The sequence below is a fragment of the Flavobacterium sp. MK4S-17 genome, assembly GCF_009848495.1.
Lineage (GTDB): Bacteria > Bacteroidota > Bacteroidia > Flavobacteriales > Flavobacteriaceae > Flavobacterium.
Genome location: NZ_WWEP01000003.1, coordinates 57,672 through 115,342, shown reverse-complemented (window position 1 = coordinate 115,342; position 57,671 = coordinate 57,672). Strand labels below are relative to the sequence as shown.

At 39.2% G+C, this 57,671-nt stretch carries 57 protein-coding genes (2 of these 57 cut by a window edge); 36 read left to right on the top strand and 21 right to left on the bottom strand.

All coding sequences use genetic code 11. The annotated features are described in order from the left end of the window. A protein-coding gene (gene thiL, locus GSF09_RS02245; RefSeq protein ID WP_159799305.1) for a thiamine-phosphate kinase crosses the window boundary here: on the top strand, window positions 1–635 show its 3' portion. The gene continues 415 nt to the left of window position 1, outside the view; 635 of the gene's 1,050 nt are visible here — the last part of the coding sequence; its start codon lies beyond the left edge, outside the window; it ends in the stop codon at window positions 633–635. A gap of 3 nt (window positions 636–638) precedes the next feature. Here the strand turns inward: thiL and GSF09_RS02240 are convergent, their stop codons facing one another. From GSF09_RS02240 to GSF09_RS02225, 4 genes are all read right to left on the bottom strand, one after another. Further along, complete coding sequence (locus tag GSF09_RS02240) at window positions 639–1,418, bottom strand: alpha/beta fold hydrolase (protein WP_159799304.1); 780 nt, start codon at window positions 1,416–1,418, stop codon at window positions 639–641. 71 nt (window positions 1,419–1,489) lie between these two features. After that, a complete protein-coding gene (locus tag GSF09_RS02235) occupies window positions 1,490–1,942 on the bottom strand; it encodes a DUF305 domain-containing protein (protein WP_159799303.1) in 453 nt (150 codons plus the stop codon). A 131-nt stretch (window positions 1,943–2,073) separates the two neighbouring features. Continuing rightward, window positions 2,074–3,366 (bottom strand): aminopeptidase P family protein, encoded by a 1,293-nt coding sequence (locus GSF09_RS02230; RefSeq protein WP_159799302.1) that lies wholly within the window; start codon window positions 3,364–3,366, stop codon window positions 2,074–2,076. A 56-nt stretch (window positions 3,367–3,422) separates the two neighbouring features. Continuing rightward, complete coding sequence (locus tag GSF09_RS02225; RefSeq protein ID WP_159799301.1) at window positions 3,423–4,781, bottom strand: hydroxymethylglutaryl-CoA synthase family protein; 1,359 nt, start codon at window positions 4,779–4,781, stop codon at window positions 3,423–3,425. A 173-nt stretch (window positions 4,782–4,954) separates the two neighbouring features. Here GSF09_RS02225 and GSF09_RS02220 point away from each other — a divergent pair, with 173 nt between their 5' ends. The 6 genes from GSF09_RS02220 (at window position 4,955) to GSF09_RS02195 (ending at window position 10,905) form a co-directional block, all read left to right on the top strand. Beyond that, a complete protein-coding gene (locus tag GSF09_RS02220; RefSeq protein ID WP_159799300.1) occupies window positions 4,955–5,806 on the top strand; it encodes a ChaN family lipoprotein in 852 nt (283 codons plus the stop codon). A 216-nt stretch (window positions 5,807–6,022) separates the two neighbouring features. Beyond that, window positions 6,023–6,865 (top strand): succinate dehydrogenase cytochrome b subunit, encoded by an 843-nt coding sequence (locus GSF09_RS02215; RefSeq protein ID WP_159799299.1) that lies wholly within the window; start codon window positions 6,023–6,025, stop codon window positions 6,863–6,865. A gap of 4 nt (window positions 6,866–6,869) precedes the next feature. Continuing rightward, window positions 6,870–8,870, top strand: a complete 2,001-nt coding sequence (locus GSF09_RS02210; RefSeq protein ID WP_159799298.1) for a fumarate reductase/succinate dehydrogenase flavoprotein subunit — start codon at window positions 6,870–6,872, stop codon at window positions 8,868–8,870. 32 nt (window positions 8,871–8,902) lie between these two features. After that, on the top strand, window positions 8,903–9,265 hold the full coding sequence (locus GSF09_RS02205) for a four helix bundle protein (protein WP_159799297.1): 363 nt from the start codon (window positions 8,903–8,905) through the stop codon (window positions 9,263–9,265). Window positions 9,266–9,304: 39 nt separating this feature from the next. Next, window positions 9,305–10,048, top strand: a complete 744-nt coding sequence (locus tag GSF09_RS02200) for a succinate dehydrogenase/fumarate reductase iron-sulfur subunit (RefSeq protein ID WP_159799296.1) — start codon at window positions 9,305–9,307, stop codon at window positions 10,046–10,048. A gap of 86 nt (window positions 10,049–10,134) precedes the next feature. Beyond that, the gene (locus GSF09_RS02195) at window positions 10,135–10,905 is read left to right on the top strand and encodes an amidohydrolase (RefSeq protein WP_159799295.1); all 771 of its coding nucleotides are present in this window, start codon (window positions 10,135–10,137) and stop codon (window positions 10,903–10,905) included. On the opposite strand, the gene GSF09_RS02190 is transcribed toward GSF09_RS02195, so the two are convergent. Beyond that, the gene (locus GSF09_RS02190; RefSeq protein ID WP_159799294.1) at window positions 10,886–12,517 is read right to left on the bottom strand and encodes an Ig-like domain-containing protein; all 1,632 of its coding nucleotides are present in this window, start codon (window positions 12,515–12,517) and stop codon (window positions 10,886–10,888) included. The two genes, GSF09_RS02195 and GSF09_RS02190, sit on opposite strands and share 20 nt — an antisense overlap. Before the next feature lie 71 nt (window positions 12,518–12,588). Continuing rightward, window positions 12,589–13,272, bottom strand: coding sequence for a ComF family protein (locus GSF09_RS02185; RefSeq protein ID WP_159799293.1), 684 nt, complete (start codon window positions 13,270–13,272; stop codon window positions 12,589–12,591). A 90-nt stretch (window positions 13,273–13,362) separates the two neighbouring features. Here GSF09_RS02185 and GSF09_RS02180 point away from each other — a divergent pair, with 90 nt between their 5' ends. Together GSF09_RS02180 and GSF09_RS02175 are read left to right on the top strand one after the other, a co-directional pair. Next, complete coding sequence (locus GSF09_RS02180; RefSeq protein WP_159799292.1) at window positions 13,363–14,907, top strand: glycine--tRNA ligase; 1,545 nt, start codon at window positions 13,363–13,365, stop codon at window positions 14,905–14,907. Window positions 14,908–15,007: 100 nt separating this feature from the next. Continuing rightward, a complete protein-coding gene (locus tag GSF09_RS02175) occupies window positions 15,008–15,571 on the top strand; it encodes a hypothetical protein (protein ID WP_236564837.1) in 564 nt (187 codons plus the stop codon). Here the strand turns inward: GSF09_RS02175 and GSF09_RS02170 are convergent. The 4 genes from GSF09_RS02170 to GSF09_RS02155 all read right to left on the bottom strand — a co-directional run bounded on the left by GSF09_RS02170 (window position 15,568) and on the right by GSF09_RS02155 (window position 24,311). Beyond that, entirely contained in the window at window positions 15,568–18,339 is a 2,772-nt protein-coding gene (locus GSF09_RS02170; protein WP_159799291.1) for a PD-(D/E)XK nuclease family protein, read from the bottom strand. The genes GSF09_RS02175 and GSF09_RS02170 overlap by 4 nt on opposite strands. A gap of 64 nt (window positions 18,340–18,403) precedes the next feature. Continuing rightward, a complete protein-coding gene (locus GSF09_RS02165; protein WP_159799290.1) occupies window positions 18,404–19,801 on the bottom strand; it encodes an OmpA family protein in 1,398 nt (465 codons plus the stop codon). 111 nt (window positions 19,802–19,912) lie between these two features. Next, the gene (gene kbl / locus GSF09_RS02160) at window positions 19,913–21,106 is read right to left on the bottom strand and encodes a glycine C-acetyltransferase (protein ID WP_159799289.1); all 1,194 of its coding nucleotides are present in this window, start codon (window positions 21,104–21,106) and stop codon (window positions 19,913–19,915) included. Window positions 21,107–21,170: 64 nt separating this feature from the next. Further along, the gene (locus GSF09_RS02155; RefSeq protein ID WP_159799288.1) at window positions 21,171–24,311 is read right to left on the bottom strand and encodes an exodeoxyribonuclease V subunit beta; all 3,141 of its coding nucleotides are present in this window, start codon (window positions 24,309–24,311) and stop codon (window positions 21,171–21,173) included. A gap of 123 nt (window positions 24,312–24,434) precedes the next feature. Here GSF09_RS02155 and GSF09_RS02150 point away from each other — a divergent pair, with 123 nt between their 5' ends. After that, window positions 24,435–25,043, top strand: coding sequence for a superoxide dismutase (locus tag GSF09_RS02150; protein ID WP_159799287.1), 609 nt, complete (start codon window positions 24,435–24,437; stop codon window positions 25,041–25,043). Between the two features lie 640 nt (window positions 25,044–25,683). Here GSF09_RS02150 and GSF09_RS02145 read toward each other — a convergent pair. Continuing rightward, window positions 25,684–27,582: an amidophosphoribosyltransferase gene (locus GSF09_RS02145; RefSeq protein ID WP_159799286.1), complete on the bottom strand. Its 1,899-nt coding sequence runs from the start codon at window positions 27,580–27,582 to the stop codon at window positions 25,684–25,686. 60 nt (window positions 27,583–27,642) lie between these two features. Next, complete coding sequence (locus GSF09_RS02140; RefSeq protein ID WP_159799285.1) at window positions 27,643–28,581, bottom strand: PfkB family carbohydrate kinase; 939 nt, start codon at window positions 28,579–28,581, stop codon at window positions 27,643–27,645. Window positions 28,582–28,756: 175 nt separating this feature from the next. On the opposite strand from GSF09_RS02140, the gene GSF09_RS02135 reads away from it, so the two are divergent. Further along, window positions 28,757–29,563, top strand: coding sequence for a hypothetical protein (locus tag GSF09_RS02135; protein ID WP_159799284.1), 807 nt, complete (start codon window positions 28,757–28,759; stop codon window positions 29,561–29,563). A 25-nt stretch (window positions 29,564–29,588) separates the two neighbouring features. On the opposite strand, the gene rnhA is transcribed toward GSF09_RS02135, so the two are convergent. Together rnhA and GSF09_RS02125 are read right to left on the bottom strand one after the other, a co-directional pair. Next, window positions 29,589–30,062: a ribonuclease HI gene (rnhA, locus tag GSF09_RS02130; RefSeq protein ID WP_159799283.1), complete on the bottom strand. Its 474-nt coding sequence runs from the start codon at window positions 30,060–30,062 to the stop codon at window positions 29,589–29,591. A 1-nt stretch (window position 30,063) separates the two neighbouring features. Then, a complete protein-coding gene (locus GSF09_RS02125) occupies window positions 30,064–30,636 on the bottom strand; it encodes a phosphoribosylglycinamide formyltransferase (protein ID WP_159799282.1) in 573 nt (190 codons plus the stop codon). A 178-nt stretch (window positions 30,637–30,814) separates the two neighbouring features. On the opposite strand from GSF09_RS02125, the gene GSF09_RS02120 reads away from it, so the two are divergent. The 7 genes from GSF09_RS02120 to GSF09_RS02090 all read left to right on the top strand — a co-directional run bounded on the left by GSF09_RS02120 (window position 30,815) and on the right by GSF09_RS02090 (window position 36,600). After that, window positions 30,815–31,051, top strand: a complete 237-nt coding sequence (locus GSF09_RS02120) for an acyl carrier protein (RefSeq protein WP_019037482.1) — start codon at window positions 30,815–30,817, stop codon at window positions 31,049–31,051. A 165-nt stretch (window positions 31,052–31,216) separates the two neighbouring features. Next, entirely contained in the window at window positions 31,217–32,470 is a 1,254-nt protein-coding gene (fabF, locus tag GSF09_RS02115; RefSeq protein WP_159799281.1) for a beta-ketoacyl-ACP synthase II, read from the top strand. A 9-nt stretch (window positions 32,471–32,479) separates the two neighbouring features. Then, a complete protein-coding gene (gene rnc, locus GSF09_RS02110; RefSeq protein ID WP_159799280.1) occupies window positions 32,480–33,223 on the top strand; it encodes a ribonuclease III in 744 nt (247 codons plus the stop codon). 112 nt (window positions 33,224–33,335) lie between these two features. Further along, entirely contained in the window at window positions 33,336–33,821 is a 486-nt protein-coding gene (locus GSF09_RS02105; protein WP_159799279.1) for an IPExxxVDY family protein, read from the top strand. Between the two features lie 4 nt (window positions 33,822–33,825). Then, window positions 33,826–35,253, top strand: coding sequence for a pyruvate kinase (pyk, locus tag GSF09_RS02100; protein ID WP_159799278.1), 1,428 nt, complete (start codon window positions 33,826–33,828; stop codon window positions 35,251–35,253). A gap of 67 nt (window positions 35,254–35,320) precedes the next feature. Further along, on the top strand, window positions 35,321–35,794 hold the full coding sequence (locus GSF09_RS02095; protein WP_159799277.1) for a DUF1572 family protein: 474 nt from the start codon (window positions 35,321–35,323) through the stop codon (window positions 35,792–35,794). A gap of 32 nt (window positions 35,795–35,826) precedes the next feature. Further along, window positions 35,827–36,600 carry a Bax inhibitor-1/YccA family protein gene (locus tag GSF09_RS02090; RefSeq protein WP_159799276.1) on the top strand — a complete coding sequence of 258 codons (774 nt, stop codon included), beginning with the start codon at window positions 35,827–35,829 and terminating at the stop codon, window positions 36,598–36,600. Window positions 36,601–36,929: 329 nt separating this feature from the next. On the opposite strand, the gene GSF09_RS02085 is transcribed toward GSF09_RS02090, so the two are convergent. From GSF09_RS02085 to GSF09_RS02080, 3 genes are all read right to left on the bottom strand, one after another. Continuing rightward, window positions 36,930–37,097, bottom strand: coding sequence for a hypothetical protein (locus tag GSF09_RS02085; protein WP_159799275.1), 168 nt, complete (start codon window positions 37,095–37,097; stop codon window positions 36,930–36,932). A gap of 65 nt (window positions 37,098–37,162) precedes the next feature. Beyond that, on the bottom strand, window positions 37,163–37,330 hold the full coding sequence (locus tag GSF09_RS13725; RefSeq protein WP_201309315.1) for a hypothetical protein: 168 nt from the start codon (window positions 37,328–37,330) through the stop codon (window positions 37,163–37,165). Beyond that, a complete protein-coding gene (locus GSF09_RS02080) occupies window positions 37,327–39,141 on the bottom strand; it encodes a sodium-dependent transporter (protein ID WP_159799274.1) in 1,815 nt (604 codons plus the stop codon). Before GSF09_RS02080 ends, GSF09_RS13725 begins: the two co-directional genes overlap by 4 nt. Before the next feature lie 385 nt (window positions 39,142–39,526). Between GSF09_RS02080 and GSF09_RS02075 the strand changes: the two genes are divergently transcribed. The 10 genes from GSF09_RS02075 to GSF09_RS02030 all read left to right on the top strand — a co-directional run bounded on the left by GSF09_RS02075 (window position 39,527) and on the right by GSF09_RS02030 (window position 48,807). Beyond that, window positions 39,527–40,684, top strand: coding sequence for a homogentisate 1,2-dioxygenase (locus tag GSF09_RS02075; protein WP_159799273.1), 1,158 nt, complete (start codon window positions 39,527–39,529; stop codon window positions 40,682–40,684). A gap of 43 nt (window positions 40,685–40,727) precedes the next feature. Then, entirely contained in the window at window positions 40,728–41,888 is a 1,161-nt protein-coding gene (gene hppD, locus GSF09_RS02070) for a 4-hydroxyphenylpyruvate dioxygenase (protein ID WP_159799272.1), read from the top strand. Window positions 41,889–42,187: 299 nt separating this feature from the next. Then, window positions 42,188–42,952: a DUF3108 domain-containing protein gene (locus GSF09_RS02065; RefSeq protein WP_159799271.1), complete on the top strand. Its 765-nt coding sequence runs from the start codon at window positions 42,188–42,190 to the stop codon at window positions 42,950–42,952. A gap of 19 nt (window positions 42,953–42,971) precedes the next feature. Beyond that, window positions 42,972–43,904, top strand: a complete 933-nt coding sequence (locus GSF09_RS02060) for a tryptophan 2,3-dioxygenase family protein (RefSeq protein WP_201309314.1) — start codon at window positions 42,972–42,974, stop codon at window positions 43,902–43,904. A gap of 18 nt (window positions 43,905–43,922) precedes the next feature. Beyond that, the gene (locus tag GSF09_RS02055) at window positions 43,923–45,152 is read left to right on the top strand and encodes a peptidoglycan DD-metalloendopeptidase family protein (protein ID WP_159799270.1); all 1,230 of its coding nucleotides are present in this window, start codon (window positions 43,923–43,925) and stop codon (window positions 45,150–45,152) included. Window positions 45,153–45,155: 3 nt separating this feature from the next. Continuing rightward, complete coding sequence (pgi, locus tag GSF09_RS02050) at window positions 45,156–46,799, top strand: glucose-6-phosphate isomerase (RefSeq protein WP_159799269.1); 1,644 nt, start codon at window positions 45,156–45,158, stop codon at window positions 46,797–46,799. Window positions 46,800–46,907: 108 nt separating this feature from the next. Next, window positions 46,908–47,348 (top strand): hypothetical protein, encoded by a 441-nt coding sequence (locus GSF09_RS02045; RefSeq protein ID WP_159799268.1) that lies wholly within the window; start codon window positions 46,908–46,910, stop codon window positions 47,346–47,348. A 142-nt stretch (window positions 47,349–47,490) separates the two neighbouring features. Then, the gene (locus tag GSF09_RS02040) at window positions 47,491–47,847 is read left to right on the top strand and encodes a septal ring lytic transglycosylase RlpA family protein (RefSeq protein ID WP_236564838.1); all 357 of its coding nucleotides are present in this window, start codon (window positions 47,491–47,493) and stop codon (window positions 47,845–47,847) included. A 2-nt stretch (window positions 47,848–47,849) separates the two neighbouring features. Further along, window positions 47,850–48,236 (top strand): septal ring lytic transglycosylase RlpA family protein, encoded by a 387-nt coding sequence (locus tag GSF09_RS02035; protein WP_159799266.1) that lies wholly within the window; start codon window positions 47,850–47,852, stop codon window positions 48,234–48,236. Window positions 48,237–48,243: 7 nt separating this feature from the next. Next, entirely contained in the window at window positions 48,244–48,807 is a 564-nt protein-coding gene (locus GSF09_RS02030) for a 5-formyltetrahydrofolate cyclo-ligase (protein ID WP_159799265.1), read from the top strand. Here GSF09_RS02030 and GSF09_RS02025 read toward each other — a convergent pair. The 4 genes from GSF09_RS02025 to GSF09_RS02010 all read right to left on the bottom strand — a co-directional run bounded on the left by GSF09_RS02025 (window position 48,804) and on the right by GSF09_RS02010 (window position 54,219). Continuing rightward, on the bottom strand, window positions 48,804–49,409 hold the full coding sequence (locus GSF09_RS02025) for a lipoprotein signal peptidase (protein WP_159799264.1): 606 nt from the start codon (window positions 49,407–49,409) through the stop codon (window positions 48,804–48,806). The genes GSF09_RS02030 and GSF09_RS02025 overlap by 4 nt on opposite strands. A 131-nt stretch (window positions 49,410–49,540) precedes the next feature. Then, window positions 49,541–49,921, bottom strand: coding sequence for a TraR/DksA C4-type zinc finger protein (locus GSF09_RS02020; protein WP_159799263.1), 381 nt, complete (start codon window positions 49,919–49,921; stop codon window positions 49,541–49,543). 8 nt (window positions 49,922–49,929) lie between these two features. Continuing rightward, window positions 49,930–53,358, bottom strand: a complete 3,429-nt coding sequence (gene ileS, locus GSF09_RS02015; protein WP_159799262.1) for an isoleucine--tRNA ligase — start codon at window positions 53,356–53,358, stop codon at window positions 49,930–49,932. 123 nt (window positions 53,359–53,481) lie between these two features. After that, a complete protein-coding gene (locus tag GSF09_RS02010; RefSeq protein WP_159799261.1) occupies window positions 53,482–54,219 on the bottom strand; it encodes a helix-turn-helix transcriptional regulator in 738 nt (245 codons plus the stop codon). Window positions 54,220–54,344: 125 nt separating this feature from the next. Between GSF09_RS02010 and GSF09_RS02005 the strand changes: the two genes are divergently transcribed. The 8 genes in view from GSF09_RS02005 to GSF09_RS01970 are tightly spaced (at most 36 nt apart) and all read left to right on the top strand, a layout consistent with a single transcriptional unit that may run on beyond the window. After that, a complete protein-coding gene (locus GSF09_RS02005; protein WP_159799260.1) occupies window positions 54,345–54,650 on the top strand; it encodes a hypothetical protein in 306 nt (101 codons plus the stop codon). Further along, a complete protein-coding gene (locus tag GSF09_RS02000; protein ID WP_159799259.1) occupies window positions 54,650–54,907 on the top strand; it encodes a hypothetical protein in 258 nt (85 codons plus the stop codon). Before GSF09_RS02005 ends, GSF09_RS02000 begins: the two co-directional genes overlap by 1 nt. Window positions 54,908–54,934: 27 nt before the next feature. Continuing rightward, window positions 54,935–55,195, top strand: a complete 261-nt coding sequence (locus GSF09_RS01995; protein WP_159799258.1) for a DUF3127 domain-containing protein — start codon at window positions 54,935–54,937, stop codon at window positions 55,193–55,195. An 11-nt stretch (window positions 55,196–55,206) separates the two neighbouring features. After that, window positions 55,207–55,485, top strand: coding sequence for a hypothetical protein (locus tag GSF09_RS01990; protein ID WP_159799257.1), 279 nt, complete (start codon window positions 55,207–55,209; stop codon window positions 55,483–55,485). Window positions 55,486–55,496: 11 nt separating this feature from the next. Then, complete coding sequence (locus tag GSF09_RS01985; RefSeq protein WP_159799256.1) at window positions 55,497–55,745, top strand: hypothetical protein; 249 nt, start codon at window positions 55,497–55,499, stop codon at window positions 55,743–55,745. A 36-nt stretch (window positions 55,746–55,781) separates the two neighbouring features. Further along, the gene (locus GSF09_RS01980; protein ID WP_159799255.1) at window positions 55,782–56,339 is read left to right on the top strand and encodes a hypothetical protein; all 558 of its coding nucleotides are present in this window, start codon (window positions 55,782–55,784) and stop codon (window positions 56,337–56,339) included. Continuing rightward, window positions 56,323–57,648: a phage terminase large subunit gene (locus tag GSF09_RS01975; protein ID WP_159799254.1), complete on the top strand. Its 1,326-nt coding sequence runs from the start codon at window positions 56,323–56,325 to the stop codon at window positions 57,646–57,648. Before GSF09_RS01980 ends, GSF09_RS01975 begins: the two co-directional genes overlap by 17 nt. A gap of 2 nt (window positions 57,649–57,650) precedes the next feature. Beyond that, window positions 57,651–57,671: the 5' end (the start) of a hypothetical protein gene (locus tag GSF09_RS01970; protein ID WP_159799253.1), read on the top strand. The gene runs 519 nt beyond the window's last position; 21 of the gene's 540 nt are visible here — the first part of the coding sequence; it begins with the start codon at window positions 57,651–57,653; its stop codon lies off the right edge, out of view.

Here is a 57,671-nt window from a genome sequence, read left to right as displayed (position 1 = left end):
CGCAAAAAGGAATGATTTTAAGCATTACCGCGCTGGGCGAAGCACAGGAAAATGAAATTGTGTACCGTAACGGCGCAGGCACTACCGACCTTTTGGTGGTTACCGGCGATGTAGGTGCAGCCTACATGGGGCTACAGGTATTGGAGCGTGAAAAGGAAGTATTTAAGGTAAATCCGCAGAACCAGCCCGACCTTGACAATTACACCTACCTGATAGAACGCCAGCTTAAACCCGAAGCACGCAAAGATGTAAGGGAAATGCTTGCATCGCTGGAGGTAAAGCCAACCTCGATGATTGATATTTCAGATGGGCTATCTTCTGAAATAATACATATCTGCAAACAGAGCAATGTGGGCTGTAACCTGTATGAAGACAAAATTCCGGTTGACCCGCAGCTTATGAGTACCTGTGAAGAATTTGATATTGATATAACCACAGTTGCTATAAACGGGGGCGAAGATTATGAACTGCTTTTCACAGTAAAAATGGAGGACTTTGATAAAATTAAGGGCAATCCTAATTTTACCATAATAGGCCACATGGTTCAGGAAAGCGAAGGCATCCATTTAATAACCCGTGCCAATACCAAAATACCGCTAAAAGCACGTGGTTGGAACGCCCTGAACGAAGACTAAAAACTAACATTTTTTAAAAAACTCCCGAAGCTCTTGTATAAGAGCTTCTTTATTTTCTATATGGCTCATGTGCCCGTCAGGATACGTTACCAGTTTTACCTGTGTACCTTCCGCCTGGTCGGCCTGGTCTTCATAAATAAGGCTTTGGTCTTTTTCGCCCAGTACAAACAGTATAGGGTAAGGCGCAAAATGCAGTATAACCTCCCTGTCCTTGCGTATTTTCATGCCCTCCAGTGCAGCAATTATACCCTGCACCGGGGTTTTTAATGCTTCGGAGCGCAGGTTTTCAATCTCTTGCTTAAATTTTTCCCTGTTTTCCTCACTAAAAAGGTTGGCTATGGAAAGGCGAACAAAACCCGTATAGTCGTTCTTTACGGCTTTAATGGCGCGGTCGCGGTTGGTTTTCTTTTCCTCACTATCTGGCCTTGAAGTAGAGTTTTGCAATACGAGCCCTTTTACCATATCAGGGTAAAGCTCTGCAAAAGCCAGCGAAACATACCCGCCCATGGAGTGCCCTACTAAAACAACCTTTCGGATATGCAGTTCCTGCAATACCGCATGCACGGCATCGGCCATGTCTTCCATACTATGCACATAGCCCAGGCAGCCTGTTTGTCCATGTCCCAGCAGGTCGATAGTAACTATCCTGTATTTTTTTTCGAATTCGGGAGTTATGTTTTGCCACATACCCTGGTTTTCTAAAAAACCATGCAGGAACACTATGGCAGTGCCTTTGCCTTTATCTGTATAACTTATCTGTATGTTTTTATAATTTACCTGCAAGCCTCAAAGTATAATTGTGTTTCACAAAATTAAGCCATATCTGCAAGAGCCGCAATACAGATAAACATGATTTATTTCTCATCCTCCATCCGTTTCAGCATCGCTTCCATTTCCGCTATTTCTTCCATCTGCGACTGAATAATCTGGTCGGCAAGGCGGCGCGCCTCAGGGTCGCTTATATTAGCACGCGAACTTGTGAGCACTGCCGAGGAATGGTGCGGTATCATGGCTTTCATCCATTGTTCGTCTTCAATAGGCACCTGCTGGCGCAAACCAATAAGGCAAAGGATGAACAATCCTGCCATTGTACCCATTATACCAAGATTGAGTTTTTTATTAGGATACATTTTCCACATAAACAGCATCATGCTTATTGCCATAGGGCACACCATTAAAAAGGTCATATAGGTGCGGGTGGTGCTAAGGTAAATATGCTCACTTTTAAAAACGTTGAGATACATAACGGCATACATCAATACAAATGAAACTGCCATCATGAGGAAAAATTTTAGGTAAGCTTTCATAACAATTAAGTTTAGAGTTTACTTATAAAGTTATCACGACAACAAATGAAGCACAACTTTTTGTAAAAAAATTAAGAATAATAAAAAGCCCACTTAAAAGTGGGCTTATAATTTATACCTAAAATTCAGTCTTATTCATTCATTAAAGCCTCGATTTCGTCAGCTTCAATGGGTATATTACGCATAAGGTTAAACGGTTCGCCGCTTTGCTGTATTACCACATCATCTTCCAGCCTTATGCCAAAACCTTCGGCAGGAATGTAAATGCCCGGCTCAACAGTAAACACCATATTAGGCTGCATCGGCTCATGAAGCAATCCGTAATCGTGCGTGTCCAGCCCCATGTGGTGTGATGTGCCGTGCATGAAATATTTTTTGTAGGCAGGCCAGTCGGGGTTTTCATTCTGCACATCGGCTTTGTCAAGCAGGCCAAGCCCTAAAAGTTCTGATGTCATTATTTTACCTACCTCAACATGGTACTGCTTCCAAAGCGTGCCGGGAACAAGCATTTTTGTAGCTTCATTTTTAACCCTCAGCACCGCATTATATACCTCTTTCTGCCTTTGGGAAAACTTCCCCGAAACAGGAATGGTACGGCTCATATCGCTGGAGTAGTTAGCATATTCCGCACCCACATCAAAAAGTATCAGTTCGCCTTCGCGGCATTGCTGGTTGTTCTCTATATAATGCAGTACGTTAGCATTTTTACCCGAAGCTATAATTGGCGTGTAGGCAAATCCTTTACTGCGGTTACGCACAAATTCGTGGATAAACTCTGCCTCAATTTCATACTCCATTACGCCGGGTTTAACAAACGGTAATATCCTGCGGAAACCTTTTTTGGTAATATCACAGGCTTTTTGTATCAGGTCGATTTCTTCGCTTTCCTTAACCGAACGCAGGCGTTGTAATATAGGGTTGCTTTTAGCCACCTGGTGTGCAGGATATTTCTCTTTCCACCATTTTATAAAACGGTCTTCTCTCGTTTCGGTAACCACCGCCGAACGGTAATGTTCGTTGGTATTTATATACATTGTATCGCAATAGGTCATGATTTCAAAAAGCACCTTTTCAAAATCCTGCAGCCAGTGTACGGTTTTTATCCCTGAAACTTCATAAGCGCGCTCTTTGGTAAGTTTTTCGCCTTCCCATACTGCTATATGCTCATTGGTTTCCCTTAAAAAGAGTATTTCACGCTGGTGTTCATAAGGCGCATCAGGACAAAGCAATACTATGCTTTCCTCCTGGTCAACCCCGCTCAGGTAAAAAATATCGCGGTGCTGCGCAAAGGGCATCGTACTATCGGCACTAACCGGATAAATATCGTTAGAGTTAAAAACCGCTACGCTTTTTGGCTTCATTTCGGCCATAAACTTTTTACGGTTCTTAATAAAAAGGTTCCGGTCTATCTGGTGGTATTTCATAACAAAAATTTATTTAGGATTTCAAATTTAATGAGAATATCCTAATAAATCCATTATTACTCCACCCATTTATAATATCGTGCCCCTGTTAAATTAGGTTTTTCTTTTTCTATCCTTTCCAGCACCCATTCTTCTTTGGGCTTTAATACAGGTGAGTGTTTTTCTCTTTTATGGAGCTTAAGGTAAGTGTCAAAATCTATTTCGTGGCTTTGCTGCAACGTTTCAAAAAGCGGTGCGCTTTTTACGGCATCTGCCCAACCCTGCTGTAATGTGCCTTCAAACACTTTACTTTTAGAGCCGCTGCCATAGGCAAGAAATCCTATTTTTTTACCTGTAAGCGTTTTTCTGTTTCCAGCAAGCTGCACCAATGTACAAAGCAATCCCATAAAAACAGAACCTGTATAAACATTTCCCACTAATGACGAAGCCCTCTCTGCAGACTCCAACTTTGCTTTTACAAAATCTTTATATGCCTCACTTTTACTTACTTCCTTAACCTTTAACTGATAGTCTTCTGCCGGTTCATTTTCATTTAACAATGGCGGATTGGCGTCAAGAGCAAATATTTCGGAAAACATTCTCCGCCCCTGATAGGCGTAAGGCAGGTGCATAACCAACGCCTCCCATCTGTTATATAATGAGCCTTGCTCCCTTACCATTTCCTTAAACCTGAAATAAGCCTGTTTAGTGCGCTCCATATAACACTGGTTGCTGTATTGCCCGTCAAAAACAGGCTGGTCTTTATGCAGTTCTATTTCACTTTCCAACTGCCCCAACCAGGGTTCGTTGTTTTCATTGCCGGTAATTTGCCGTTTGCTTATAGTGCGGTACGGTTTAAAAAAATCGAAAACACCTTTTGTACTCACTGCCCAGTTGGTATCCAACGCTATAATTTTAGGATTGGCAGAAACCAGCATTGCCAAAGCACCCGCCCCCTGTGTATATTCTCCTGTAGAGCCCAAATCATATCTGGCTATATCTGTACTGATTACAATAGCTTTTTTATCCGGGTTAAGCCTTATATAATCCAGGCAGTTTTGCAGCGCATCTACAGCACCTATGCAGGCAAATGTAAAATCAACTGCATCGCAATGGCTAAAGGAACCCTCCCCATATAACTGTTCCATTAAACCAACAAGGTAAGAACCTATGGGTTTTGCATTATCCACACCGCTTTCGGTACCCACATAAATGCGTGAAATATCGGCTGGTTTTATATTACCATTTATAAGTTTTGTCAACGCATTTGCTGCAAAAACCACTGCATCCTGGTTAACATCAGGTACGGTAATGTTCAAAAGCCCTAAGCCTTTCTCCAGCTTTTCAGTATCTATATTACGGGCTTTCGCAAGAGTTTTAATTGGCAGGTGTAATTTAGCAACATCAAAAGCTATAGCGTCTATTCCTGTATTCATTTTAAAAATTTTAGCGTAAAAATAATATGCAGTTGGTGCAGTTAGGCGCATAAAATGCAAAGCGGATGCATTTTTGCCAATCTGTAAAAAATTAAGCTTCAATTTTTGCAAATATGCAATAATGGTATGCCGTGTAATAGTTACCTTAGCGGTTAATTTTACTTTATACCATAATGAAAATTTACTCCTTTATAGCGGCATTGCTTTTTTTTACCATGGCTGCCGCACAGGACAAACAACCGTATCAGTTATTTAATAAAAACGGGAAAAAAACCTCTTATAAAAACCTGCTGAAGGCGTCAGCCGGTGCAGAAGTAGTGCTTTTTGGCGAGCACCATGACAATTCGTTTATACACTGGCTACAGCTTGAACTGACAAAAGACCTTGCCGAAAAAAAGCCACTTATACTGGGTGCGGAAATGATTGAACGTGACAACCAGCCTCAGCTTAACAAGTATCTAAAAGGGGAAATAAACCAAAAAGCTTTTGATACGCTTGCACGCCTTTGGAATAACCATAAAACCGATTACAAACCCCTTGTTGATTTTGCAAAGGAAAACAAACTTCCTTTTATAGCAACCAATATACCCCGCAGGTATGCAAGTATGGTTTACAAACAGGGGTTAGAAGCCCTGGAAAAACTCACTGCGGAAGAGAAAGAGTGGATAGCTCCATTACCAATACCTTATGATGCTTCATTGCCCGGCTATGTTGCCATGCTGGAAATGGCAGGCGGGCATGGCGGAGACAACCTGCCCAAAGCGCAGGCGGTAAAAGATGCAACCATGGCCTATTTTATAAGCCGCAACATGCAGGCAGATGCAGTTTTTATACATTACAACGGCACTTACCACAGCGATAATTTTGAGGGTATTAACTGGTATTTAAACAAATACCGCCCGGGAGTAAAGGTAATAACCATAGCTGCAGTTTCTCAAAAGGATGTTTCAAAACTGGAAAAGGAGCATTTGCAAAAAGCTGACTTTATATTGGTGGTAGATGAGGACATGACTAAAACATACTAAACAGCAAAGCCGCCTTTAGCGGCTTTTTTTATTTAATTATTCTTTTTAAAAATTTTTTAGGTTAAAAAAATACTATATGTAATTTTTTTGGCAATATCTTTTAAAAATCCTGCACTTTATACTGATTATAAATTACGCCGAAAAGGTTGTAGTTATTATGTTTTAGCTTTATTTTTGTTTGATTTTTAAAAAAACTTATTATTATAATCCAATACTATGGCAAAATCTGCATTATTAAAGTCTTCTTTAGGAAAAAAATACTGGATGGCTTTAACAGGTTTATTTTTGTGCCTTTTTTTAGTGGGGCACTTAATCGGTAACTTACAGTTACTTGCCGCCGATGGTGAGGCAGCATTGCGTTTTAATAAATACGCACTTTTTATGACTACCAACCCGGCTGTTAAAATACTTTCTTACCTAACCTATTTTTCTATTCTTTTCCACGCGGTTGACGGTATAATACTGGCAGTACAAAACCAAAAGGCAAGGCCGGTAAAGTATGCCAACAACAAGCCGGAAAAAAACACCATCTGGGCTTCAAGGAATATGGCTGTGCTGGGTACGCTTATTTTAATATTCATTGTTAGCCACATGGCAAACTTTTGGGCAAAGATGCACTTTGACGAAGGTATGGATTTACAAACCAAGACAATAAATGTGGGCGGCATGCCACAGGAGTTTTACCTTACTACAGACGGAGGCTATATACCTAAGGCACAGGTTGAGCAGGGTGGTTTTATTATAAAAGACAGGAAGTATTTTTATGATGCCGCTGCCGATGTAAAAGTAAAAGAAGGTTACCTTGACCTTTACAAAATTACAGTAGACTTTTTTAAACAGCCAAAATACGGGCTGCTATACACAATATTATATGTTATATCTATGATAGTCCTTGCCTTTCACCTTTACCATGGTTTTGGCAGCGCATTCCAGTCTATGGGTATAAACAACCCTAAATATAACATGTTCATTAAAAACTTCGGAAAGGCATTTGCTATTATTGTACCATTGCTATTTGCCGTTATTCCGGTTTACATTTACTTCTTTCTAAAAGCTTAATATCATGGCATTAGATTCTAAAATACCAAACGGCCCCATTTCATCTAAATGGACTGATTATAAAGACCACATCAACCTTGTAAACCCTGCCAATAAACGTAATATAGATGTTATTATAGTAGGCACCGGGCTTGCAGGTGGCTCTGCTGCGGCAACACTTGCCGAACTGGGCTATAATGTAAAGGCATTCTGCTTTCAGGATTCCCCCCGCCGCGCCCACTCTATTGCGGCACAGGGTGGTATTAATGCTGCAAAAAACTACCAGGGAGACGGGGACTCTACCTTTAGGCTATTTTATGATACTGTAAAAGGTGGCGACTACCGTGCACGTGAGGCTAACGTTCACCGCCTTGCCGAAGTTTCTGCTAATATTATTGACCAATGTGTGGCACAGGGCGTGCCATTAGCAAGGGAATATGGCGGCTTGCTTGACAACCGCTCATTTGGTGGAACGCTGGTATCGCGTACTTTTTATGCAAAAGGGCAAACAGGCCAGCAGTTACTACTGGGCGCCTATTCAGCAATGAACCGCCAGATAGGACGTGGTAAAATACAAATGTATAACCGCCACGAGATGCTGGATTTAGTTGTAGTAAACGGCAAAGCTCGCGGAATTATAGCACGAAACCTAATAACAGGTGAATTGGAAAGGCATTCTGCTCACGCTGTTGTAATTGCTTCCGGCGGTTATGGTAATGTGTTTTTCCTTTCTACAAACGCTATGGGCAGCAACGCTACCGCAGCATGGAAAATACACAAAAAAGGGGCTTATTTCGCTAACCCCTGCTATACACAGATACACCCAACATGTATCCCCGTTTCCGGCGACCATCAAAGTAAGTTAACACTTATGTCTGAATCGTTAAGGAATGACGGGCGTATATGGGTACCTAAAAAATTAGAAGATGCGCAGGCTATTCGTGAAGGAAAGCTTAAGCCGACACAATTAGCCGAAGAAGACAGGGATTATTACCTTGAAAGAAGGTATCCTTCTTTTGGTAACCTTGTACCGCGCGACGTTGCATCGCGTGCCGCAAAAGAAAGGTGTGATGCCGGTTTTGGCGTGAATAAAACAGGCGAGGCCGTTTATCTTGACTTTGCTTCTGCCATTATACGTTATGGTAAAGAACAGGCAAGGATAAAGGACCTTAATGCTGAGGATATGGACCTTGTAAAAAAACTGGGTAAGGAAGTTATTGAAAATAAATATGGCAACCTTTTCCAGATGTATGAAAAGATTGTTGACGAGAACCCGTATGAAACCCCTATGATGATATACCCGGCGGTACACTATACAATGGGTGGGATATGGGTTGATTATAACCTTATGACTACTATTGAAGGATGCTACGCTATTGGAGAAGCAAACTTCTCTGACCACGGGGCCAACAGGCTTGGAGCTTCAGCACTGATGCAGGGGCTTGCCGATGGATATTTCGTACTGCCTTACACCATTGGTGATTATCTTGCAAAAGATATCCGTACAGGAAAAATATCAACCGACTTGCCTGAGTTTGAAGAGGCTGAAAATAATGTAAGGACTCAGCTTGAAAGGTTTATAAATAATAATGGTAAATATACTGTTGACCATTTCCATAAAAAACTTGGTAAAATAATGTGGGATAAAGTAGGTATGGCTCGTAATGCACAGGGCCTTACTGAAGCCATACATGAAATTGCCGAATTAAGGGAAGAATTTTACCGTGATGTAAAAGTTCCGGGCGATATGTACAGCTTTAACCAGGAGCTGGAAAAAGCAATGCGTGTTGCAGATTTCCTTGAACTTGGAGAATTGTTTGCCAAGGATGCATTGCATCGTAATGAATCATGCGGCGGCCATTTTAGGGAAGAATACCAGACAGAAGATGGTGAAGCACAGCGTGATGATGAAAACTTTGCTTATGTAGCTGCCTGGGAATATAAAGGCAAGCCAAGCGAAGCAGTACTTCATAAAGAAGAACTAGTGTTTGAAAATGTGAAACTGGTACAACGTAGTTATAAGTAATCTAGTCCGTAGGAATAAGCCAATAGCCAAAAATGAATGAAATTAAAGGTTATAAAGACTTATTAATATGGCAAAAAGGAATAGAACTGGTTAAGGCAATATATAAATGTTTTGAAAGTTTCCCTAAAGATGAAATTTTCGGTTTGCAAAGCCAGATGAAAAGAGCTGTTATCTCCGTGCCTTCCAATATAGCGGAAGGGTGGGGAAGAAACTCAACTAAGAATTATATTCAGTTTTTAAGGATTGCAAGAGGATCATTATTTGAACTTGAAACTCAACTAATAATTGCCCGGGAACTGAATTTTTTGAGTGAAGTAAAATTTAATGAAATATCAGGTTTAATAACTGAAGAAAGTAAAATGTTAAACGCCTTCATCAGGTCAATAGACAAATAACTTATTGCTAATGGCTTTTGGCTAATAAACTTTATTAAAATGAACTTAAAATTAAAAATATGGCGCCAGAAAGACGCCAAAGATAAAGGAAGGATGATTGATTATAACATCAGCGATGTTTCCCCTGATATGTCTTTCCTTGAAATGCTTGACGTTTTGAACGAGCAGCTAAATAATAAAGGAGAAGACCCTGTTGCTTTTGACCATGACTGCCGTGAAGGTATCTGTGGTATGTGTTCGCTGTTTATTAACGGTGAGGCACACGGCCCTGACAGGGGTGTTACTACCTGCCAGCTGCACATGAGGAAATTTAAAGATGGCGATACTATTTATATAGAGCCTTTCCGTGCAAAAGCTTTCCCTGTAATTAAAGACCTTGTTGTTGACCGTACCTCTTTTGACAGGATACAGCAGGCCGGTGGTTTTATCTCGGTAAATACGTCCGGTAATACTCAGGATGCCAATGCTATTCCGATTAAAAAGCATGATGCTGACCGCTCTTTTGATGCTGCAACATGTATTGGGTGTGGTGCCTGTGTGGCAAGCTGTAAAAATGCTTCTGCCATGCTGTTTGTATCTGCCAAGGTATCGCAGTTTGCATTGCTGCCTCAGGGAAGGGTTGAGGCTACAGAGCGTGTACTTAACATGGTTAAAAGAATGGATGAGGAAGGCTTTGGCGCATGTACTAATACCGGTGCCTGCGAAGTAGAATGTCCTAAAGGGATATCACTTGAAAACATTGCCCGCATGAACAGGGAATACCTGTTTGCAAGTATGAAATAATATACTATACCAATTATATAAAAAGCACCTTTATAAGGTGCTTTTTTATTTGCTATGGTTTGCTTAAATTTAAGGAAAAACCTGAAATGAAAATCACCCTTATACAAACGCATTTAATCTGGGAAGATGCAAAAGCCAACCGAAACAATTTTACAAGACTTATAGAAAGCGTAAATCAGCAAACTGACCTTATAGTACTCCCAGAAATGTTTACCACCGGGTTTACCATGAACCCTGAAACGGTGTATGAAACAATGGAAGGCGAATCGGTTTCGTGGATGAAGGAAACAGCCATGAGAACAGGGTGTGCCCTTACAGGAAGCCTTGTAATAAAAGAAAATGGCAATTATTATAACCGCCTGTTATTTGTATATCCTGACGGGAGCTATAAAACCTATAACAAACGGCATCTGTTTACATTAGCGGGTGAGGATAAACATTATACCGCCGGAAAGGAAAAGCTTATTGTTGACTACAAGGGCTGGAAAATTTGCCTACAGGTGTGTTATGACCTGCGTTTTCCTGTTTTTGCCCGCAATACGGAAGATTATGACCTTTTGTTATTTCCTGCCAACTGGCCAAAACAGCGCACCACAGCGTGGGATAGCTTATTAAGGGCACGGGCTATAGAAAATATGTGCTATACTATAGGCGTAAACAGGATTGGCACAGATAATAGCGGGCATGAATATTCCGGGCATACACAGTTAATAGGCCCCTTGGGTGAATATCTGTTAGAGCCCGCAATAAAAGAAGGCGTATATACTATAGAAATCAGTAAAGAGGAGTTACTGGAAGCACGGGATAAATTCGGGTTTTTAAAAGACAGGGACAATTTTACCCTCCTCCCAGGTTAAAAGGCTGGTCAACATCCCAGTTGGCTCGTACCTGCACTTCATTTGGAAAATATATAACCTCTTCCGGCTGCCGCTTTTCAAGAAAGTTGCCACTATCCCATTCGCCGTTTCCATTATCGTCATAAATAACCCTTAAAACATACTGGTCAGGTAAAACAGCGTCAAAAACAATATTGGTTTCACCCTTGCTGTAGTATGATGCCTTTACTTCTTCCGATGCATTAAGTACTTCAAGTATTAATGGGAACCGTTTGGCATTTTGCAGTGTTACCCTCAGGTTGCCATAATCGGAATACGTGCGTGTGGAAAGGTTAAATGTAAGTGTGTCGTTTGATTTTTCATAGAAATCCGTTAATGCGCCCGGCAAAAATGTAAAGTTATACTTTTGGCTTTCCTCTTTGGGGAAATCAATCTCCAGCTTCTGCTCAAACGTATTGTATATAACAGAATTTATTTTTACTGCAACCAAATCCTTATTGATAAGGCTGATTTTAGTTGTATCAATAGTCACTATTGGTGTTGATGTATTTAGCGTAAAACGCTGGCGGAAATGCAGGCCTCCTTTTTGGACAGCAGTAATGCTAAGCGAATCGGCAGCTTTCATTTCCTTTATCTTCACTACAAAATCTTTAATGGTATCCCTGTAATTTACAGACACCTGTACTGAATCCTGCTCAATATTACGGGGCAGCCACACCTGTACAGAATCTTTACCGGAAAGGTTGGTAAGCACCGAAGGTATATCCTGTGTGCCAGTACCATTCTTTACCTTAGCCTTTAACGTTCGCGGGTCGCCTTCATAGCCCATTACCAGCCTGTTAGAAGATATCTGACTTGGCTTTAATGGCTTTAATGGTAGCTGTTCTTTAAAAAGGCTTAGCTGATAAAGTATAAGTGAGTCATTAGGCACGTTTATAGGTTCCTTTAAAAATGCAATTTTATCTGACTTAGGATTATAAACATAATTATTACCCTTATCCTTTAAGGCAAAAATGTAATATTTTCCCTCTTTAAGGTTTTCCAGCGTAAAATTGGTAAGGCTGTCAAGTGTATTGGTTACATATCGGGGCTTTTCTTTATAAATCGTGGAATCCGTATAAGTTTCATTGGCCTCATACAGCATCACGGTAACAAAATTATCTGCCTTTCGGCTGTAAGCATCTTTTATCATCCCTCCTACCGCAAGGGAATCTATGTAGCTTCCTGTAGAAAAAATAAACTTAAACTGGGAATATGGGTTCCCTTCATTATTATCTGTTATACTCTGGCCAAAATTAAAGCTATAGGTAGTATTGGGCTTTAATGTGTCTTTTATTTTAATATCAATATAACGGCTGGCACTGCCCATAGGGTAAATGTCGGGCGCATAATCCATAGGCGGCGATATAATAAGCTGCTTATTAATATCTTTTACCTTTATATATTCATTAAAATCAATACGGATTTGTTTGCCTTTAAAATCAGTAGTCATATTTTTAGGCGAACTGCCCACCATAACAGGTGGTATAGTATCTTTTAATCCACCCGATATACTACCCCTCCTGGCACATCCTGTGATGGAAGTTACAGCCATAACAACTATAAAAATAAATGCAACTATTTTCTTTAACATGGCAATGCTGTTTTACAGCACAAAATAACAATTATATTCAGTGTAAATAAAAAGTTTTTCAATGTTTTGCATCAGGAATGTGCATAGGCAATAGTAACAATGCTCAATTTACTGCCGGGTATACTAAGCAGTGCCCTCCCGCACGACTCTAACGTTGCGCCTGTAGTCATTACATCATCAACTAACAAAAAGTGTTTACCGTTATCTTCCTCCGTATAGTCAACGTTAAATGCAGAACCAATAATAGCCGCCCTGTCTTCAAGGTTTTTCTTAGTCTGTGTTTTGGTATAAGCTGTCCTTAAAAGCAGCTTATCATTATAGGGTACGCTAAGCATATGGGCAATCGCCCTGCCAAATTCCTCAACCTGATTATAGCCCCGCTCACGAAGTTTTTTGGGATGCAAGGGCACGGGTATAATATCGGTTACAGATTGCAGTTCTTCCACATTCTTTAAATCCGTGGCATACCACTGCCCCATTAGGCTGCCAACATCTTCCCTGCCATTGTATTTTAAATTATGGATAAGCTGCTGGACTATACCCTGTTTATGGAAATACAACATAGCGGAGGCATGTTCCAGTGGCAACCTGCCATAAAAACGCCGGAAAATTTCATTTTCCTGCATCTGCCAGTGCTGGGTAAAAGGCAGGTCGTGCCTGCACGCTGTACATATTACCAGCTCACTTTCCAGCAACAAACCACTGCAGCCCGGACAGTTTTTAGGAAAGAAAAGGTTAAAGAGGCTTTTAAGCATTATTTTTTAACAGGAAAATATTTTTTAATTTCCGGTTAAAGATAACAAATGGTATATATGTAAACTATTTGATTTTTATATTTTTGCAACATGGCAAAACAAGACGATATTTTTAAGAATGTAATTTCGCACGCAAAGGAATATGGCTTTATATTCCCATCAAGTGAAATATATGACGGCCTTAGCGCAGTATATGATTACGGGCAAAATGGGGCAGAATTAAAGAAGAACATCAGGGAATACTGGTGGAAATCAATGGTACAGATGCATGAAAATATTGTAGGTATAGATGCCGCAATTTTTATGCACCCTACCACATGGAAAGCTTCGGGGCACGTAGATGCCTTTAACGACCCGTTGATTGACAATAAGGATTCCAAAAAAAGATACAGGGCAGATGTGCTGATTGAAGACTATGCCGAAAAGCTGAACCAAAAGGCACAGAAAGAAATAGAAAAAGCGCGTGCCCGATATGGAGAAGCGTTTAATGAAGAGGAATTTAAGGCAACCAATGCGCGTACCAAAGAATACCTGGAAAGAAAAGACCAGATTTTGCAGCGCATGGCACGCAGCCTTGAAACCGAAAACCTTGCCGATGTAAAAGCTCTTATTGAAGAACTTGAAATTGCCGACCCTGAAACAGGCTCTAAAAACTGGACAGAAGTAAGGCAGTTTAACCTTATGTTTGGCACAAAACTGGGTGCCGAAGCAGCAAACGCAATGGATTTATACCTGCGCCCGGAAACTGCACAGGGTATATTTGTAAACTTCCTTAATGTACAAAAAACAGGCAGGATGAAAGTCCCTTTTGGTATTGCACAAACAGGAAAGGCTTTCCGTAACGAAATTGTGGCTAGGCAGTTTATTTTCCGTATGCGTGAATTTGAACAGATGGAAATGCAGTTTTTTGTACGCCCCGGTGAAGAAATAAAATGGTATGAATACTGGAAGGAAACCAGGCTTAAATGGCACCAATCGCTTGGGTTGGGCAAAGAAAATTACCGCTTTCATGACCATGAAAAGCTGGCGCATTATGCCAATGCGGCTGCGGATATTGAATTTAACTTTCCCTTCGGCTTTAAAGAGCTTGAGGGTATACACTCCAGGACTGATTTTGACCTTAAGGCTCATGAGCAGTATTCCGGCAGGAAATTACAGTACTTTGATGCTGAACTGAATGAAAATTATGTGCCTTATGTAGTGGAAACCTCTGTAGGGCTGGACAGGATGTTCCTTGCTGTATTCTCATCATCACTTAAAGAAGAAACACTGGAAGATGGCTCTGTACGCACTGTATTAAGCCTTCCTGCGGTACTGGCGCCAACCAAAGCCGCTATATTGCCATTGGTTAAAAAAGACGGGCTGCCTGATGTAGCAAGAAAAATTATTGATGACCTGAAATGGGATTTCAATGTGGCTTATGACGAGAAAGATGCTGTAGGGCGCCGTTACAGGAGGCAGGATGCGCTTGGCACGCCTTTCTGTATTACGGTTGACCACCAAACGCTGGAAGACGAAACCGTAACTATACGCCACCGTGATACCATGAAGCAGGACAGGGTAAAAATTACAGAGCTTCGCAATATTATTAATGAAGAGGTTTCAGTAAGGAAATGGCTCATGAAAATGCAGTAATTGTAATTACATTATCATTATACAAAAGCGCTTTAATAAAGCGCTTTTGCTATTTATAGCCTGTTTGGTTATATTTACCACAATAGCAAAAAGTAAATAAATGATTACAGAAAAGGAATTAGAAAATTTGAGGGTGCAATTATCAGTGAAATCTAAAAACGGGCTGGATTTTATATTATCCGCATTTTTTATATGGCTTATAATAAGCTGTATATGGACGCTTGACTTTTCCTCTTTTGACAAATCAATACTTACATTTATAGCAGGAAGCTTAATGCTGCCGCTTGCATTTGCAGCATCCAAATTGCTTAAAACAAAATGGACAGATAAAAGCAACCCCTTACAGCCTTTAGGCCTTTGGCTTAATTTTGCCCAACTGTTTTATTTCCCTTTTTTAATATTTGCGCTTTTAAAAATGCCCGATAATTTTGTAATGGTATATGTTATTATTACAGGAGCACACTTTTTTCCTTATGCATGGTTTTATAAAACGCAGTGGTTTGCCATTTTTGCAGGAATCATTTCATTCGGCGCATTAATACTTGGCTTAAACCTTGAACCGGAAAAAATGTATTTCCTGCCTGTTTTTATGAGTATATGCCTTTTAGTTTTAGCCATCCTCCTGCATTTTGACAGCAGGAAAAAAAGAAATATCATTAATTAAGTTGTTTCTTCAAAAGCTATTTCAGGGTTCAGTATCTCAGTAATAAGCAAAACCAATTGCTGCCTGTATTCGGAAAGCAATGCTGAATCTACAATATCAACAATTGGGGCTGCCTTGTCAAAAGCATCTTTAAAGCTAAAGCCCATAAAGCCGCTTTTCATGTTCTTAAAAGATATGATTCCTGCTTCCATTTCCAGGCCATTAGCCAGCGGTTCATACATAAAAGCATAAGTTAGTAATTGTATTGCCTTTTCATTTTTAATATCGGCTGTAAGCCCCTCCCATTCCTTCAGTACAAGATTGTTCTTTTCAACCTTACCTGTTTTATAATCAATAATCCTGATTTTACCATTGCGTTGCTCAATACGGTCAATATTACCTGAAATCTTTACGGGATAAGGTAATGTATCATCTTCCAGCCAGCGTTCATAGTTTTGCTCAAGTGCAAGTACTTTTACACTATCACCTGCTGTTAATTGCTGTTTTTCCTGCTTAAGTAAATTATGCACATTCCTTTTGGCAACCTCAAAGGCAAGCAGGTTGCGCCCTTTTTTTATTTCCCCTTCCTTGTACACCTTCACAAACTGGCGCATTACTTCGTCATCTGCAAGGGCTGCCATAGCCTCTATATGCTGTACCGTAAGGAATGTATTGATATAAGGCTTATACAATTCTTCCAGCACCCCGTGTATAATAGTACCCAAAGTATTCAGCGCAATGCTTTCCTCTACTTCATCAGCTTCATTAATACGCAATATCCTTTGGTAATAAAACAATATCGGGTTTCTTATATAACTTGTTAGGGCAGATGGCGAAAATCCTTTACCTGTAGCAATTTCCTTAAGCCTTTCCATAACCGATGCCGATTTAGGCACTACCATAGGCTCATAAGCCTTGTCCGGCAAATGGGCATTATATATAGTGCTTATTAGGTTATGCTTTGGCCTTTTCTCAATTTCAAGCTGGGTTAAAAAACGGCTTCTTTCACCGGCATCAAGCCCCTCGCTTTCGGTATTATAAAGCAGGTAAATATTTTTAGCCCTTAACAGCAAATGGTAAAAGTGGTAGCTGTATATGGCATCCTTTTCTTTATATGTTGGCAAGCCCAGTTCCCGCTTAACATCATAGGGAATAAATGAATTTTGGGTTTTCCCTGAAGGGAATTTCCCCTCGTTCATGGAAGTTACTATAACATTTTCAAAATCGAGCACACGGCTTTCAAGTACTCCCATAATCTGCAATCCGGTAAGGGGTTCTCCCTCAAATGACACCTCAGCCAGTTCAGCTACCTGCTTGTAAACAGCATAAAGTACTGCCAGGCTATCCATCTGCGGGTGCGTTTCATGGTAATTAATAAGCTTATTAATTACTTTAAAAATAGAATAAAGAAATGCTTTTGTTATTTTATCCTCTTCATCATCTGTTCCCAAAAACTCTTTTATAGCCAGTATGATAGCCGAAAGTTTTTGTAATACCTTGCCAACATTATCATCCCAGCGTTCAAAAAGCAAACTGAAAAATGCGGAACTGTTTCCATGAATTTCAAAAAGCTTGCTATGCGAAAAAAAAGTTATGTTATTCCTGTTGATACTATTTACCAGTTCCTGCGCTTCGGCATAAGGCTCTACCAGGGGATGCGTCAATATATCCAGCACTTCCCTGTAGTATAATGTGTAGCTTTTTTCGCTACGGCTCAAAGCATTGGTATGCAGTTTAAACAGCTTGTTGATTAAAATCTGCGCAGGATTATTCTTGCTGCTGTACCCCATTGTTATATTGAGGCTGCCCACTCCTGAAGGAAGGCTGTAAAGCAGGGGCACCAAAAGGTTTTCCTCTCCTAAAACCAAAGCGGTTTTATCAAGGCTGTATCGCTCCTCCTGTAACTGTTCAACAATTTGCCCGGCTATTTTAGCCTGGCCTACAGTTTTAGGCGTACCAATTATTTTTATATTTTTCGGATGGCTGAATTCATCGGTTATCCATTCAAAAGGCTGTTGGGCAAACTGACGCCATTCCTTTTTTATACGCCTTATAAACAAACCGGCATCATGATAAGGGTCGTTTAAGAAAACCTCATCAATATCCCAGTAAATTTTTGCCTGTCCGCAGGACAGCAAATGCTGTATTATTTTTTCCTCGGCAGCGTTAAGGGCATTAAAGCCTGCAAATATCAATTGCTGCTTTGCAAAATTATTTGAAAAATGCCCTATATTTTCTACTGCCTCCCTGTAAATCAGTCCCTGATAACCTATTTTATTATCCAGCAGGTGATTGTAAAGGCTACTGTAATATAGGGGAAGCTGTTTCCAGAATTCAAGGTAATTCTTTATCATGTCGGTATGCTTGTCCACATCAACCGACCAATGTTTTATATCCTCAATATCCTTAAGGTAAGACAGCACATGCGCAGGGTTAAGCAGATAGCGGTCAATCTCATTAAAATCCTGCAATAAGGTTTTTGCCCAGTTGGCAAAGGTTTCAAAAGGCTGCTGCGCCTCTTTTGGTGTAAGCCCCAGGTAAACATTATAAAATTCAAATAATAGCTCAATGCTATCCACAGCACGTACATCGGCAACGTCCTGTATAAAATCCTCAATACTTATTATTTCTGGGGCAAAAATTACACTATTCAATTGCTTTTTAAGTGCTTCTATAAGGAATATCCTTGCCCTTTTATTAGGTAGTATAATTACAAGCCCTGAAAGGGAACTGCCGTACTCACTTACCAGTTGTGCACTTAGTTTATCTAAAAATGTTTGCTGCGCCATGCCATAAAAATAAAAAAATGCCCCCGCTTAGCGGAGGCATTTTCAATTTATTTACTGGTATAAATTACTCTTTAATAAGCTTAACTTCTACCCTTCTGTTCTGAGCTTTACCTTTAGCTGTCCTGTTAGAAGCAATTGGTTTAGTTTCACCGAAACCAACTGACCTCAACCTGTCAGCAGCAATACCGTTTTCAACAAGGTAAGTAACTACTGCAGCAGCCCTGTTTTCAGATAGAGTCTGGTTAAGAGCGTTGCTACCATCACTATCAGTGTGGCCTTCAATGCTGAACCTTGCCTGAGGGTATTCTTTCAATATGTTTTTCATATTTTCAAGTACCGGTACAGTTTCATCTTTGAAAGTAGATTTACCACTGTTGAATAATATAGTCCTTGCATAGTCATTAAGTTTCTTAACAACCTCTTCAGTTACTTCAGGGCATCCGCGGTTAGCAGCAGTACCTTTCACATCCGGGCAAAGATCATCTTTGTCAAGTACACCGTCGCCATCAGTATCTGGCCAAGGGCAACCATTGTTTTCTTTAGGACCTGCAACTTCAGGGCACTGGTCATCTTTATCAGCTATACCGTCACCATCAGTATCAGGGCAGCCTTGTAGGCTTGCAACACCTGCAACTTCAGGACAAGCATCATCTTTATCAGCTATACCATCGCCATCAGTATCAGGACATCCCTGGAACTCAGCAAGGCCTGCTTGATCAGGACAAGCATCATCTTTATCAGGAATACCATCGCCATCAGTATCAGGACATCCCTGGAACTGCTCTAAACCTGGTACTTCAGGACAAAGATCGTCTTTGTCATATATACCGTCTTTGTCAGTGTCTTTTCCACCAAATTTAAAAGTAAGACCTGCAAAATGCTGTAAGTGCCTTGGCACATTAGCTTCTGCCTGATCTTCAAATGAATGTTTGTAAGTAGACTGAAGTGTTAAACCTACATTCTCAACAAACCAGAATGTAACACCAAGGCCACCATTTACTGTACCATTACCTTTTTCATCAATCCAGGTATAACCACCACCTAAGTGTAGATAAGGGTCAAACCAGCTAGTACCAATAAGGTTAAGGAAGCTGTACTTAATCTGGCCATCAACACCATAATAAGTAAGATCTCCAGGATTAGTTACAGTATAGTCCTGAGTACCGGGAGTACGTGTAACCAATTTGTCAATTTTGTTTACTGATCCTGTAATACCGAAAGAGAAGTTATCTCCTATGGCTCTTGATACATTGATGTAAGACACAGAAGGAAGGATGTTCCAATGGTCTTTAGCATTAAAGTATTCACTGAATTGGTCTTCAAATTTAGATGCTGCCCCAAACCTGGTATCTACGGCATTAGCACCAAATGAGATAGCCCATGGATTGTCGCTGTCCTGAGCATAGGAGTTAAGACCTAAAGCCAGAAAACCTGCAACAAATAGTTTGCTAAGATGTTTCATACTTTTTTAAATTTAATTACATATAGGTTATATTAGGCAAATTTAGTATGTTAAAATCTAATCGCAAAACGATTTATTAAAAAATATCCTACTAAACCCCCTAAATTCTAGTTAAATAATAGTTAATGATTTCCCAACTTGGGCAAATGCATCTATGGCTTTATCAAGATGTTCCTGTGTGTGTGCTGCTGAAAGCTGCACCCTTATGCGCGCTTTATCCTTAGGCACAACAGGATAAAAGAAACCTATTACATATATACCTTTTTCTAACAGCATATCTGCCATTTGCTGCGAAAGCTTTGCATCATACAGCATTACAGGAACTATAGCCGAATCGCCGTCTATAATATCAAAACCAGCTTCTTTCATACCTTTCTTAAAATAATTGGTATTCCATTCCAGCTTGTCACGCAGTGAAGTATCTTTTTCAAGCAATTCAAAAACCTTGATAGAAGCGCCTACTATAGATGGTGCTAAAGAATTTGAAAACAGGTAGGGCCTTGAACGCTGCCTCAGCATTTCTATTATTTCTTTTTTGCCGGTTGTGTAGCCGCCCATAGCACCGCCCAGGGCCTTACCTAATGTACCGGTAATAATATCAACCCTGCCCATAACATTTTTTGCTTCCAGTGTTCCCTTTCCTGTTTCGCCTATAAATCCGGCAGCGTGACACTCATCCACCATTACCATAGCATCATACTTTTCGGCCAGGTCGCATATTTTATCAAGTGGAGCTACCAATCCGTCCATTGAAAAAACACCATCGGTTACAATAATTTTAAACCTCCTGTTTTCTTCATTTGCTTTTTTCAGCTGCTGTTCCAGTTCGGCCATGTTATTGTTTTCATAGCGGTACCTCGCCGCTTTACAAAGCCTCACGCCGTCAATAATAGAGGCATGGTTCAGGCTATCGGATATAATAGCGTCTTCCTCGCCAAGCAATGGTTCAAACACACCGCCATTGGCATCAAAAGCAGCAGCATACAAAATTGTGTCTTCCGTGCCGTAAAAGGATGCTATTTTTTTTTCGAGTTCTTTATGTATATCCTGTGTACCACATATAAACCTTACTGATGACATACCAAAGCCATGCGTATCCAGCGCGTCTTTTGCAGCCTGTATAACTTCGGGGTGCGAAGAAAGCCCCAGATAGTTATTGGCACAAAAGTTAAGTACCTTCTGCCCGCTTTCAAGTGTAATTTCAGCACCCTGCGGCGAAGCTATAATCCGTTCTTTTTTATAAAGCCCGTTTTCTTTAATGGTTTCCAGTTCAGCAGCAAGATGCTCTTTTATTTTTCCGTACATATAGTATAATTTGTTTGTTGTTTATTATTACAAGGCAAAGATACACAAAGCATTTACTATTGGCTTAAAGCGGCAGCTGCACTACTTCAATATTTTCACCTATATATATAAGTGCTTTCTTTTCTACTTTAAGCCCCATACTTTCCAATGCGCTTTGATAACCGGATAACTGCTTCGCATATTTATCCATATGTATCCCGGTTTTATAATCCAGCAGCCAGGCACTGCCGTTACGGATAGCAACCCTGTCCGGCTTTAGGGTTTGGATGTTATTGCCTATAATGCTCTGCTCATTAAAAATTTCGTTTTCCGGATTGAAAAAATCTGCAAGGCCAGGATGCATTGTTATTTCTTTAAGGGCTTTTTCCACCTCGCCTTTCTGGGTTTGGGTTATAAGCCCTGCCTCTATGGCTTTCATGAGTGCAACAGGTATATCATCTGCCGATTTTACAAAAGACAGTACTTCATGCATTACATTGCCAAACTCTATTGCCTGTAACTGGGCACTGCCCCACATGAGCGATTCCCGCTGTGCAATTTTTACAGCCCTTGGGTTAAAATGCTGTTTCACTACCTTTATTACTTCCTGTTCTTCTGTAGGTGCAGCAGCAGAGGATATCCTTCCGGGCTTGCCAAACTCATATTCATCCCTTAAATTATCAAATACCTGCTTGTGCTGCAGGTATCCTATAAAGTAGGATGACATATTATTGGTCAGCTCCCCGCGCGAGGTAAAATTCCTCGCTGAAATAATATATAACTGCTCTTCAGCCCTTGTTAATGCCACATACAGTACATTAATATTATCCAAAAGCTCTTCCTGTGATTTTATTTTATACAGTTCTGCCGCCTTTTCACCATACTCTGCCACTTCCTTTTTACTGTCTATAAGTGCCTTTTGAAAACCAAAGGTTTCATCATCAAGCTCCAGCCACATTTTATCGCGTGGGCTGCGTGCATAATCTTCTTCGGCAAACGGGAAAATAACAACAGGAAACTCAAGCCCTTTGGATTTATGAATTGTCATTATCCTTACAGCATCATTACCTTCAGGCGAAGGAATGCTGAACTTACTGCCATTGTTCTCCCAATATTCCAAAAAGTCTGATATCCCGGATTGTGTCCTTATATCACGCTCCAACACAAGGTCAAGGAAGTATTGCACATAACTCTGGTTGCTTTTTTCCTTGATGAACACATCTACTATGGTTTCAACTGCTTCATATAATGATTTTTTACGGCAGTTTTTAAATGATATGTATATACCCTGGCTTGCCAGCCATTGTTCCAGGCTTTCTTCTGTCGGCTGCTGCATGCCTGCAGCTATAAAATCATGTACCTGATGCTTTTCTTTTTGGTTATTGGCAACAAAATATAAAAATTGTGCTTTAGCCTCCATATTGGCATTACTTTTAAGGTAGCGCAGCAAATTAATTATCAGCTTGACCTCTGACGCATTCTCTATTAGCAATGTTTCCGAAGAAAGTATGGGTATTTTATTTTCGGTAAGGTAATTGGCCAGCAAAACACCCGGCTGCCTTTTTCGGGTCAGCAGTACTATATCTTTGTACTGAAAGCCCTGGTTCAGTACTTTCTTTATAGTGGCCAGTGTTGCTTCAAGGTATTGGTCGTTCCGGGTGGTTTCCAAATCCTCTCCTGAAATTTCCGGAATAAAAGAAATATTTACATACCCTCCGTTTTTATTATTAACTTCCTGCTCACTGTTTTGGTACAAATCCTTATAATCTTCATCTTCAAAATACTGTGATAAAAAAGAAAAAAAGGAATTGTTGAAGCTTACTACGTTACTGTAACTCCTGAAATTTACTCCTAAATTATATATATTCCTTTCCGGGTTGGAAAAAGGGTTTAACCCTTTGGTCAAATTTATAAACTGTTCTGCATGCCCACCGCGCCACCGGTAAATAGATTGTTTAGGGTCGCCTACAATCATTAAAGAACCTTTGTTGCCCTGCAAATCTTCTGAAGCGAGGGAATTATCTATAAGCGGTATAAGATTTTGCCATTGCATCTGGCTGGTATCCTGAAATTCATCTATAAAAAAATGACGGTAGCGCTCGCCCAGCCTTTCATATATAAACGGTGCGGGCTGGTTTTGTATTTCCTTATGTATAATAGCATTAAACTCTGATATGGAAAGTATATTCTGTTCCTTTTGTATGCGTTCCAGCTCCTGGCTAATAGAATTAAGCAGTGAAAGCGGTGTTATGTTCTTCAGGAAAGCTTCATAAAAACTTTTCTTCTCATAATTTTTATAAACCTCGGCCAGCAGGCTCAGCAATCCAGGCTTAAGGGCTTCAATGGCATCCTTGTCTTTGGCTGACTTGTTAACCTTTATATCATCGGGTTCAAAGTATTTTTTGTGGGAAGGCTTCAACTCCCCGTTTGATATATAACCAATATGATTAGGAAAATGGCCTGCGGAAAACGATTTTAAATCAATGTTATTTTCTTCCAGCATTTCTGTAAGACTGCTGCCAAGCGAGCGGCAATGCGCTTCAAGCCCGGCTACTGCCTGCCGTAGCTTTTCTTTTATAAATAAAAATTCCTCTATGGTTTTATCCCGAAACTGGCTTACCTCATTCCGGTTATTTTCATTAATAAGCAGTTTTCCTGTTTCAAAAAGCTCGTGGGTAACATCCCAGCTTTTGTCATTATCTGTCTTGTCCAGTGAAAAATCAACCAAAAGCCCTGTCAAAACCTCGTTCTCACCTGCTTTTGCAATAATGGCATCTACTGCCTCTTTTAAAAGGTTTTCCGTTTCCAGCGAAACATCAAAACTAACCGAAAGGTTAAGGTCATGCGCAAATGCACGTATTACCTTATGCGTAAACCTGTCTATGGTAGAAATATCAAACGAAGCATAATTATGTATAATATTTTTAATTATAGCTTTTGACTTATCTTTTATAGTGGCAAGTGAGAGGCCCGTTTCCTGTTGAAGTATCATCATAAGGGCTTCTGCCCTGGCACCCGGTTCATCTTTGGAGAAATCGGAAAGGTTTGCTATTATACGCCCTTTCATTTCTTCCACAGCCTTATTGGTAAAGGTTATGGCCAGTATTTTCCTGTAAGTATCATCAGACGGGGACAACAAGAGTATTTTTAAATACTCTTTTACAAGCATATAGGTTTTACCGGACCCGGCAGAGGCATTGTATATGGAAAAAGCGGTTTTTTGCACTTAGCTGGTTTTATTTTTAATATTTAATAAGATAATTTATAACAAAATCTTATTTCGATATAAAATTTAAAATTTTTAAATTTGGATTAAAATTAATACTAATCTTTTAAAATTACGTATATCATGGCTTTTGAATTACCTAAACTACCTTATGCATACGATGCTTTAGAACCTCATATTGATGCCCGTACTATGGAAATACATCATACCAAGCATCATAATGCGTACACAACCAACCTTAACAATGCCATAGCAGGCACTGACCTTGAAGGTAAAACTATTGAAAATATACTTATAAACCTTGACCCTTCCAACAGCGCAGTGAGAAATAACGGGGGCGGTTACTACAACCACAACCTGTTTTGGCAAATATTGTCGCCAAAAGGAGGCGGAGAGCCTACAGGCGAACTGGAAGCAGCCATTGAAAAGGCTTTTGGCTCATTTGATGAATTTAAAGCCAAATTTGCCAAAGCAGCAGCTACACAATTCGGTTCAGGATGGGCATGGTTGTGCGTGCACCTGGGTGGTAAACTGGAAATATGCTCTACACCTAACCAGGACAACCCTTTAATGCCTGAAATTGGATGTGGCGGCACACCTATTTTAGGCCTTGATGTTTGGGAACATGCCTATTATTTAAATTACCAGAACAGGAGGCCGGATTATATTGAGGCTTTCTTTAAAGTAGTGAACTGGGAAGAAGTGGCAAGGCGCTATGCTAATGAAAAGTAATACACAATATACCTGAAATGAAAAAGGAGGCATTAGCCTCCTTTTTTTATGCTATACTATTTAATGTATATAGTTATTACAAAATAAAAAAGGGAGAACTGGAAAAGTTCTCCCTTTTTTTGCCCCCAAAAATACCGTAAAAATTAATTTACTAATGCTATTTTGATGCTAAACTATATCCAACCTTACTAATTTGCAAATTAAATAGATGAAAAGTTATAAAATTTCGATGAAATGCGCTTTTATTCTATAAAATGCATAAAACTAAAAAGGGGAAACTTAACGCTTCCCCTCTTTTGCCCTCTAAAATACCGTAAAAAATTAATTTTACTAAAAGTGCAAATTTATAGTACGTTTTGCAACTACACAACTATTTAATTGTGAAATATGCAAAAACAATGTTTTTATGTAAAAATGGAATATATATTTAACGAACGGATATGAAAGAGATTTTTAATGAGGCAAAAACACTATAATGGTATTAAAAATAAAAAGCAGAAGTGTTTACTTCTGCTTTTTGCCCCCAAAAATACCGTAAAAATTAATTTACTAATGCTATTTGATTGTAAAAGTATAGCGGGATGGTATACTATGCAATTTTTTTAGATAACACGTAGAAAAAATCGTTGAATTGCGCTTTCTAATAGGCACGGGCGTCATTTCCTTCATAAAAATTAATAAATGCACGGTTTACCACACGGTTTCCGCCAGGCGTAGGGTAATCACCTGTAAAATACCAATCCCCAAGATTTTTAGGACATGCCTTGTGCAGGTTATCTACACTCTGGAATATTATTTTAACTTCAGCTTTTATATCTTCTGAACGTAAAAGCTGTGCAATCTTATCCGATATCTCCTCATCTGTAAAAGGCGCATAAAACTCTTTCACATGATTTACCACTTCAGCATCGGGAAGGTTTTCCTGTACTTTTGATTTTTTATATACATCTTCCACAATGTGCAGCATGTTCCTTTCCTTAAGGAGTGCTAGTGCTGCCTGAAAAGCAACAAGCCCTTCCAGCTTAGCCATATCAATACCATAACAATCAGGATACCTTATTTGAGGGGCCGAAGAAACCACAACTATTTTTTTGGGGTTAAGCCTGTCCATCATTTTTATTATACTCTTTTTTAAGGTAGTTCCCCTAACTATACTGTCGTCAATAATAACAAGGTTATCACTGGGCTTTATAACCCCGTAAGTAACATCATATACGTGCGCCACCAAATCATCCCTGCTGCTGTCCTCAGTTATAAAAGTGCGGAGTTTTGCATCCTTTATAGCAATCTTTTCAGTACGAATCTTTACTGAAAGGAGCTCTTTTAAAGTTTCGGCAGTCAGTGTGTTCCTGTCTCTTAATATCTGGTTATTTTTGCGGTCATTTAAAAAATCCTGTGCTGCCTCAACCATACCGAAAAAAGAGGTTTCTGCAGTATTGGGTATATAAGAGAAAACAGTATTATCAGTATCATTATCAATCGCTTTCAGCACGTCGGGTAAAATAAGCCTTCCCAGTTCCTTGCGTTCCCTGTAAATTTCAGCATCACTGCCACGTGAAAAATAAATCCTTTCAAACGAGCATGCTTTCTTTACAAGCGGCTGTATAATTTCATTTATATTTACCCTGCCATCCTTCTTTATAATAATAGCATTGCCCGGTTCCAGTTCCTGTACATCTTCAAAGTTTACATTAAATACTGTTTGTATTACCGGCCTTTCCGATGCAACAACTACCACCTCATCATCCTTATAATAATAGGCCGGACGTATACCTGCCGGATCCCTGAAAACGAAACTATCGCCATGCCCTAACAGCCCTGCCATTGCATAACCTCCATCCCATTGTTTTGAAGCCCTTTTTAAAATCTTGGCAATATTAAGCCTTTCGGCTATAACAGCACTTGCCTCCTGTTTACTGTAGCCTTCCTGCTTACATTCCTGATATAAGTCTGTAACCTCATCATCAAGAAAGTGGCCAATTTTTTCCATTACGGTAACTGTATCGGCAAGTTCTTTGGGATGCTGGCCAATTTCAACAAGGCTGTCAAAAAGTTCCTTAACATTAGTCATGTTAAAATTTCCTGCCACAATAAGGTTGCGGTGCATCCAGTTATTCTGCCTCAGGAAAGGGTGCACACTTTCTATGCTGTTTTTACCAAAAGTACCATAACGCACATGGCCTAAAAAAACCTCGCCTATATAAGGCACCTGCTCTTTAAGCAGCTGCATATTAATATGGTATTCCGGGTGGGCTGCAAGTTCTTCATTTATCCTGCCGTTAATCTGAGTAAAAATGTCCTGTATCGGCTGCTGCTGGTTAGAGCGTATGCGGCTTATGTATCTTTGCCCCGGCTTTACATCCATTTTTATACTGGCAAAACCAGCACCGTCCTGCCCGCGGTTGTGCTGTTTTTCCATAAGGAGGTACATTTTTTGTATCCCATAAAAAACAGAGCCATACTTTTCCTTATAATACTCTAAAGGTTTTAGCAGCCTTAAAAGCGCTATACCACATTCATGTTTTATACTATCGCTCATAGTTGTGTTGTTGTTGCTGTAGCTTTAAATTAAAAAAAGCCCCATAATGAGGCCTGTTATTTATTCTTCCGTATCTTCAAGTGATATGTCAAACTGGGTAAGCGCCCTAAATTGCTGAAGGCGTTGCAGTACCTCTTCCTTTTCAAGGTTTACCATCCGTTCCGTACCAAATTTTTCAACACAGAATGATGCCATGTTAGAACCGTAGATAATGGCATTTTTCATATTTTCAAAAGAAACATTTTCGCTTTGTGTAATATAACCGGCAAAACCTCCGGCAAAAGTATCACCCGCGCCTGTAGGGTCAAACACTTCCTCAAGCGGAAGCGCAGGTGCAAAAAATACATTCCTGCCATGGAAAAGCAAAGCACCATGCTCCCCTTTTTTAATAACTACATATTCAGGGCCCATTTGTTGTATTTTGGCAGCCGCCTTAACCAGGGAATATTCTCCTGAAAGCTGGCGTGCCTCCTCATCATTAATAGTTATTACATCTACCCTTTTAATAACTTCAAGAAGTTCCGGCAAGGCACAATCCATCCAAAAATTCATTGTGTCAAGCACTATAAGCTTAGGCTCTTCGGTTAACTGATCCAGCACACTGCTTTGAATAAGCGGGTGCAGGTTGCCTAAAAGCACTACATCAGCATTTTTATAATGTTCCGGTACTACAGGCTTAAAATCAGCCAGTACATTTAACTGGGTTTCCAGTGTATCACGGGAATTAAGGTCGTTATGATAACGCCCGCTCCAAAAAAATGTTTTACCACCCTTTACAATTTCAAGTCCTGTTGTATCAATGTCCCTGTCTTTTAATAAATCAATATACTCCTGCGGAAAATCTTCCCCCACTACAGATACTATAGCTTGCTTGAGCCTGAAAAATGAGGCAGAAAGGCCTATATATGTTCCTGCACCACCTAAAATTTTATCGGTTTTGCCAAAAGGTGTTTCAATGGCATCAAAAGCTACGGTACCTACAATAAGTAATTTGTTCATAAACAGGGTTTAATTTTAAAGGCGCAAAGATAGTGGATAAATTTCAAAGGGCAAATATTTCATCATGCCAGTAAAACCTTAAGACAGTCTTAAAAAATTACACTATGAACAATTTTTATTTTTATAAAAAATAAATTTTTTTCTAATTTTGGCCACTAACATAAATAAATCTAATATGAAAAAAATTATGTCCCTGGTTGCTGTTTTATGCACCTTTTTATCTTTTGGTCAAAATTTTCCCGGTGAAAAAGTTGATTTGCTTACCAATAAACAAGTAAAAGTTAAACCGGTAAAAGAAAGTTCAAGGCAATATGGTTATGAAGGCTTTTATAAAGACGAGGATTTGAAAAAAGTATATGAGAAGAAAAAAGGCTATAATTCAGATTACGATGCTTTAGTTGATAAAGTGTTTACTGTTGTTTCGTTTGAGCCCTATGATAAATATGGCACTCAAAAATTTAAAATAAAACTTGAAAACAGCGAAACTGGTACTTTGTATTATGATTATAATCCAAAATTCAGCAGCATGTTTCCTTTTGAAGTTATTGGAGGATTAGATTATCCCGAAAACTTTTTTTGTGACAGGATTACTGAAACAGAAACTAATGATGAAAGCACAAGAAGATATGAATTTCCATATGCTGATGGCATCCGCCTTATTAAAAGTGTAAGCGAATTTACATTTATATTTGCTATTATTAATGTTCCGAATAAAAACAAAGAAGTAGAAGGAGCAATAAGAAGAGGTGTGGTTATAGAATTTGACAACGGTGAAAAAATAGTAATGTCAGATGAAAAACTGAAACATGCTCCTAACGGAGCCGGAGGCACTGTTTATACTGGAATTATAGGGCTTAGAGATGAAAAAGATTTAAAATTGCTACAGGAAAGACAGATAGTAAAAGTTAAGCTGGACAAGTTTGAAAGGGATTACACCGAAGGTTTTACCTTAAGGGAATATGCAAAATGCTTTCTTAAATAATATCAAACCGGCTCAGGCCGGTTTTTTATTTCCCTGATTCATGTTCATAAACAGCATCTATGTTAAGCTTAGGCTGGGTTGATGCCATTACTGCAAGTTCGTCACACCGTTCATTTTGCGGATGTTGGTTATGTCCCTTTATCCATTTAAAATCAACTTTGTGCCTGCGGTAAACCTTTAAAAAACGCATCCAGAGGTCGGCGTTTTTTTTATCTTTAAAATTTTTCTTCTCCCAGCCAAAAATCCATCCTTTGGTAACGGCATCCACAACATATTTGGAATCAGAAACCACTAAAACCGTGGTTTGCGGATTTTTTAGTTTTTCAAGCCCTACGATAACAGCCAAAAGTTCCATCCTGTTGTTTGTAGTAAGCCTGAAGCCCTCATAAAATTCCTTTCGGTAGCCTGTACCCACCTGTTCCAATATAACGCCATACCCTCCGGGGCCAGGGTTACCTTTGGCTGCACCATCAGTATATATGTGGACTGTGTGCGCCATGTTAATCTGATTTATTGCTTAAAAGCCGCTCAATTATTACAGGAAAATATTCGTGCTCAAGTTGCAGCACCTTTAGTGCCACTTCTTCAGGTGAAATACATTCATCAACAGCTACAGTCTGCTGAAAAATTATATTCCCCTCATCATAATTATCATTTACATAATGTATGGTAATGCCGCTTTCTTTTTCTTTATTATTATATACTGCCGCATGCACATTCATGCCATACATACCTTTGCCACCATATTTAGGTAAAAGTGCAGGGTGTATATTAATTACTCTATCGGGATATTCTTTTATAATATCACCAGGAAATTTCCATAAAAAACCTGCAAGTACAATAATATCCGGGGTTGTGTTTTTTACTTTTTTTAAAAGTGTGCCGTTTGCCATATCTTCCCAGTTAAAAACAATTACAGGTACATTATATGCTTCCGATTTTTGTATTACACCCGCTTTGGCATTGTTAGTAAAAACTGCGCTTACATTATACCCTTCCCTGCCTTTAAAATAGTGCATTATGCGCTCTGCATTAGAGCCGTTTCCGGAAGCAAAAAGTATAACGTTTTTCATTTTTTGTAAAAAGTTTCCCTGTGCAAAAAAAAGAATAATATTCTTTAAAATAACAGGCTTTTGGGTTATTTATAAAATTAATTTTTTATTTTAGTACTCACATTTTTTTGGTAAAACGCGGTTTTAAAATAAAGTTTTTTATTTTTGCCGTTCAATTTAAATTCTAAAATTAAAGATTATGTCAGACATTGCATCAAGAGTAAAAGCGATTATCGTAGACAAATTAGGTGTTGACGAAAACGAAGTTGTAACAGAAGCAAGCTTCACGAATGATTTGGGAGCTGATTCATTAGACACTGTTGAGCTTATCATGGAATTTGAAAAAGAATTCGATATACAGATTCCGGACGATCAGGCTGAAAACATCTCTACTGTTGGTCAGGCTATTTCTTATATAGAAGAAGCAAAAAAATAATAAATATTTAGCATCCATGTACCTTAATACATGGATGTTATTATTTATTGGCTTTTACAATTAAGATCATTTATAAAAATATTAAATGCCCATGTTTCTTTAACATTAACCAAAGTAGAGATGCATGGGTATTGTTCTATAAACTGAAACTATAAAATTGACTTTATGAAATTAAGGAGAGTTGTAGTAACCGGATTAGGCGCGCTAACCCCTATTGGGAATAACGTTGAAGAGTACTGGAACGGGCTCATAAACGGCGTGAGTGGTGCCGCCCCGATTACTTATTTTGATACGACTAACTTCAAAACAAAATTTGCCTGCGAAGTAAAAAATTTCAATGTTGAAGATTTTATAGACAGAAAAGAGGCAAGGAAAATGGACCGTTATGCCCAGTATGCCCTTGTCTCAACCGATGAGGCAGTAAAAGATGCCAAATTTGATTTTGACAAACTGGACAAAGACAGGGTTGGCGTTATTTGGGGCTCAGGAATTGGCGGACTTGAAACATTTCAGGAAGAGGTAATAAACTTTGCCAACGGCAACGGCACGCCAAAATTTAACCCGTTTTTTATACCAAAAATGATAGCCGATATAGCCGGTGGCCATATCTCTATAAAATATGGTTTCCGCGGGCCTAACTTTACTACGGTATCGGCATGCGCCTCTTCTACAAATGCACTTATTGATGCTTTTAACTACATTCGCCTTGGCCATGCAGATGTTATGGTAACAGGTGGCAGCGAGGCAGCAGTAACTATTGCCGGTATGGGAGGGTTTAATGCCATGCATGCCCTTTCTACACGAAATGATGATCCTAAAACTGCATCGCGACCAATGGATAAAGATCGCGAAGGCTTTGTGCTTGGCGAAGGTGCAGGCGCATTAATACTGGAAGAGTATGAACATGCCATAGCGCGTGGTGCAACCATATACTGCGAAATTGGCGGTGGCGGTATGAGTGCCGACGCCCACCACATTACAGCACCCCACCCAGAAGGGCTGGGCGCTAAAAATGTTATGCTTAACTGTTTAAGGGATGCAGGCTTACAGCCCGAAGATGTTGACGGTGTCAATATGCACGGTACATCTACCCCTTTGGGCGATATAGCAGAATCTAAAGCTATAACCGAGGTTTTTGGAGAGCATGCTTACAAGCTTAACCTTAACTCTACAAAATCTATGACGGGGCACCTGCTTGGTGCTGCCGGGGCTATAGAAGCCATAGCTTCCATACTTTCAATAAAACATGGTATTGTACCGCCAACTATCAATCACTTTACTGATGATGAGAACATAGACCCTAAGCTGAACTTTACTTTTAATAAAGCACAGAAAAGGGATATGAAAGTTGTAATGAGCAATACATTCGGGTTTGGCGGACACAATGCATGCGTATTGGTCAAAAAATTCGAAATGTAATTCCAGCGCATGGGTATAATAAAAAAAATATTCACAACATCCCGTCGCCCTCAGGAAGACGGGATTTTTTTTGATGCAATAAAAAAAATACTGGGCTTTAATCCAATAAACCTTGACCATTACCGCAGGGCATTTACCCACCGCTCATCTAATAAAACAGATGAAAAAGGAAACCCGCTTAATTATGAAAGGCTGGAATTTTTAGGCGACGCTATGCTGGGCTCGGTAATAGCAGCACATTTATTTAATGAAGTCCCTACGGGAGATGAAGGCTACTTAACCAAAATGCGCTCTAAAATTGTAAGCCGGGAACATTTAAATGAACTGGGCAGGGACCTCAACCTTATAAGTTGGGTAGAAAGCAAAGTTTCGGCGCAGCATTTTGGCGAAAACATCCATGGAAATTTGTTCGAAGCCTTTATTGGCGCAATATACCTTGACAGGGGCTACCCCTACTGCGAAAAATTTATTTATAAAAAAGTAATTGTACCCTATGTTGACATCCCGAAGCTGGAAGGAAAGGTTATAAGCTACAAAAGCCTGGTGATTGAATGGTGCCAAAAAGAAAAAAAATCTTTTTATTATGAGCTTTATGAGGATAATGGCACCGAAGGGCAAAAACATTTTGGCGTTAAGCTGAAAATAGATGGCAGGATAGTGGCAAAAGCAAGGGCAACATCTAAAAAGAAAGCCGAAGAAAAAGCCTCGCAAAGGGCATATTTCGCATTTCAGGAAAAAATTAACAAAAAATAAACTAATATCATAGATTACTAAAACGTTTTCGTGATTAATTTATCATAAACTTAATTTTAACGCTGCTTTTTGTAATTTATAAGTAGTATATTTACGGCTTATTTGGAAACGAATGGCTGTTCACAAATTACAGATCGATGATTTTGTAACGGTTGATTATGAATTAATTGCCATACATTCTTCTTTAGAAGATTACAGGCTGGCTTATTTTATTAACCGGTCATTACAAATACTGCTGGAAAAAAGCCCTAAAGACATTGGTATAAAAACCCGTGAAGGGGAAAGCTGTTTTACCCGTTTTTTTTATGAAGACCCTGAAAGCGATACTGCCTGGAACCTGATACAGAACAGAAACAGTATTGATGGCCGGCAGGAAAACGAATCTTCCTTATTTGGGAGCAAAGGAATTAACATAGCCGCCAATATATATTTGGTGCCCGAGCTGAAAAAGGTGGATTATATACTAAAAGTAGAAAATACACCTTCTTTTTTTGCGTTAGAACAAACGGTAAACAGCCTGCTGGCAGTAAAACAAATTACAACAGCTTATAAAATAGATCACAGCAAACTAAAATCAAAAAACAATTTAATTTTTTAATAGAATGCCAACAAGTAAAAAAACTAAAATTGTAGCCACATTAGGCCCTGCATGCAGCACCCGCGAAGTTATTAAAGACATGATAGATGCGGGGGTAAATGTATTCAGGATCAATTTCTCGCACGCTGATTATACCGATGTTAAGGAGCGTATAAATATTATCAGGAGCCTTAATGATGAATTTGGCTACAACACTTCTATATTAGCCGACCTTCAGGGGCCTAAACTTCGTGTTGGGGTAATGAAAGAAGATGTAGTGGTTGCCCCGGGCGACATGATTACCTTTACCACTGCCGAAGATATTCCCGGTACTGCAGAGAAGGTATATATGAACTATAAAGAGTTTCCCAATGATGTAAATGCAGGCGAAAGGATTTTGCTTGATGACGGGAAACTTATATTTGAAGTCCTTGAAACAAACAGGAGAGATGAAGTTAAAGCAATGGTTATACAGGGCGGGCCTTTAAAATCTAAAAAAGGGGTTAACCTGCCTAATACTAAAGTATCATTGCCTGCACTAACCCAAAAGGACATTAAAGATGCCATTTTTGCAATTAAGGAAGAGGTTGACTGGATTGCACTTTCTTTTGTAAGGACACCTAAAGACCTTCAGGAACTACAGGATTTGATATCGGAACATTCTGACCATAAAATTCCGATTGTTGCAAAAATTGAAAAACCCGAAGCGGTTGAAAATATTGATAAGATAGTTGCATTTTGCGACGGGCTTATGGTAGCACGCGGTGACCTGGGTGTGGAAGTTCCTGCACAGGAGGTGCCGCTTATCCAGAAAAAACTGGTTAACCGTGCTAAAACCGCACGCATACCGGTAATTATTGCAACCCAAATGATGGAAACAATGATTACAAGCCTTACCCCTACAAGGGCAGAGGTTAATGATGTGGCCAACTCGGTTATGGACGGTGCCGATGCCGTAATGCTTTCAGGCGAAACATCTGTAGGTAACTACCCGGTACAGGTTATACAGAAAATGACGCAGATTATTGAGTCTGTAGAAGATTCACCGTTAATTACCGTACCACAAAACGTTCCGCAGGTGCGCACCAAGCGCTTTATAACAAAATCAATATGTTACCACGCGGCTCAAATGGCCAATGTAATTAAGGCCAAAGCCATCTCCACACTTACTAACAGTGGTTATACTGCCTTCCAGATTTCTGCGTGGAGGCCGCAGGCACATATACTTGTATTTACATCAAACAAAAAGATACTTACCCAGCTAAGCCTGCTTTGGGGAGTAAACGCCTTTTATTATGATAAGTTTTTAAGCACGGATGAAACTGTTGAGGAAGTAAACCTAATAGCAAAGGAAAAAGGCTATGTGGAAAAAGGCGACATGCTGATTAACCTCGCGGCCATGCCGGTAGTTGAAAAAGGGATGGTGAATACACTCAGGGTATCTGAAATTTAATAAAAAATTAAACTCCCACATAAGTGGGAGTTTTTTTATAATATTGTAGTATTAAATTGTAATAACTATGCTGCAGGCACACCAAATGGCGGGCAGGCTTCGCGAAATAATACTTAATGGGGTTTGGGTTGCCAATACCAATTATAAAAAGGAATTGCTTGGCCTTCCGGTGGAAATAGCAACATCTAAAACAGGCTCTTTAAATACAATTTCGGTATTGGCACAGCATATACATTATTATATTGCCGGTATATTAAATGTATTTAAAGGTGGTGGGCTGGAAATAAAAGATAAATACAGTTTTGATTTTCCCGCTATAAATACCCAGCAGGAATGGGATAAAATACTTACCGTATTTTTTGCAGATGCTGATGAGCTTGCCGGTTTGATTGAGCAACTGCCGGAACAAAAACTGGATGATGTGTTTGTGGATGAAAAATATGGTACTTACCGCCGCAATATAGACTGTATGATTGAACACAGTTATTATCATTTAGGACAGATAGTGCTATTGAAAAAATTACTTCAAAATAAAAATTGATAAAATAAACTTAGCTTTATAAATAACTGATTATGGAATTAAAATCTAAAAACCCGTTTTTAAAAAATAAATCATTTGCGCAAACAGCAACCGTTTATGATACTGACGGCCGCCCGGTAGAAATTATTGACTACAATAATACCATGACCGTTAACGGGGCTGTAAATAAAAGTTTCATATTGCTTTTATTGCTAATTGCAAGTGCTGCAGTAACCTGGACAATGGCTTACAGTGGCTCTAACCCAATGCCCTTGGCAATAGGTGGTGCTATAGGCGGATTTATAGTTGTTTTAATAGCCAGTTTCAGGCCTCAGTCTTCCCAATTCCTGGCTCCGCTTTATGCCGTGCTTGAGGGTCTTTTCATTGGTGGAATTTCGGCTTATTTCGAAGCTTATTACCCCGGAATTGTAATTCAGGCGGTAGGCGCAACTTTCGTAACATTTTTTGTATGTTTCCTTTTATACAGATTTAAAATTGTACAGGTAAACCAGCAATTCAGGTCGGTTGTAATAGCTGCAACCCTTGCAATAGGAACATATTACCTAATATCATGGCTTCTTGCTATGTTTACCAGTTTTGAGCCTGTACATTACGGCAACTCACTAATGAGTATTGGAATAAGTGTGTTTGTAATTATTATTGCCGCCTTAAACCTTTTCCTTGATTTTGATATGATTGAAGAAGGTGCTAAAAGAAATCTTCCTAAATATATGGAATGGTTTGGTGCAATGGGGCTTATCATTACCCTTGTATGGCTTTATGTAGAATTTTTAAGGCTGTTATCCAAGCTTTCAAGCAGAGATTAAAATTTAATAAGTAATAATAATTACTAATAAAAGCCTATCCAACATGATAGGCTTTTATTAGTAATTATTATTAACAGCCAATTAGTAGATAGCTAAATAGTATAAGAAGATTAATGAAACTACAAGAGTTGTAAGTATTGAAAACAATGACAGCCAATTTGTTATACTTATTTTCTTTTTTTGTTTTTGAATTAGATCAAATGGTTGGCTTCTAATACATGCTTCAAATCTGCTTTTTTCCATTAATCTGTAATTAATGTAAATAAGAAACCATAAATTGGCGATAGGGATTAAAATTGTCCATCGAGAAATATTTTGTTGAAATTGCGCTAATGCAAAAAAGCACCTATTAAAAGATTATTATAACTTGAAAGATTATCGTGTATTCTATCAAAATATTTCAATATATCTTTCACACCATCTTCTTCTATCTTTTTCCACCTATTATCAATTTCAATCATCTCTTTTTCTTCCTCATCTAAATCATAGTTATCCATAATTAAGAATCTACATTAATATCCCAAAAAAGCAGCTATTTCGCTGCCTTTTATGTTTAATAAGCTTATTGATTTGTCTGATCAGGTTGCCTGTCCACCTCATCATCATTTTCAGAATATGAGTCTGGTTCCTCCTTGGGTTTTGTTGTTAATACCCTGAAGAAAAAATATAATGTTATAATTATTACAAGCCCCTGGGCTGTAACCATTGTAATTATTGCTTCTGTTTTCATGAGTGTATCCTCCCTTCTTTTCTTCTTTTGTTATAAGCGGCATAAACCATTATACAAATAAACAGGAATAATGCCGTAAGCAGCAGCCTGCCTATAGTTTTATAAAAAACATTGTTGGTGAATTCGCCTTCCGCTATTTTATCTTTGGGCTTTATAACATCACCCTTTTTTACAGTAACATCCTGCCCTGCACCAAAGGCATAGGTTTTATAGTCGGTAAAAGTTACCGTATTAACTTTATCAGTATTTTTATCAAACACCTTTTTTTCATTTTCAAAGGCGAGTTTTACAAACCCTATAGCTACAGAATCTACCACACCTGTCTTAGTTCCGGTAGCTTCAAAATTTTCGGCATAGTAGGCATCCGCAAACCATTCTTTATTATTGGTGTCATCATTACTAATTTTAGCAACCATATCAGGGATACTTGCAAAAAGTACCCAGCCTAAAAGCAGTGGTGTAATGGTTGCCATTACATATTTAAAAAATACAGGTATTTTAATATCAGCACCCATATTAATTTCATTCCATCCTTTGTTAATACCAAATATCCAGGCGAAAAGAACGGTTTCCAAAAATGCAAAAACCACAAGGCTTACAGTCCCTGCCCAATAGTCATATTCATCAAAAACGCCCTGGTTAAAAAAGAAAACGGTTGGCAGGCCCATTATAAGTGCAATAAGCCCGAAAGACCATGCCCCTTTTTTTCCGCTCCAGTTAAACTCATCGCGCATAAAGCCCATCCACGGTGTTCCCATAGCCAGGGAAGATGTAATACCGGCAAAAAACAGCAACCCGAACCAAAAGATACCGGCAAAAACGGAAAGTACATCGCCCCATTGCTGGAAAAGGTAAGGCATTGTTTGGAAAGCCATACCAAAACCTGCATTTTGCAGTACCCAGTCAAGCCCAAGGTATCCTGCTGCTATAGGTATTACTATAAGGCTGCCCAACACTACCTCAACAAACTCGTTCATAAAACCTGCCGATACAGAGTTAAGGGCAATATCGTCTTTAGATTTAAGGTAGGCGGCATAACAGTGTATAGTACCCATACCAACAGACAGGGTAAAGAATATTTGCCCTGCTGCAGCAAGCCATACCTTTGGATTGGTTAACGAATCATACTGCGGAGTCCATAAAAAGTTAAGGCCGTCCCATGCATTGGCTGCAGGAAAAAGGTCTGACGCGCCACTGGTTCCTAAAGTAAGCCCCCTAATGGCGAGTATTGCACCAAATAATATAAGCAACGGCATCCCTATTTTAGCTACCTTCTCAATTCCGCCAAGCCCTTTGGATAGTATATATGTATTTAACAACAGGCAAAGCAGGTAAAAAATAACTGCCTCATAAGGGATTCCTGTTGTGGAATGTGCCACATCTACATAGGTATTAAAAAAACCGGCAACCTGTGCCTGGTCCATACCTGTAAAAGTACCTTTAATGGAATGCACCACATAAGACATGGTCCATGACTCTATATAACAATAGTAGGACGCAACTGCAATATTGGTAAAAATACCAAATACACCTATATACTTCCACACCCTTCCTTTTGCCATGGTATCCAATATATAGGGCGTACTGTGGTTGCCATAGCGCCCACCGAAACGGCCTGTTGACCATTCTATAAAAAGCAGAGGAAGCCCCATTACTACAAAACAAACCAGATATGGGATTATAAATGCGCCACCCCCATTTTGCACTGCCTGAACCGGAAACCTTAAAAAGTTACCCAGTCCTACGGCATTACCGGCCATGGCAAGAATTAAACCTACGCGCGAACCCCAGGATTCTGCTTTTGCTGACATAAAGGAAGTTTTTGGTTAATTAACTCCAAAGATAGAAAAACAAACAGAAAAACAAATAAAAGCAAAAGTTTAGCGCCTTAAAAATGAATTTCCGTAAAGGATTTTAACTAAAAAAATGTGTTTTAAATAATTGAGCCGTTTATATAAATTTTGCATGGCAATAAATTATAAACCATATAAGACTTATTTTTTAAATCATATATTGCCAAATATTAAATTTTACATAGAAAATAAGGATGAAAATTTAATTTTTCCGATATTTGTTACATGAATATGCAATGGCAGGACTTATTAAGTTACCTTAAATTCCTCATCAAGCGAAATCCTGAATGAGCCCACATGGCTATACATGGTATTTAACTTGTTTAACTTATAAATTTCAATTATGCCTATATATCACAAGCTGGGAAAGTTCCCGCAAAAAAGACATACACAGTTTGAAAAGCCAAACGGCGGCATTTATTATGAGCAGCTTTTTGGCACCGAGGGGTTTCATGGCCACTCCTCATTGCTGTACCAAGTGCACAGGCCAACACAGGTAAAGGAAATTTTAAAATCCTATTCGGTTGCGCCTGAAATTGCCATTGATAAGAATATAAAATCATTACTGCTAAAAGGTTTTGAAATACAACCCAAAGACGACTTTTTAGAAAGCCGTACTGACCTCCTGGTAAATAACGATTGCATTATAGGGCTTGCTGCACCAAGAAAATCGCTTCGTGAGTATTTTTATAAAAACGCAGATGCAGATGAAATGATTTTTATCCATAAAGGCAGCGGAACACTGCGCACCTTTATGGGCAACATACCGTTTGAGTATGGTGATTACCTCATCATTCCACGCGGCATGATTTACCAGATAGATTTTGACACAGAGGATAACCGGTTGTTCTATACAGAATCGATTGCTCCTATATACACGCCAAAACGTTATAAAAATGCCAGTGGGCAGTTACTGGAACATTCGCCATTTTGCGAACGCGATTTTAAATTACCGCAAGAGCTGGAAACCTATGACGAAAAAGGCGACTTTATAATTAAAATTAAAAAAGAAGGCATGATGCACGATGTTGTGTATGCCACACATCCGTTTGATGTAGTAGGATGGGACGGCTATAATTATCCGTACGCGTTCAGCATCCATAATTTCGAGCCGATAACAGGCCGGGTACACCTGCCACCGCCTATACACCAAACATTTGAAACTACTTCGTTTGTAGTATGTTCATTCTGCCCAAGGCTGTACGATTATCACCCGAAATCTATCCCGGCACCTTATAACCATAGCAATATAGACAGTGATGAAGTATTATACTATGTAGATGGCGACTTTATGAGCCGTAATAATATTGAGCAGGGGCATATAACCCTGCACCCTAAAGGAATACCACACGGGCCTGCGCCGGGAGCTACAGAGCGCAGCATTGGCCAGACAGAAACGCACGAACTTGCAGTAATGGTAGATACTTTCCGCCCGCTTAAGGTAACTAAGGCTGCAATGGGCATAGATGACGGCAAATATTATAAAAGCTGGGTAGAGTAATAACACACAACTATAACCAAAAGGTTATTAAAAATAATATACAATGAGCAAAGAAATAAAAAGTGTTGAATACGGTTTAGAAAAAATATTTGAAGGAGCACAGGACTTCCTTCCGCTTTTAGGAACCGACTATGTAGAATTTTATGTGGGCAATGCCAAACAGGCAGCCCATTATTATAAAACAGCGTTTGGCTTTCAGTCACACGCCTATGCAGGGCTTGAAACCGGTGTAAAAGACCGTGCCAGCTATGTGCTTGTACAGGACAAAATACGCCTGGTACTTACAACACCTTTAACAGCCGAATCTCCGTTAAACGAACATATTGTAAAACATGGCGATGGTGTTAAGGTTGTAGCGCTTTGGGTAGAAGATGCCCGCAAATCGTTTGAAGAAACTGTTGCACGTGGCGCAAAACCTTACATGGAACCTACTGTTGAAAAAGATGAATTTGGTGAGGTAGTGCGTGCAGGTATATATACCTATGGTGAAACCGTACACATGTTTGTAGAACGTAAAAACTACAACGGGCCATTTCTGCCGGGCTATAAAGAATGGAAATCTGACTATAACCCTGCACCGGTAGGCCTAAAATATGTTGACCACATGGTGGGCAATGTAGGCTGGAATGAAATGAATACCTGGGTAAAGTGGTATGAAGATGTAATGGGCTTTGTAAACTTTCTTTCGTTTGATGATAAACAAATCCACACCGAATACTCAGCACTTATGAGTAAGGTAATGAGTAACGGTAACGGGCGCATTAAATTCCCGATTAATGAACCGGCTGAAGGTAAAAAAAGGTCGCAGATTGAAGAATATCTTGATTTTTACGGAGGTGCCGGTGTGCAGCATATCGCAGTTGCTACCGATGATATTATTAAAACAGTATCTGATATGAAAGCGCGCGGCGTAGAATTTCTTTCCAAACCGCCTCATGCTTATTATCAGGAAGTGCCGGCACGCCTTGGCGAGCATATGGGTATTATGAAAGAGGATATTGCCATACTGGAAAGCCTTGGCATTATGGTTGACGCGGATGAAGAAGGATACCTGCTACAGATTTTTACCAAGCCCGTGGAGGACAGGCCTACGCTTTTTTATGAAATAATCCAGCGAATGGGTGCACGTGGTTTTGGAGCAGGTAACTTTAAAGCACTGTTTGAGAGCATTGAGCGCGAACAGGAATTGAGAGGAACTTTATAATTAAATATATTTTTTACACATAATGTAATTTTAAGCTTTGTTAATAATAGTTTTTTGAGGATTATGTGTTAAAGTAGAATTTTAACAATCAAATCTTTAAATTATAAATACCTTTGCACTCGCAAAAAAGGAGATGGATTACACATTACGTTTTTTGCAAAAGTTTTTTCATAATTTATAGTTTTTTGGTTGGTTAATAGCATAAAAACCCGGTCATTAATTTTGACTGGGTTTTTTTGTTTATTATTTTTGGAACAGAAATTGCATTTTACCGTTGTATAACACCAAAAACAAGTTTTATGAGAAGATTAATGGCAATTATTTTGCTGTTTACAGCGTGCAGTGCATTTTCGCAGGACGCTTTCAGCACGGGTGAATATTTTAAATTCAGGATACATTACGGAATTGTAAATGCGGGGTATGCTACACTTGAGGTAAAAGACGCCGTAAAAAATGGTAAAAGAGTGCACCATGTAGTGGGCAAAGGCTATACTACAGGGATGACAAAATTCTTTTTTAAGGTAGAAGACCTTTATGAAAGCTATTTTGACAAAGCCTCGGTTAAGCCTTACCAGTTTGTCAGGAAAATTAACGAGGGTGGTTACACCAAAAACCAGGAAGGCTTTTTTAACCGCAGCAATAATACAGTTACGGTTAATGATTATAAAAAAAATACCAAAAAAACATTTACCGTACCGGGAGATGTGCAGGATATAGTATCAACCTTTTATTATTTAAGGAACCACCCCAAGGTAGATAAGCTTGAAGTGGGCGAATCTATAAACGTGGATATGTTTTTTGATGATGAAGTAACTAAATTTAAACTTAAGTTTATAGGCAGGGAAAACCTTAAAACAAAATTTGGCACTATGCGTGCAATGATATTCAGGCCTTATGTACAGGCAGGGCGCGTGTTTAAAGAAGAAGAAAGCCTTACCGTTTGGATATCTGATGATGAAAATAAAATACCCCTGCGGATAAAAGCCAGCCTTGCTGTAGGATCTTTAAAAGCTGACCTTGATGAGTATAAAGGGCTAAGCCATCCGCTAAACAAAATAAATTAAGCAGCAAACACAAACAAACATGGAAATAACCCAGCCCATTATGGATAAGCTCGATCAACTGGACGAGAAATTCAGGGATATAGACCAAAAAACCGAAACACATCTTGAAGGCCTTTTATGGTCTAAACCAATAACATACTGGGATTATATAAATACCGATGCATTACTGAACCTGCAGATACAACGCACCACACTGCCCGATGAAATGGTGTTTATAATGTATCACCAAGTTAATGAGCTTTTGTTTAAAATGGTACTTTGGGAAGTTGAGCAGCTTTGCCATACCGAAGCCCCTTCAACCGATTTCTTTACAGAAAAGTTAAGGCGAATAAGCCGTTACTTTGATATGCTAACCTCATCATTCACCATTATGGGAGAGGGTATGGAGGTGGAGCAATATTTAAAATTCCGCAATACGCTCACCCCGGCCAGTGGTTTTCAAAGTGCGCAATACCGCCTTATTGAATTTGCCAGTACCGACCTTATAAACCTTATAGATTACCGTTACAGGACTACTATAGACAGGAACACACCCTATGAACATGCTTTAGAGCACTTGTACTGGCAGGCTGCCGGGAAAGATTATCATACCGGTAAAAAAACTTACCTTATACAGCAGTTCGAAAAAAAATATAAACAGGAGTTTTTGCGTTATATGGAGGAATATAACACAATTAACATCTGGAGGAAATTTCTTCAGCTGCCTGATGAGAGCAGAAATAACAAGAAACTTGTGGATGCTATGCGGCATTATGATTACACCGTTAATGTAACATGGGTAATGGGCCATTATAATACCGCCAAAAAGTATATTGAAAGCTCAATGGGTCCCCAGGAAGCCACAGGAGGCAGCGACTGGAAGAAATACATGCACCCTAAATACCAGCGTAGGATATTTTTCCCGGAATTATGGACGGATGAGGAGCTGCGCAACTGGGGAGAAAATGTATAACTGAATAAAAAGCCGAAATTGAGATATATCACATTCATACTACTATTATTAACATTATTTGCCTGTAATAAAGACGAGGAAAAAGAAAGTACAGCCCCTGTAGCTAAAAAGGAAAAAGTAATTAAGGAGTTTGGCTTTGTACTGAATAATTTTAAGGTTGTAAATGACACTATAAAAAGCGGAGACACTTTTGGCGGTATTTTGCAAAGCCAGGGTTTTGATGTTACCCAGGTTCATAATATTACCCAGGCTATTCGCGACAGTTTTAATCTTAGGGATATCCGCATAGGCAAACCCTATACCCTTCTTAAAAACAAACAGCACCCTGACAGCCTTCAGGTATTTATATATCAGCCTGACAGGCTAAGTTATTATGTGGTAGATTTACGTGACTCTATTGCCAGGGCATATAAAAAAACACGTCCTATAACCATAAAACGCAGGACAATTGCTGCCGAAATTGATGGCTCGCTTGCGGAAACCATAAACAAAGCCGGCGCCAGCCCTGCCCTTACCCATGAACTTTCAGAAATTTATGCCTGGTCTATCGACTTCTTTAAACTGCAAAAAGGTGATAAATTTGCCGTTACTATAAACGAGCGTTTTATAAGCGATAGTATATATGGCGGACTGGAGAGTATTGAAGCCGCCTACTTTGAAACCAAGGGAGATAAAAAATATGCTTTCCCTTTTAAACAGGACGAAAATTCAAAGCGGTTTGACTATTATGACGAGGAAGGAAAAGTGCTTAAAAGCATGTTCCTTAAAGCCCCGCTTAAATTCAGCCGTATAAGCTCAAGGTTTTCACCAAGGCGTTTCCACCCGGTGCAAAAACGCTGGAAGGCGCATAACGGTACTGATTATGCAGCACCAACAGGTACCCCTATAATGACAACCGCCAATGGGGTTGTTGAACGCGCAGGTTATACCGCAGGTAATGGCAACTATGTAAAAGTAAAGCACAACAGTACCTACTCTACCCAATACCTTCACATGTCAAAAATAAAGGTACGCACGGGGCAGCGCGTGCAACAGGGCGATGTAATAGGGCTTGTGGGGAGTACCGGGCTTGCCACAGGGCCGCATGTATGTTACCGTTTTTGGAAAAACGGCGTGCAGGTTGACGCGTTAAAACAAAAACTGCCAAGCTCGCAGCCTATGGAGTCAAAATATAAACCGAGGTTTATGGCACAAATGGCACCTCTTAAAAAAGAACTGGACAGCATCTCTAACATCACATTTAAATAAACTATGGCACTCGAAAACATTAACCCCTCCGGTACTGCCGCCTGGCAGGATTTAAGGGAGCATTTTAACGAAATGCAATATGCTTCCATGCAGGATATGTTTGCTGCCGATAATGGCAGGACAGAAAAATTCCACATCAGGTGGAATAATTTTTTAGTTGACTACTCTAAAAACATTGTAAACCAAAAAACATTAAACCTGTTACAGGACCTGGCTAAAGAAGTTAACCTGGCAGGTGCAATAGATAGTTATTTTAAAGGCGAAACTATAAACCGCACAGAAAACAGGGCCGTTTTACACACTGCTTTGAGAGCGCCTGAAAATTCAGACATTAAGGTTGACGGACAAAATGTAATGCCGGAAGTATATGCTGTTAAAAACAAAATTAAACAGTTTACAGATGAAGTTATAAATGGTGAACGAAAAGGTTATACCGGAAAACCGTTTACCCATGTGGTTAACATTGGTATAGGTGGTTCTGACCTTGGGCCAAATATGGTAGTGGAAGCACTGGCTTACTACAGCAATCACCTGGAAGTGCGTTTTATATCCAATGTTGATGGCGACCATGTAATGGAGAGCCTTAAGGGCTTAAATCCTGAAACCACTTTATTTGTAATCGTTTCCAAAACATTTACCACACAGGAAACCTTATCTAACGCAGAAACTGCAAAGGAATGGTTTCTTAAATCAGCTTCCCCAGAAGATGTTTCCAGGCACTTTGTTGCGGTTTCTACCAACATACAAAAAGTAACAGGCTTTGGCATTAATGAAAATAACATATTCCCTATGTGGGACTGGGTTGGGGGGCGTTTTTCCCTATGGAGCGCCGTTGGCCTTTCCATAGCTCTTTCAGTTGGGTTTGATAATTTTGATAAATTACTGAACGGTGCACATGAAATGGACGAACATTTCCGCACAGCACCGCATGATAAAAATATACCTATTGTACTTGCACTGCTTAGCATATGGTACAATAACTTTTTTGGCGCAGAAAGCGAAGCGCTTATTCCTTACACACAGTACCTTCAAAAACTGGCTCCGTATCTTCAGCAGGGAATAATGGAAAGTAACGGTAAAAGCGTAGGCCGTGATGGAAACCCGGTAAATTACCAGACAGGTACTATTATTTGGGGCGAGCCGGGAACTAATTCGCAACATGCGTTTTTCCAATTGATACATCAGGGAACCAAACTTATACCAACAGATTTTATTGGCTTTATAAAGCCGTTATATGGCAACCAGGACCACCATGATAAATTAATGTCTAACTTTTTTGCACAAACAGAAGCACTGCTGAACGGAAAAACAGAAGAACAGGTTAAGGCCGAGTTTGAAAAACAAGGAGTTTCTTCGGAAAAAGCTTCGTTCCTGCTGCCGTTTAAAGTGTTTAGGGGTAACAAACCAACTAACACATTGCTGATTGATAAACTAACCCCTGAAACCCTTGGGGCACTGATAGCATTGTATGAGCATAAAATTTTTGTTCAGGGTGTAATCTGGAATATTTTCAGTTATGACCAGTGGGGCGTAGAGCTTGGAAAACAACTGGCTAACTCCATATTAGATGAAATACATACCGGAAATATAAAACAACACGATAGTTCTACCCAATTTCTTTTAAAACAGTTTTTAAGCAAAAGGTAAAATAATATATATCCATTTAATGCCCCGTCCATACAGGCCGGGGTATTTTTTTGCCTTATCATAAATCGTTATTTGTTATATTTGTTCAAATCAAAAACAAACTATCCTATGTACACATCAGTTCTTGACGTTCACTCTTATATTGCCTATGCAGCATTAGGCCTGCTTTTAATTGCTATTTTAAATTCATTTGCCGGGCTTGCTGCTAAGCGGCCTTTCCTTAAAAAAGACAGGCAGATAGCTTTAATTGCGCTTACATTTACACATATACAGTTCCTTTTAGGTATTGTTTTATTATTTGTTACGCCAAAACTGGATGCAGCTAAAGCTTTGGGAATGGGCGGGCTTATGAAAAACGCAGAATTAAGGCAGCTAATAGTAGAGCATCCTGTTATTAATTTAATAGCTGTTGTTTTAATAACCATAGGATGGTCTAAGCACAAAAGGACTGCAGAAGATGCTTCAAAATTTAAAAAAATAGGCTGGCTATATTTAATAGGGTTAATTTTATTATTAAGCAGGATACCTTGGAACCAATGGATTGGCTAATTTGCTGGCACATTATTTGATGCTATGCAACAAAATTTTTCCGGTCATGAGAAAATACATTTTACTATTCAGCATTGCTACCACCTTATTTATAACATCCGGTTTTACAGAAAGAAAACCTTTAGTTGCAGGTAAAATAGCTATGCCTGCGGCAAAAGTTATTACTGAAAGCCTGCCTGCCGAGCCTAAGCTAACGCTATACAAACAAAATGTACTGGCTACCTACTATGCAGATAAATTCAATGGGAGAAAAACCAGTAGCGGCGAACGGTTTCATAACTCTAAATATACGGCAGCACACATGAAACTGCCTTTTGGAACCATGGTGCGTGTAACCAATGAGTCTAACGGGAAATTTGTTGATGTTAAAGTGAATGACAGAGGGCCTTTTAGTAAAAAACTTGAGATAGACCTTACCAAAAAGGCTTTTATGGAAATTGCTTCCAGCAAAAACCATGGCACATTTAAGGTTAAGATAGAAATTATTGAGAAAGTATAATAATGGATAAACGCATTGCATTTTTATTATTTATTTCAGTATTTTTTATAAGCTGCTCTTCTTCAAAAAAAGTTGTTTCGGGTTCTTTTTCTTCCTATGACAACAAAGCTGTGGCATGTTACTATGCCAATAAATTCAATGGCCGTAAAACAGCCAGCGGAGAAAGGTTTAGCAACAGTAAATATACAGCCGCCCACAAAAAGCTCCCTTTCGGCACTAAAGTAAGGGTTACCAATAAAGCAAATAATAAATCGGTAATAGTTACCATAAACGACCGCGGCCCTTTTACCCGTGGGCGTGATATAGACCTTACCAAAAAAGCCTTTATGGAAATTACCGACAATAAAAACCATGGCACATTAAATGTTGTGCTGGAGGTGTCAAAGTAATTTCTATATGACAAAAGCTGAACTACGAATAAAATATAAAACATTAAGGCAGGGCTTTTCTAATGAAGAAATAGAAAGCAAGAGCATGGCAATAGCCAACAGGATGCTTGAGCTTAAAATTTGGGATAAAACTTATTACCACTTATTTCTTAGTATTGTTGACCAAAAAGAAATTAATACCGAATATGTTTTACACATACTGGCAGGAAAGGATAAAGAAATTATAATATCCCGGTCTGATTTTAAGGATTATACAATGCGCCATTACCTGCTTACAGATAATACACGGCTGAAAAATAATAAATACGGGATACCGGAACCAATTGATGGTATTGAAGTGCCTGTAAAAAAAATCGAGGTTGTTTTTGTACCGGTACTTGCTTTTGATACTAAAGGTAACCGCACCGGCTACGGCAAAGGCTTTTACGACCGTTTTCTGGCTGAATGTACTAAAGACACACTAAAAGTAGGATTAAGCTTTTTTGAGGCTGAAAATGACCCAATAGAGGTTAATGCTACAGATATGCCCTTGGACTATTGTGTAACTCCCGAGAAAATTTATACTTTTTAATTTTTAGCGAAAGCCTTTTTATTAAAAACAATAAGTATTGCCACCCCTATTGATATTGCAGCATCTGCTACATTAAAAATTGCATTAAAAAAAGAAAATTCCTTACCGCCCCATACCGGCAGCCAGGAAGGAAGATTCCCCCTCCATAACGGGAAATAAAACATATCTACCACTTTCCCGTAAAACAGTTTCCCGTAAGGTTCTTCTGCAAATAGTGTTGCTACGTGTGAGGTAGTACTTTGGTCGAATATAACACCATAAAACACCGAATCAATAATATTCCCAAATGCTCCGGCAAGTATTAGTGCTACCGATACAATAAGATAATTAGAATATTTTTTCTTAACAGAGTCATGCAGCCAATAGGCTATACCTGCCACTGCCACAATTCGAAATAATGTAAGTATCAGCTTTCCATAGGAACCGGGTATTTGCGCTCCCCATGCCATGCCCTCATTTTCTATAAAATGTATCCTGAACCAGTCCAGCCCAAAAACCTTTATATATTCTTCAAGCCTGAAGTTTGTTTTAATATATATCTTGGAAATTTGATCTGCCAGCAATACCAGGATTACAATAATATAGGCTTTCTTTAAAGACATTATAAATTTTTATCGACAAAAATAAGGCAAATACATTAAACCAATTCTATTTTGGTAAAAAATTAGGCTTTATCATTCCCAATGTACTCTGATATCCAACAAAAATAAAAGCCACCATATGGTGGCTTTTATTATCGCTGCATATTTTTAGCTTCGATACTCATAGTAGCATGCGGTACAAGCTTAAGCCTTTCCTTGCTTATAAGTTTTCCTGTTACCTTACAAATACCGTAAGTTTTATTTTCAATCCTTATCAATGCATTTTTAAGGTCTCGTATAAACTTTTCCTGGCGGATGGCTAATTGCGAGTTTGCTTCTTTAGACATTGTTTCGCTTCCTTCTTCAAACGCCTTAAATGTAGGTGATGTATCATCCGTTCCATTATTAAGGTCATTCATATAAGCGCTCCTTATCAATTCTAAGTCAGCTTTGGCTTTTTCAATTTTTTTTGTAATCAGTTCCTTAAACTCTGCAAGGTCAGCATCAGAGTATCTTATTTGCTCATCTACCATTTTTCAAACTATTTTGAAATTAATACTAAGGTTTTTACATCATCAAATTCTATTTCTGTTCCGTTTTCAACTTCTTCTTTAAAAATCAGCTCATCTGTAAGCGTTTCAGACTTAATATATGCATCATTCGCTTTTACAGCACCCTCAAGGGCGTCATTTTGCTTTAGGTAAACTTTAATCCTGTCGGTTACCTCAAAGCCTGAATCCTTTCTAAGGTTTTGTATCCTGTTAACAAGCTCCCTGGCTATACCTTCATTCCTCAGCTCATCTGTCAAAGTTATATCCAGTGCTACGGTTATCCCGTTAGAGTTTGCCACCAGCCAGCCTTCTATATCCTGCGAAGAAATCTCTACATCTTCAGTTGTTAAATTAACACTTTTTCCTGAAATAACAACATCAATACTGCCGTTTCGCTCAATTTCTGCTATCTGTTCCTGTGAAAAATTTTGTATTTCTTTGGAAACCAGCCCCATATCCTTACCAAACCTTGGCCCTAACACTTTAAAGTTAGGTTTTATCTGCTTTACAAGAACACCTGAAGCATCGTCCATCAATTCAATCTCCTTTACATTTACCTCAGCTTTTATGAGTTCGGCAACCGCCTCAATTTCAGCTTTCTGTTTCGCGTCAAGCACCGGAATCATTACCCTTTGCAACGGCTGGCGAACTTTTATCATCTCCTTTTTCCTTAATGAAAGTACCAGCGATGAAATGGTTTGCGCCTTTTGCATCCTGCTTTCAAGCGATTTATCAACAAAGTTATCAGCATAGGCAGGAAAGTCGGCCAAATGTACGCTTTCCCATTTTTCAGACTGTGAAGCTTGTGTTAAATCTTTATAAAGCCTGTCCATAAAGAACGGAGCTATAGGCGCACTTAGCTTAGCTACAGTTACAAGGCATGTATATAATGTTTGATAAGCAGCTATTTTATCCTGTGCATACTCGCCTTTCCAAAAACGGCGGCGGCACAGCCTTACATACCAGTTACTAAGGTTTTCCTGAACAAAGTCAGATATTGCCCTTGCAGCCTTGGTAGGCTCATAATCGGCATAAAAACTATCTACATCCTTAACAAGCGTGTTAAGTTCGCTTAATATCCATCGGTCAATTTCAGGCCTCTCCTCAATTGGTATTTCAGGTTCGGCGTAAGTAAAATTATCAATATTGGCATACAGTGCAAAAAAGGAGTAAGTATTGTAAAGCGTACCGAAAAACTTCCTTCGCACTTCTGCCACACCCTCAATATCAAACTTTAAGTTATCCCATGGGTTGGCATTGCTTATCATGTACCAGCGTGTAGCATCCGGCCCATATTCGGCTAGTGTTGTAAAAGGGTCAACAGCATTACCAAGCCTTTTACTCATTTTGTGACCGTTTTTATCCAGCACAAGGCCGTTGCTCACCACATTTTTATAAGCAACTTTATCAAAAACCAGGGTAGCAATGGCATGCAGGGTATAAAACCAGCCCCTTGTCTGGTCAACACCTTCTGCAATGAAATCGGCAGGGAAAGCTGTATTGTTGTCAATAAGCTCTTTATTTTCAAAAGGGTAATGCCATTGCGCATACGGCATGGCGCCACTGTCAAACCAAACATCAATAAGGTCTGCCTCACGTTTCATAGCTTTACCTGATGGTGAAGCCAGTATTATTTTGTCAACAACATTTTTATGAAGGTCAACTTTATTATAGTTTTCCTCGCTCATATTGCCGGGCTCAAAACCTTTAAACGGATTTTCATCCATAAAACCTGCTGCTAGGGCTTTTTCTACTGCATTATAAAGCTCCTCAACAGAACCAACAATCATCTCCTCGGTTTTATCTTCCGTCCTCCATATCGGAAGCGGAATACCCCAGTAACGTGAACGTGAAAGGTTCCAGTCGTTAGCATTTTTTAACCAGTTGCCAAAACGTCCCTCTCCGGTTGCTTTTGGTTTCCAGTTTATGGTTTCGTTAAGTTCAAACATTCTTTCCTTAACATCGGTCATTTTTATAAACCAGCTATCCAGCGGATAGTAAAGCAATGGCTCATCCGTCCTCCAGGAATGAGGGTAACTGTGCACATATTTTTCTACTTTAAAGGCTTTATTCTGCTCTTTCAGCATAATGGCTATTTCAACATCAACTGATTTTTCCGGAGCTTCACCTTTATCGTAGTACTCATTCTTAACATATTTACCACTAAGTTCACCAAGCCCCTGTATAAAACGTCCCTGCATATCTACAAGCGGCACAGGGTTCCCGTTTTCATCAAGTACTAACATAGGTGGTACTTCCGGTTTGGCTTCTTTTGCTGCCTTGGCATCATCCGCGCCAAAAGTTGGTGCGGTATGCACTATACCTGTACCATCCTCAGTAGTTACAAAATCACCCGCTATAACGCGAAATGCATTTTCAGGATTTTGGTAAGGCAAAGCATAAGGCAGCAATTGTTCGTATTTTATATCTAATAGACTACTTCCTATACAAGTTGCAAATACTAAATATGGAATTGTTTTATCCTTTTTAGTAAACTTTGACCATTCTTCAATATCATAGACTTTAGAATATTTTCCATTAAACTGCTTATCTACAAGATTTTCAGCCAATATTACATTAATCGGCTCGAAAGTATATTGATTATAAGTTTTAACTAATACATATTTTATACTGCGGCCCACGGTAAGTGCAGTATTGCTTGGTAGCGTCCAAGGAGTTGTGGTCCATGCTAGAAAATAGAATTCATCTCCGAGCATATCTGATTCTGGTAAGACAAAAGCTTTGTATACTGTATTTATTCCTTTATTAATCGCTTTAAACTGCGCTACTATGGTAGTATCTGTAACATCCCGGTATGCACCCGGCTGGTTTACCTCGTGCGAACTTAACCCTGTACCCGCCTTTGGTGAGTAGGGCTGTATGGTATAACCTTTATACAGCAGCCCTTTATCATAAATCTGTTTAAGCAGCCACCAAACGGTTTCCATATACTTTGGCTTGTAGGTTACATACGGATCATCCATATCAACCCAGTAACCCATTTTTTCAGTTAGGTCGTTCCAAACATCAGTATAACGCATTACCGTGCGTTTGCAGGCTTCGTTATACTCTTCAATAGTTATTTTTTTACCTATATCTTCTTTGGTTATACCAAGCTCTTTCTCTGTGCCCAGTTCAACAGGCAGACCATGTGTGTCCCAGCCGGCTTTTCTTTTTACCTGATATCCTTTTTGGGTTTGGTACCTGCAAAAAATATCTTTAATGGCGCGCGCCATAACATGGTGAATGCCCGGCAGGCCGTTTGCACTTGGCGGGCCTTCAAAAAACACATATTGTGGTTTCCCCTGGCGGGTAGTTACACTCTTTTCAAAAACATTCTCTTTTTTCCAGAAATCAAGGACTTCAGCAGCTACATTAGCCAGGTCAAGCCCCTTATATTCAGTAAATTTCTTACTCATTATTATCGTGTTCAAAAAATCAATTTGCGAATGTAATCATTTTTTTAAAGCAATAGGTAAATCAGCTTTATAACAGATTCACCTATTACTTAAAATAGCAGATGTTGACTGTTTTATTTTTAATTAATAGCTTATTTTTTTGCTAACTGAACGGCTAACATCTATAACATAAAATAAAGCCTGTATATCATTAAGATTTAATTTAAAATCGGTAAACTCCGGGCTGTCATTAAGCGAATGGCATATAATATAGCCTTCGTCAGTATTATGTTCAATAATTTCCTTGAGCAAAGGCATTTTACTTTGCGTGGTATAAATAACCCAATAAGGAAAATCACGGTAGCGCAGCTTGTCCTGCCAATGGTGGCGCTGCAACTCCCTGGTAGAAACAATACTGTTTCGGGTTATGGCATTGCTGCTGCCATCGTCCATGCTGTCGCCATTTACCCTAAAGGCCACATACCTGCCCTGCAAAGGCTTATCTACAAGGATACCATGCTGGCTTAAATCCATTAAAAAATCTGCATCCTGATAATTGCTTAAAAAACCTGCCTGTATTTTAAATTCGGCTAAAGGCATAAGCATATAATATTGCCCATTGGGAAGTTCAATAAATTTGTTGCCATTTTTATTTTCAAAGTCTTCTTCACCATTTGTAACAATTAATTCATTCCTTACAATCCTGTTATATACGCTACCAGGCTCTAACACCTTGTGCAATATTTCACTTTTTGACTTTGGAATAGGTCTGCCCTTTTCATAATTAATTATAGTTTCCCTGCTGCAACCAATTAAATCTGCCAATTCTTTTTGTGTAAGGCCCATCTGCTCCCTACGCTGTTTAATTTCAAAACCCTCCATAAATCAACACTTTAAGAATAACTATACAACCATCAGTATCAATAGTGTAAAATTTAACATTTATATATTTTGAAATGTTAAATATTACACTTAATTTTGTCCTGTTGCTAACAAAGATATTATAAATGGCTGATAAAAGCAAAATATTGCACCAAATAAATGAATTAGAAATAATAAAATCAGCTTATAACCATTTTTTATCATCCTATAGAGCAACTAAAGAAGTGGAAAATGCCACAAATATCAGGTCGAATAAAAAAATACTTATTGCTGCACTTAAAAAATTATATAACGAACTACATACTGAAGGAGTGAAACCTGCAAATGTATTTCACAATAAAATTTCGAGAATTAATTATAAATACAGCAAACTGGAAAAAAGTGTAATAGCGCATTTTAATAGTGATAACAGGTTTAAAATAACAGAATGATGAAGAAAATTTTACATCAATTAACCTTAACCGATCTTAAAATTAAGGAATGCCAAAAAGAAATTGAAGCAGTAAAGCAGCTGCCATTTTATAAAATTTTTGGCAGTGAAGCTCAGAGAAAAAATGATGTTGATTCCCTACAGCTTTTTCTGCATTCCCTTCTTCAGGAAAAAAGGCAGTTGTTGAAACAGCTAAAAGCGTGTGCAGGCTATGAATTAAGCCAGCTTAAAAATTTTATTAAAAATATAACACAGTAACCATTTTTAACTTTAATAATTATACCTATGAAAATTACAGGAAACATTGAAAGCATTGAGTACAGGAACACGGCCGGGCACGAAAAAAAGGTGGTAACCCTGCTGCCGGGCTTCAGGCAAAAAGCATTTGTTGAATTTCGAGGAAGGCGCATGGCTGACTTGGACGCCTTTAAAGAAAATGATGAAATAGAAGTTACCGTAACACTTGAGGGAAAAATATCCAAGAACAGCGGCATTCAGTACAACAATCTGGTAGCACAGGCAGTTGAGCCAGTTACAAACTATTAAACCGATACAATATGGAATCTAAACAGGAGGAGTACACACTAAAGATACTGGGCCAGCTACAGGAACTATTTGAAGAAGACTGCGAGAATTATATAAGCATGGCCGAACTGGAGAACAATGCGAATGCAGCCGATTTTTTTCATGCTCTCGCTAACCTGGCACCCGCGGTAGTTTATACCAAGCTTACCAAAAAAGAAGCAGGAAGCCTTGATTTTAATCATATAGCCAATAGGCTTTGTTTTCAAAACGCAAAGGTAAAGCCAGCCGAGCCGGCCGTAAATAACCTATAAACATAAAAGCTATGCAATTTAAAATAAAAGGTATTGTAACTGCTGTAGGCGAAATAAAAACAACCAAACTGGGCACGGCAGTGCAGCAGCTGCATTTCGAGCAGGAAACAGGCAGGGTTATATACCCGTCGGCATTGGGCACTAAAATTGAACTGCTGGAAGACATACTTCCCGGCGATGTTGCTGAACTTGATTTCCACATATCGGGATCAAAAGGCACATACAACAATGTAATTATAGATAACATTGTAAGGGTATAAAATACTACTACTACAATATTTGCTAAAAAACTTTATATGAAAAAAGGCTCAGCAAGTGCGGGAGCCCTTTTAAAACCTATAGCTGATAAGGCAACCAGAAAAAATAAAGCAGGCCGCCCCCCGCTTTACCGTAATGAATATCCTGCACAGGCTTACAAGCTTTGCCTGCTGGGAGCCACTGATAGTGACCTTGCTTCTTTTTTTGGTATTAGCCGGGACACACTTAACCGCTGGAAAAAATCGCATACTGACTTTGCGCAATCTGTAATAAAAGGCAAAAAAGCAGCCGATATGGAAGTAGCCGCCTCATTATATCAGGCCGCGCTGGACAGGGTTATTACCCTGAAACAGGCTATAAAGTGCAAAGAGGTTTATTATGATGATAACGGGAAACGTGTTGAAAAAGAGCGTATAGAAATTGTAGAAGTGGAGAAACATGTGCCTGCCGATTTCAGGAGCCAGCAGTTTTGGCTGAAAAACCGTAATCCGCAGCAATGGAGCGATAAATATGAAGAAAACGAAGAGCAGCATAAAGATGTGCTGCTTAATTTGGGCTCAGGCATAAATCCGGAGGCTAATGAAACTTTTGATTAAGCAGGAGCACGCCATTTTTTTCCTTAAGGACACCATAACAGAAGAAGTTTTATACGGCGGTGCAGCCGGTGGGGGCAAAAGTGCCTTGGGGTGCCTCTGGCTTATGGAAATGTGCCAGAAATACCCCGGAACACGCTGGCTGCTGGGCCGCTCAAAACTAAAAAACTTAAAGGAAACAACATTAAATACGTTCTTTGAACTGGCATCAGCACTGCAATTAACACGGCAATTTCATTATAAAGTACAGGAAAACAGCATCCGATGGAATAACGGAAGTGAAATATTATTAAAAGACCTGTTCCATTATCCGTCAGACCCTAACTTTGACAGCCTCGGCTCCCTTGAAATTACAGGAGCATTTGTTGACGAATGTAACCAGGTAAGCTACCATGCATGGCAAATTGTAAAGAGCCGCATACGCTATAAGCTTGCAGAATATTCGCTGATACCCAAAATGCTTGGCAGTTGTAACCCCTCTAAAAACTGGGCTTATAAACAGTTTTATAAGCCATTTAGGGAAGCAAAACTGCCGCGCTACAGGAAGTTCATCCAAAGCCTGCCTACAGACAACCCGCACCTGCACCCGGGCTATTTGCAGTCTTTGCTAAGGCTGGACAGGAACAGCCGGGAAAGGCTGTATTTTGGCAACTGGGAGTATGACGATGACCCGGCCGCGCTGATAGACCATGACAGTATTGCCGATTATTTTAATCCGAAACATTTAAAGCCTGAGGGTGTAAAATACCTTACAATTGATGTGGCCCGTAAGGGGAGGGATAAAACAGTTTTACGCGTGTGGCACGGGTGGCTGTGTATTTACAGGAGTGAAATTGCAAAATCAGGGCTGGATGAGGTGGTAAACCATGCACAAAATTTACAGTTAAAATTCGGCATAGCGCTCACTAATGTTATTGCTGATGAAGACGGTGTAGGTGGTGGTGTTGTAGATTTTTTAAAATGCAAAGGCTTTGTAAACAATTCATCGCCTCTGGAAATGAGGGAAGGCAACATATACATAAAGCCAAATTATGACAATCTTAAAAGCCAGTGCTCAATAAAAATGGCCGAAATGATTGTAAACCGCCTGGCCGGAGAAATTTGCGATAATGATAATGTATTACAGTCCACAACAGAAGAGATGGAACAGGTTAAACTGCGGGATATAGATAAAGATGGCAGGCAGGGCATTATACCCAAAGAAAAGGTAAAAGAACATATTGGCCGCAGCCCCGATGAGTGGGACAGCATTATGATGCGTTACTGGTTTGCATTAAGAAAAACGTATAACGCAAAAATACGCATAGGTTAAGTATGAGAAACATAACACTGAAA

Excerpts from the sequence above, each read along its gene's own strand:
- GSF09_RS02235 (WP_159799303.1), bottom strand. The coding sequence starts at position 1,942 with ATGAAAGCTTACCTAAAATTTTTCCTCATGATGGCAGTTTCATTTGTA.
- GSF09_RS02230 (WP_159799302.1), bottom strand. The coding sequence starts at position 3,366 with ATGAAATACCACCAGATAGACCGGAACCTTTTTATTAAGAACCGTAAA.
- GSF09_RS02225 (WP_159799301.1), bottom strand. The coding sequence starts at position 4,781 with ATGAATACAGGAATAGACGCTATAGCTTTTGATGTTGCTAAATTACAC.
- GSF09_RS02220 (WP_159799300.1), top strand. The coding sequence starts at position 4,955 with ATGAAAATTTACTCCTTTATAGCGGCATTGCTTTTTTTTACCATGGCT.
- GSF09_RS02215 (WP_159799299.1), top strand. The coding sequence starts at position 6,023 with ATGGCAAAATCTGCATTATTAAAGTCTTCTTTAGGAAAAAAATACTGG.
- GSF09_RS02210 (WP_159799298.1), top strand. The coding sequence starts at position 6,870 with ATGGCATTAGATTCTAAAATACCAAACGGCCCCATTTCATCTAAATGG.
- GSF09_RS02205 (WP_159799297.1), top strand. The coding sequence starts at position 8,903 with ATGAATGAAATTAAAGGTTATAAAGACTTATTAATATGGCAAAAAGGA.
- GSF09_RS02200 (WP_159799296.1), top strand. The coding sequence starts at position 9,305 with ATGAACTTAAAATTAAAAATATGGCGCCAGAAAGACGCCAAAGATAAA.
- GSF09_RS02195 (WP_159799295.1), top strand. The coding sequence starts at position 10,135 with ATGAAAATCACCCTTATACAAACGCATTTAATCTGGGAAGATGCAAAA.
- GSF09_RS02190 (WP_159799294.1), bottom strand. The coding sequence starts at position 12,517 with ATGTTAAAGAAAATAGTTGCATTTATTTTTATAGTTGTTATGGCTGTA.
- GSF09_RS02185 (WP_159799293.1), bottom strand. The coding sequence starts at position 13,272 with ATGCTTAAAAGCCTCTTTAACCTTTTCTTTCCTAAAAACTGTCCGGGC.
- GSF09_RS02180 (WP_159799292.1), top strand. The coding sequence starts at position 13,363 with ATGGCAAAACAAGACGATATTTTTAAGAATGTAATTTCGCACGCAAAG.
- GSF09_RS02175 (WP_236564837.1), top strand. The coding sequence starts at position 15,008 with ATGATTACAGAAAAGGAATTAGAAAATTTGAGGGTGCAATTATCAGTG.
- GSF09_RS02170 (WP_159799291.1), bottom strand. The coding sequence starts at position 18,339 with ATGGCGCAGCAAACATTTTTAGATAAACTAAGTGCACAACTGGTAAGT.
- GSF09_RS02165 (WP_159799290.1), bottom strand. The coding sequence starts at position 19,801 with ATGAAACATCTTAGCAAACTATTTGTTGCAGGTTTTCTGGCTTTAGGT.
- kbl (WP_159799289.1), bottom strand. The coding sequence starts at position 21,106 with ATGTACGGAAAAATAAAAGAGCATCTTGCTGCTGAACTGGAAACCATT.
- GSF09_RS02150 (WP_159799287.1), top strand. The coding sequence starts at position 24,435 with ATGGCTTTTGAATTACCTAAACTACCTTATGCATACGATGCTTTAGAA.
- GSF09_RS02145 (WP_159799286.1), bottom strand. The coding sequence starts at position 27,582 with ATGAGCGATAGTATAAAACATGAATGTGGTATAGCGCTTTTAAGGCTG.
- GSF09_RS02140 (WP_159799285.1), bottom strand. The coding sequence starts at position 28,581 with ATGAACAAATTACTTATTGTAGGTACCGTAGCTTTTGATGCCATTGAA.
- GSF09_RS02135 (WP_159799284.1), top strand. The coding sequence starts at position 28,757 with ATGAAAAAAATTATGTCCCTGGTTGCTGTTTTATGCACCTTTTTATCT.
- rnhA (WP_159799283.1), bottom strand. The coding sequence starts at position 30,062 with ATGGCGCACACAGTCCACATATATACTGATGGTGCAGCCAAAGGTAAC.
- GSF09_RS02125 (WP_159799282.1), bottom strand. The coding sequence starts at position 30,636 with ATGAAAAACGTTATACTTTTTGCTTCCGGAAACGGCTCTAATGCAGAG.
- GSF09_RS02120 (WP_019037482.1), top strand. The coding sequence starts at position 30,815 with ATGTCAGACATTGCATCAAGAGTAAAAGCGATTATCGTAGACAAATTA.
- fabF (WP_159799281.1), top strand. The coding sequence starts at position 31,217 with ATGAAATTAAGGAGAGTTGTAGTAACCGGATTAGGCGCGCTAACCCCT.
- rnc (WP_159799280.1), top strand. The coding sequence starts at position 32,480 with ATGGGTATAATAAAAAAAATATTCACAACATCCCGTCGCCCTCAGGAA.
- GSF09_RS02105 (WP_159799279.1), top strand. The coding sequence starts at position 33,336 with ATGGCTGTTCACAAATTACAGATCGATGATTTTGTAACGGTTGATTAT.
- pyk (WP_159799278.1), top strand. The coding sequence starts at position 33,826 with ATGCCAACAAGTAAAAAAACTAAAATTGTAGCCACATTAGGCCCTGCA.
- GSF09_RS02095 (WP_159799277.1), top strand. The coding sequence starts at position 35,321 with ATGCTGCAGGCACACCAAATGGCGGGCAGGCTTCGCGAAATAATACTT.
- GSF09_RS02090 (WP_159799276.1), top strand. The coding sequence starts at position 35,827 with ATGGAATTAAAATCTAAAAACCCGTTTTTAAAAAATAAATCATTTGCG.
- GSF09_RS02085 (WP_159799275.1), bottom strand. The coding sequence starts at position 37,097 with ATGGATAACTATGATTTAGATGAGGAAGAAAAAGAGATGATTGAAATT.
- GSF09_RS13725 (WP_201309315.1), bottom strand. The coding sequence starts at position 37,330 with ATGAAAACAGAAGCAATAATTACAATGGTTACAGCCCAGGGGCTTGTA.
- GSF09_RS02080 (WP_159799274.1), bottom strand. The coding sequence starts at position 39,141 with ATGTCAGCAAAAGCAGAATCCTGGGGTTCGCGCGTAGGTTTAATTCTT.
- GSF09_RS02075 (WP_159799273.1), top strand. The coding sequence starts at position 39,527 with ATGCCTATATATCACAAGCTGGGAAAGTTCCCGCAAAAAAGACATACA.
- hppD (WP_159799272.1), top strand. The coding sequence starts at position 40,728 with ATGAGCAAAGAAATAAAAAGTGTTGAATACGGTTTAGAAAAAATATTT.
- GSF09_RS02065 (WP_159799271.1), top strand. The coding sequence starts at position 42,188 with ATGAGAAGATTAATGGCAATTATTTTGCTGTTTACAGCGTGCAGTGCA.
- GSF09_RS02060 (WP_201309314.1), top strand. The coding sequence starts at position 42,972 with ATGGAAATAACCCAGCCCATTATGGATAAGCTCGATCAACTGGACGAG.
- pgi (WP_159799269.1), top strand. The coding sequence starts at position 45,156 with ATGGCACTCGAAAACATTAACCCCTCCGGTACTGCCGCCTGGCAGGAT.
- GSF09_RS02045 (WP_159799268.1), top strand. The coding sequence starts at position 46,908 with ATGTACACATCAGTTCTTGACGTTCACTCTTATATTGCCTATGCAGCA.
- GSF09_RS02040 (WP_236564838.1), top strand. The coding sequence starts at position 47,491 with ATGCCTGCGGCAAAAGTTATTACTGAAAGCCTGCCTGCCGAGCCTAAG.
- GSF09_RS02035 (WP_159799266.1), top strand. The coding sequence starts at position 47,850 with ATGGATAAACGCATTGCATTTTTATTATTTATTTCAGTATTTTTTATA.
- GSF09_RS02030 (WP_159799265.1), top strand. The coding sequence starts at position 48,244 with ATGACAAAAGCTGAACTACGAATAAAATATAAAACATTAAGGCAGGGC.
- GSF09_RS02025 (WP_159799264.1), bottom strand. The coding sequence starts at position 49,409 with ATGTCTTTAAAGAAAGCCTATATTATTGTAATCCTGGTATTGCTGGCA.
- GSF09_RS02020 (WP_159799263.1), bottom strand. The coding sequence starts at position 49,921 with ATGGTAGATGAGCAAATAAGATACTCTGATGCTGACCTTGCAGAGTTT.
- ileS (WP_159799262.1), bottom strand. The coding sequence starts at position 53,358 with ATGAGTAAGAAATTTACTGAATATAAGGGGCTTGACCTGGCTAATGTA.
- GSF09_RS02010 (WP_159799261.1), bottom strand. The coding sequence starts at position 54,219 with ATGGAGGGTTTTGAAATTAAACAGCGTAGGGAGCAGATGGGCCTTACA.
- GSF09_RS02005 (WP_159799260.1), top strand. The coding sequence starts at position 54,345 with ATGGCTGATAAAAGCAAAATATTGCACCAAATAAATGAATTAGAAATA.
- GSF09_RS02000 (WP_159799259.1), top strand. The coding sequence starts at position 54,650 with ATGAAGAAAATTTTACATCAATTAACCTTAACCGATCTTAAAATTAAG.
- GSF09_RS01995 (WP_159799258.1), top strand. The coding sequence starts at position 54,935 with ATGAAAATTACAGGAAACATTGAAAGCATTGAGTACAGGAACACGGCC.
- GSF09_RS01990 (WP_159799257.1), top strand. The coding sequence starts at position 55,207 with ATGGAATCTAAACAGGAGGAGTACACACTAAAGATACTGGGCCAGCTA.
- GSF09_RS01985 (WP_159799256.1), top strand. The coding sequence starts at position 55,497 with ATGCAATTTAAAATAAAAGGTATTGTAACTGCTGTAGGCGAAATAAAA.
- GSF09_RS01980 (WP_159799255.1), top strand. The coding sequence starts at position 55,782 with ATGAAAAAAGGCTCAGCAAGTGCGGGAGCCCTTTTAAAACCTATAGCT.
- GSF09_RS01975 (WP_159799254.1), top strand. The coding sequence starts at position 56,323 with ATGAAACTTTTGATTAAGCAGGAGCACGCCATTTTTTTCCTTAAGGAC.